The 56,285-nt window shown below is 65.1% G+C and carries 51 protein-coding genes and 1 pseudogene (2 of these 52 cut by a window edge); 33 read left to right on the forward strand and 19 right to left on the reverse strand.

Features of this window, described 5'->3' with window-relative positions; genetic code table 11:
• The 4 genes from G7079_RS07400 to G7079_RS07415 form a co-directional block, all read right to left on the reverse strand.
• On the reverse strand, positions 1 to 505 hold the 5' portion of the coding sequence (locus tag G7079_RS07400; RefSeq protein ID WP_166056698.1) for a hypothetical protein. The gene continues 26 nt to the left of window position 1, outside the view; only the first 505 of its 531 coding nucleotides appear in the window; the start codon lies at positions 503 to 505; its stop codon lies beyond the left edge, outside the window.
• 252 nt (positions 506 to 757) lie between these two features.
• Positions 758 to 1,456 (reverse strand): hypothetical protein, encoded by a 699-nt coding sequence (locus G7079_RS07405; RefSeq protein ID WP_166056699.1) that lies wholly within the window; start codon positions 1,454 to 1,456, stop codon positions 758 to 760.
• Positions 1,457 to 1,513: 57 nt separating this feature from the next.
• Positions 1,514 to 1,963, reverse strand: a complete 450-nt coding sequence (locus G7079_RS07410; protein ID WP_166056700.1) for a c-type cytochrome — start codon at positions 1,961 to 1,963, stop codon at positions 1,514 to 1,516.
• A gap of 8 nt (positions 1,964 to 1,971) precedes the next feature.
• Positions 1,972 to 2,373, reverse strand: a complete 402-nt coding sequence (locus G7079_RS07415; protein WP_166056701.1) for a cytochrome c — start codon at positions 2,371 to 2,373, stop codon at positions 1,972 to 1,974.
• Between the two features lie 273 nt (positions 2,374 to 2,646).
• On the opposite strand from G7079_RS07415, the gene G7079_RS07420 reads away from it, so the two are divergent.
• Genes G7079_RS07420 through G7079_RS07440 form a run of 5 tightly spaced genes read left to right on the forward strand, consistent with a single transcriptional unit; the run spans position 2,647 to position 11,479 of the window.
• Positions 2,647 to 3,789 (forward strand): efflux RND transporter periplasmic adaptor subunit, encoded by a 1,143-nt coding sequence (locus G7079_RS07420; RefSeq protein WP_166056702.1) that lies wholly within the window; start codon positions 2,647 to 2,649, stop codon positions 3,787 to 3,789.
• Positions 3,786 to 7,289 carry an efflux RND transporter permease subunit gene (locus G7079_RS07425; RefSeq protein WP_166056703.1) on the forward strand — a complete coding sequence of 1,168 codons (3,504 nt, stop codon included), beginning with the start codon at positions 3,786 to 3,788 and terminating at the stop codon, positions 7,287 to 7,289. Before G7079_RS07420 ends, G7079_RS07425 begins: the two co-directional genes overlap by 4 nt.
• A 7-nt stretch (positions 7,290 to 7,296) precedes the next feature.
• On the forward strand, positions 7,297 to 10,368 hold the full coding sequence (locus tag G7079_RS07430; RefSeq protein ID WP_166056704.1) for an efflux RND transporter permease subunit: 3,072 nt from the start codon (positions 7,297 to 7,299) through the stop codon (positions 10,366 to 10,368).
• Entirely contained in the window at positions 10,365 to 11,048 is a 684-nt protein-coding gene (locus G7079_RS07435; RefSeq protein WP_240906139.1) for a DUF4386 domain-containing protein, read from the forward strand. The genes G7079_RS07430 and G7079_RS07435 overlap by 4 nt, the downstream gene beginning before the upstream one ends.
• An 11-nt stretch (positions 11,049 to 11,059) precedes the next feature.
• Positions 11,060 to 11,479 (forward strand): DUF6326 family protein, encoded by a 420-nt coding sequence (locus G7079_RS07440; RefSeq protein ID WP_166056705.1) that lies wholly within the window; start codon positions 11,060 to 11,062, stop codon positions 11,477 to 11,479.
• Positions 11,480 to 11,485: 6 nt separating this feature from the next.
• On the opposite strand, the gene G7079_RS07445 is transcribed toward G7079_RS07440, so the two are convergent.
• The 5 genes and pseudogenes from G7079_RS07445 to ykgO all read right to left on the reverse strand — a co-directional run bounded on the left by G7079_RS07445 (position 11,486) and on the right by ykgO (position 15,265).
• Positions 11,486 to 12,682 carry a TraB/GumN family protein gene (locus G7079_RS07445; protein ID WP_166056706.1) on the reverse strand — a complete coding sequence of 399 codons (1,197 nt, stop codon included), beginning with the start codon at positions 12,680 to 12,682 and terminating at the stop codon, positions 11,486 to 11,488.
• Between the two features lie 25 nt (positions 12,683 to 12,707).
• Positions 12,708 to 13,595 (reverse strand): carbon-nitrogen hydrolase, encoded by an 888-nt coding sequence (locus tag G7079_RS07450; RefSeq protein ID WP_166056707.1) that lies wholly within the window; start codon positions 13,593 to 13,595, stop codon positions 12,708 to 12,710.
• A complete protein-coding gene (locus G7079_RS07455) occupies positions 13,595 to 14,638 on the reverse strand; it encodes an agmatine deiminase family protein (protein WP_166056708.1) in 1,044 nt (347 codons plus the stop codon). The genes G7079_RS07450 and G7079_RS07455 overlap by 1 nt, the downstream gene beginning before the upstream one ends.
• Positions 14,639 to 14,647: 9 nt before the next feature.
• A pseudogene (locus G7079_RS07460) lies at positions 14,648 to 14,908 on the reverse strand (hypothetical protein); the annotation flags it as partial.
• 231 nt (positions 14,909 to 15,139) lie between these two features.
• A complete protein-coding gene (gene ykgO, locus G7079_RS07465; RefSeq protein ID WP_010342887.1) occupies positions 15,140 to 15,265 on the reverse strand; it encodes a type B 50S ribosomal protein L36 in 126 nt (41 codons plus the stop codon).
• Between the two features lie 152 nt (positions 15,266 to 15,417).
• Here ykgO and cmk point away from each other — a divergent pair, with 152 nt between their 5' ends.
• The 8 genes from cmk to galU all read left to right on the forward strand — a co-directional run bounded on the left by cmk (position 15,418) and on the right by galU (position 23,697).
• A complete protein-coding gene (cmk, locus tag G7079_RS07470; RefSeq protein WP_166056709.1) occupies positions 15,418 to 16,116 on the forward strand; it encodes a (d)CMP kinase in 699 nt (232 codons plus the stop codon).
• Positions 16,117 to 16,280: 164 nt separating this feature from the next.
• Complete coding sequence (gene rpsA / locus G7079_RS07475) at positions 16,281 to 17,981, forward strand: 30S ribosomal protein S1 (RefSeq protein WP_166056710.1); 1,701 nt, start codon at positions 16,281 to 16,283, stop codon at positions 17,979 to 17,981.
• A gap of 81 nt (positions 17,982 to 18,062) precedes the next feature.
• A complete protein-coding gene (locus G7079_RS07480) occupies positions 18,063 to 18,365 on the forward strand; it encodes an integration host factor subunit beta (protein WP_166056711.1) in 303 nt (100 codons plus the stop codon).
• Between the two features lie 48 nt (positions 18,366 to 18,413).
• Complete coding sequence (locus G7079_RS07485; protein WP_166056712.1) at positions 18,414 to 18,674, forward strand: lipopolysaccharide assembly protein LapA domain-containing protein; 261 nt, start codon at positions 18,414 to 18,416, stop codon at positions 18,672 to 18,674.
• Between the two features lie 4 nt (positions 18,675 to 18,678).
• Positions 18,679 to 19,863: a lipopolysaccharide assembly protein LapB gene (gene lapB / locus G7079_RS07490; protein WP_166056713.1), complete on the forward strand. Its 1,185-nt coding sequence runs from the start codon at positions 18,679 to 18,681 to the stop codon at positions 19,861 to 19,863.
• Positions 19,850 to 20,833, forward strand: a complete 984-nt coding sequence (locus G7079_RS07495; protein ID WP_166056714.1) for a glycosyltransferase family 4 protein — start codon at positions 19,850 to 19,852, stop codon at positions 20,831 to 20,833. The genes lapB and G7079_RS07495 overlap by 14 nt, the downstream gene beginning before the upstream one ends.
• A 35-nt stretch (positions 20,834 to 20,868) precedes the next feature.
• Entirely contained in the window at positions 20,869 to 22,776 is a 1,908-nt protein-coding gene (locus G7079_RS07500) for a nucleoside-diphosphate sugar epimerase/dehydratase (protein ID WP_166056715.1), read from the forward strand.
• 9 nt (positions 22,777 to 22,785) lie between these two features.
• On the forward strand, positions 22,786 to 23,697 hold the full coding sequence (galU, locus tag G7079_RS07505; RefSeq protein WP_166056716.1) for a UTP--glucose-1-phosphate uridylyltransferase GalU: 912 nt from the start codon (positions 22,786 to 22,788) through the stop codon (positions 23,695 to 23,697).
• Between the two features lie 71 nt (positions 23,698 to 23,768).
• On the opposite strand, the gene G7079_RS07510 is transcribed toward galU, so the two are convergent.
• The 3 genes from G7079_RS07510 to G7079_RS07520 are packed head-to-tail and all read right to left on the reverse strand — an operon-like array spanning position 23,769 to position 28,015.
• A complete protein-coding gene (locus G7079_RS07510) occupies positions 23,769 to 24,974 on the reverse strand; it encodes an acetyl-CoA C-acyltransferase (RefSeq protein WP_166056718.1) in 1,206 nt (401 codons plus the stop codon).
• A 20-nt stretch (positions 24,975 to 24,994) separates the two neighbouring features.
• Positions 24,995 to 27,367, reverse strand: a complete 2,373-nt coding sequence (locus tag G7079_RS07515) for a 3-hydroxyacyl-CoA dehydrogenase/enoyl-CoA hydratase family protein (protein WP_166056719.1) — start codon at positions 27,365 to 27,367, stop codon at positions 24,995 to 24,997.
• A 21-nt stretch (positions 27,368 to 27,388) separates the two neighbouring features.
• A complete protein-coding gene (locus G7079_RS07520; protein WP_166056720.1) occupies positions 27,389 to 28,015 on the reverse strand; it encodes a TetR/AcrR family transcriptional regulator in 627 nt (208 codons plus the stop codon).
• Between the two features lie 223 nt (positions 28,016 to 28,238).
• Here G7079_RS07520 and ndk point away from each other — a divergent pair, with 223 nt between their 5' ends.
• The 11 genes from ndk (at position 28,239) to G7079_RS07575 (ending at position 38,932) form a co-directional block, all read left to right on the forward strand.
• Positions 28,239 to 28,664: a nucleoside-diphosphate kinase gene (gene ndk / locus G7079_RS07525; RefSeq protein WP_166056721.1), complete on the forward strand. Its 426-nt coding sequence runs from the start codon at positions 28,239 to 28,241 to the stop codon at positions 28,662 to 28,664.
• 7 nt (positions 28,665 to 28,671) lie between these two features.
• Positions 28,672 to 29,913 (forward strand): 23S rRNA (adenine(2503)-C(2))-methyltransferase RlmN, encoded by a 1,242-nt coding sequence (rlmN, locus tag G7079_RS07530; protein WP_240906140.1) that lies wholly within the window; start codon positions 28,672 to 28,674, stop codon positions 29,911 to 29,913.
• Between the two features lies 1 nt (position 29,914).
• Positions 29,915 to 30,712, forward strand: a complete 798-nt coding sequence (gene pilW, locus G7079_RS07535) for a type IV pilus biogenesis/stability protein PilW (protein WP_206203187.1) — start codon at positions 29,915 to 29,917, stop codon at positions 30,710 to 30,712.
• Complete coding sequence (locus G7079_RS07540) at positions 30,709 to 31,518, forward strand: RodZ domain-containing protein (protein ID WP_166056724.1); 810 nt, start codon at positions 30,709 to 30,711, stop codon at positions 31,516 to 31,518. Before pilW ends, G7079_RS07540 begins: the two co-directional genes overlap by 4 nt.
• 90 nt (positions 31,519 to 31,608) lie before the next feature.
• Entirely contained in the window at positions 31,609 to 32,253 is a 645-nt protein-coding gene (locus G7079_RS07545) for a tetratricopeptide repeat protein (RefSeq protein ID WP_166056725.1), read from the forward strand.
• Positions 32,253 to 33,434 carry an outer membrane protein assembly factor BamB gene (gene bamB, locus G7079_RS07550; protein WP_166056726.1) on the forward strand — a complete coding sequence of 394 codons (1,182 nt, stop codon included), beginning with the start codon at positions 32,253 to 32,255 and terminating at the stop codon, positions 33,432 to 33,434. Before G7079_RS07545 ends, bamB begins: the two co-directional genes overlap by 1 nt.
• Positions 33,435 to 33,558: 124 nt before the next feature.
• On the forward strand, positions 33,559 to 34,959 hold the full coding sequence (gene der, locus G7079_RS07555; protein ID WP_166056727.1) for a ribosome biogenesis GTPase Der: 1,401 nt from the start codon (positions 33,559 to 33,561) through the stop codon (positions 34,957 to 34,959).
• Between the two features lie 7 nt (positions 34,960 to 34,966).
• Positions 34,967 to 35,542, forward strand: a complete 576-nt coding sequence (locus tag G7079_RS07560; RefSeq protein WP_166056728.1) for a molybdenum cofactor guanylyltransferase — start codon at positions 34,967 to 34,969, stop codon at positions 35,540 to 35,542.
• On the forward strand, positions 35,535 to 36,749 hold the full coding sequence (glp, locus tag G7079_RS07565; protein ID WP_166056729.1) for a gephyrin-like molybdotransferase Glp: 1,215 nt from the start codon (positions 35,535 to 35,537) through the stop codon (positions 36,747 to 36,749). Before G7079_RS07560 ends, glp begins: the two co-directional genes overlap by 8 nt.
• A 16-nt stretch (positions 36,750 to 36,765) precedes the next feature.
• Positions 36,766 to 37,893: a molybdopterin-synthase adenylyltransferase MoeB gene (gene moeB, locus G7079_RS07570; protein ID WP_166056730.1), complete on the forward strand. Its 1,128-nt coding sequence runs from the start codon at positions 36,766 to 36,768 to the stop codon at positions 37,891 to 37,893.
• A 4-nt stretch (positions 37,894 to 37,897) separates the two neighbouring features.
• Positions 37,898 to 38,932 carry a DUF2272 domain-containing protein gene (locus tag G7079_RS07575; protein WP_166056731.1) on the forward strand — a complete coding sequence of 345 codons (1,035 nt, stop codon included), beginning with the start codon at positions 37,898 to 37,900 and terminating at the stop codon, positions 38,930 to 38,932.
• Positions 38,933 to 38,938: 6 nt separating this feature from the next.
• On the opposite strand, the gene G7079_RS07580 is transcribed toward G7079_RS07575, so the two are convergent.
• Together G7079_RS07580 and G7079_RS07585 are read right to left on the reverse strand one after the other, a co-directional pair.
• Complete coding sequence (locus G7079_RS07580) at positions 38,939 to 39,142, reverse strand: hypothetical protein (protein WP_166056732.1); 204 nt, start codon at positions 39,140 to 39,142, stop codon at positions 38,939 to 38,941.
• Between the two features lie 68 nt (positions 39,143 to 39,210).
• Entirely contained in the window at positions 39,211 to 39,504 is a 294-nt protein-coding gene (locus tag G7079_RS07585) for a DUF1244 domain-containing protein (protein WP_166056733.1), read from the reverse strand.
• A gap of 54 nt (positions 39,505 to 39,558) precedes the next feature.
• Here G7079_RS07585 and folD point away from each other — a divergent pair, with 54 nt between their 5' ends.
• From folD to guaA, 3 genes are all read left to right on the forward strand, one after another.
• On the forward strand, positions 39,559 to 40,434 hold the full coding sequence (gene folD, locus G7079_RS07590; protein ID WP_166056734.1) for a bifunctional methylenetetrahydrofolate dehydrogenase/methenyltetrahydrofolate cyclohydrolase FolD: 876 nt from the start codon (positions 39,559 to 39,561) through the stop codon (positions 40,432 to 40,434).
• A gap of 76 nt (positions 40,435 to 40,510) precedes the next feature.
• Entirely contained in the window at positions 40,511 to 41,971 is a 1,461-nt protein-coding gene (gene guaB, locus G7079_RS07595; RefSeq protein ID WP_166056735.1) for an IMP dehydrogenase, read from the forward strand.
• A gap of 60 nt (positions 41,972 to 42,031) precedes the next feature.
• Positions 42,032 to 43,612: a glutamine-hydrolyzing GMP synthase gene (gene guaA / locus G7079_RS07600; protein ID WP_166056736.1), complete on the forward strand. Its 1,581-nt coding sequence runs from the start codon at positions 42,032 to 42,034 to the stop codon at positions 43,610 to 43,612.
• 45 nt (positions 43,613 to 43,657) lie between these two features.
• Here guaA and G7079_RS07605 read toward each other — a convergent pair whose 3' ends face one another.
• Positions 43,658 to 44,269, reverse strand: coding sequence for a TetR/AcrR family transcriptional regulator (locus G7079_RS07605; protein WP_166056737.1), 612 nt, complete (start codon positions 44,267 to 44,269; stop codon positions 43,658 to 43,660).
• Positions 44,270 to 44,380: 111 nt separating this feature from the next.
• Between G7079_RS07605 and G7079_RS07610 the strand changes: the two genes are divergently transcribed.
• From G7079_RS07610 to tadA, 4 genes are read left to right on the forward strand one after another with little or no spacing between them, the layout of a single operon-like run.
• On the forward strand, positions 44,381 to 45,400 hold the full coding sequence (locus tag G7079_RS07610; protein WP_166056738.1) for an aldehyde reductase: 1,020 nt from the start codon (positions 44,381 to 44,383) through the stop codon (positions 45,398 to 45,400).
• Entirely contained in the window at positions 45,397 to 46,065 is a 669-nt protein-coding gene (locus G7079_RS07615; RefSeq protein WP_166056739.1) for an NAD-dependent epimerase/dehydratase family protein, read from the forward strand. Before G7079_RS07610 ends, G7079_RS07615 begins: the two co-directional genes overlap by 4 nt.
• A gap of 7 nt (positions 46,066 to 46,072) precedes the next feature.
• Positions 46,073 to 47,347 carry an MBL fold metallo-hydrolase gene (locus G7079_RS07620; RefSeq protein WP_206203188.1) on the forward strand — a complete coding sequence of 425 codons (1,275 nt, stop codon included), beginning with the start codon at positions 46,073 to 46,075 and terminating at the stop codon, positions 47,345 to 47,347.
• A complete protein-coding gene (gene tadA, locus G7079_RS07625) occupies positions 47,344 to 47,832 on the forward strand; it encodes a tRNA adenosine(34) deaminase TadA (RefSeq protein WP_166056740.1) in 489 nt (162 codons plus the stop codon). Before G7079_RS07620 ends, tadA begins: the two co-directional genes overlap by 4 nt.
• On the opposite strand, the gene G7079_RS07630 is transcribed toward tadA, so the two are convergent.
• Positions 47,829 to 48,293 (reverse strand): DUF2721 domain-containing protein, encoded by a 465-nt coding sequence (locus G7079_RS07630; protein WP_240906141.1) that lies wholly within the window; start codon positions 48,291 to 48,293, stop codon positions 47,829 to 47,831. The two genes, tadA and G7079_RS07630, sit on opposite strands and share 4 nt — an antisense overlap.
• A 54-nt stretch (positions 48,294 to 48,347) precedes the next feature.
• Here G7079_RS07630 and orn point away from each other — a divergent pair, with 54 nt between their 5' ends.
• Together orn and G7079_RS07640 are read left to right on the forward strand one after the other, a co-directional pair.
• Positions 48,348 to 48,905, forward strand: a complete 558-nt coding sequence (orn, locus tag G7079_RS07635; protein WP_166056741.1) for an oligoribonuclease — start codon at positions 48,348 to 48,350, stop codon at positions 48,903 to 48,905.
• Positions 48,906 to 48,917: 12 nt separating this feature from the next.
• Positions 48,918 to 51,893 (forward strand): ligand-binding sensor domain-containing diguanylate cyclase, encoded by a 2,976-nt coding sequence (locus tag G7079_RS07640; RefSeq protein WP_166056742.1) that lies wholly within the window; start codon positions 48,918 to 48,920, stop codon positions 51,891 to 51,893.
• Between the two features lie 10 nt (positions 51,894 to 51,903).
• On the opposite strand, the gene G7079_RS07645 is transcribed toward G7079_RS07640, so the two are convergent.
• The 3 genes from G7079_RS07645 to ppsA all read right to left on the reverse strand — a co-directional run.
• Complete coding sequence (locus tag G7079_RS07645) at positions 51,904 to 52,848, reverse strand: mechanosensitive ion channel domain-containing protein (RefSeq protein WP_166056743.1); 945 nt, start codon at positions 52,846 to 52,848, stop codon at positions 51,904 to 51,906.
• A 95-nt stretch (positions 52,849 to 52,943) separates the two neighbouring features.
• Entirely contained in the window at positions 52,944 to 54,425 is a 1,482-nt protein-coding gene (gene cls / locus G7079_RS07650) for a cardiolipin synthase (protein WP_166056744.1), read from the reverse strand.
• A 77-nt stretch (positions 54,426 to 54,502) separates the two neighbouring features.
• Positions 54,503 to 56,285, reverse strand: the 3' portion of a protein-coding gene (ppsA, locus tag G7079_RS07655; RefSeq protein WP_166056745.1) for a phosphoenolpyruvate synthase. The gene runs 605 nt beyond the window's last position; only the last 1,783 of its 2,388 coding nucleotides appear in the window; its start codon lies off the right edge, out of view — the gene reads right to left on this strand; it ends in the stop codon at positions 54,503 to 54,505.

Consider the following 56,285-nt stretch of genomic DNA (forward strand, 5'->3'; position numbering starts at 1 on the left):
CGAGGCCGAGGAACGTGGCCTGCGCATCGGCGTGGGCACGTTCGACGTGCTCCTGCACCTCCTGCTGGTCGGTTTGCTGTTGTGGCTGATGTACATGAACTTCGTGGTGCTGCCGCAGCGGCAGTCCGAGGACGAGGCGGTGCAGGTGGAGTTCATCGGGCGCGGCAATATCGCCGAAGGCGGCGGCGCGATCGCCAATGCGGGTGCCGAATCGGCACCGGCCGCCAGTGCACCGGAGGCACATGCTGCATCGCCGTCGCCCGCCACCGGCAGGCCGGATGCGCCCATCGAAACCATGGCGGTGCCGCAAGTCGCGGCGAGCAGCGAGGCGCCACCACTCGCACATGAATCCACACCGCTCACCGTCGCCGAAGCAGCGCAGCCATTGCAGGTCAGTGAAGTGGTGCGCACACCGGACCTGCAGGCTTTCCAGCTGCCGCCGCCGCGTCCCATCGACATGTCGCGCCCGCAAATCGAGATCCAGGACGTACAACCGCGACAGCAAGTGGAGGAACTCCCCACGCTACGCGAGCAGCCGCAACGCATCCTGCAACCAAAGCAGGTGCAAGCGCAACTCAAAGTACCGGAGTTGCGCGACCAACCACGTGAGCTGGACGTGCCTGCGCCGCAGCGGATGGCGACCGTGCAGGCACGCAGCGCGCCGAACCAGTCCAGTCGCACTGCGCAAATCCAGGTGCCGCAATTGCGTGGCGAAGTACGCGATATCCCGATGCCGCCAGGGGGGGCGCCGACGCCTTCATCGCAAGCCGGCAGTGGCACTGCGGCGCAGGCCAATACCGGCAAGGCCGGGGCGGGCGGCGAACGTGGGGCATCGCCCGCTGCAGGTCAGGCGGCGACCGGTACCGGTGCCGGCGCGAAACCGGCGGAACAAGGTGGGCGCGGTATTGCTGCAACCGGTAGCGGAGCTGGTTCCGCCAACAAGCCTGCGCCTGGCGGTTGGCCTGGGGCGGCGAAAAGCGATGATTGGGGCGCATCGAAACGCAATGTCGCTGGCACCGGCAATGGCAGCGGCAAGAACGGCAATGGCGATGGCGATGGCGATGGCAAGCCGGGCTTGTTCAATGCTGACGGCAGTCCGCGTTTGTCCGACGAGTGGACGCAAGTGAGCGGGGTCGACGTGGATCGCTCCGGCACGTGGCTGAAGCGGCCGGGGCTTGAATACCGCGGCACGCGCTTCGATCGCTACTGGATTCCGCAAGGCAGCTTGCTGGAGGAATGGGTACGCAGGGGGATCAAGAAAGTTTCGATCCCGATTCCCGGCACCAATCGACGCCTGCAATGCGTCGTCTCGTTGCTGGCGCTGGGCGGAGGCTGCATGCCGGTGAGCGATGACGTCAATGAGCAACCAGCCCAGGCACGGCCTGCGCCGGACATCCCGTTCAAGCCCGGCCTGCAGGAAGAACAACGGCAGCGTGAAGCCGTAAGGATGACGCATCCTGACGCAACGAAAAGGGGCCTTGCGGCCCCTTTCGTTTCCAGTGCTGCGACGGGCTCAGTTCGCGCCGTGCATGTCCTTCAGCTGACCGTTGACGCTGCCGAAGTAGGCACCAAGGTCGGCAATCTGCTGGTCGGTCAGTTCCTTGGCCTGGCTGGCCATCAGGTCGGTAGTGGGGCTGCCGCCGCGTGCGCCGGAACGGTAGGCCTGCAGCGAATGGGCGAGGTAGTCGCCGTACTGTCCCCCCAGCTTCGGGTAGGTGGCATCGATCGGTGCATTGCCGTCGGCGCCGTGGCAATCCACGCAGGCCTGGCCGGTCGCGCCCTTGGTGGAGGCCAGCGTCTTGCCGGCTTCGATGTGACCGGCCGGCAGGCCAGCGGAGGAGGATGCGTGGGCTGCTTCGGCTTCGTGGCCGGCGCCTTCGGTGGCATGTTCTTCCTGCTTGCTGCAGGCGGACAGGGCCAGCGCGCAGGCGAGGGCGAGCAGGGTCATGGAAGTCTTGGTCATGGCGCGGCTCACTTGATGCTGGACAGGTAGGCGGCGATATCGGCGATATCCTGCTCGGAGAAGCTCTCCGCCTGCGCCTGCATCGTCGGATGCTTGCGCTTGCCTTCGCGATATTCGTTCAACGCGTTGCCGAGGTAGGTCTCCGACTGCCCGCCCAGCTTCGGCACGTGGTAGCTCGGATAAGCGTTCTTGTAGCCGGTGATGCCGTGGCAACCGCGGCAGGTGTAGGTCAGGCCCTTGCCGCGGGCAGCATCGCCCTTGAGGGCGGCGGGGGCAGGAGCTGCGGCCGCTTCGGCTGCAACCGGTGCCGCGGTGGCGGTATCCGTGGCGGGAGCGGCGGCATCCTGCGCGGCGGCGGAGGCGGCGATGATCAGGGCCAGGCTGGCGGCGATCGGCAACAGTCGCTTCATGGTGATGGAGTTTCCGGAGTCCAGAGTGCGAAGGCATGACGCATGGGCGACACGCAATCGCGCCAGTATAACGAGGGAACTCGTCTCTTCCTACGCCACCAAAGAATTGCGCCAGTGCGGACAGGATGCGTCCGTGCCATGCAAGCGATGAGATGCGCGCCATTGGCATGCGCGCCATTGGCGGATTGATGACCGACCCATGACCTTCGGCGCATGACGTACCTCATGCGGGAGGTGACATACTTGACTACAACACCAATCAGGCTCTTTCCCATGCACGACACGATTCCGGCCGCCGCCCCCCGCTCCGGTCGCTTCCTTCCGTTTGCCCGACTGAGCCTGTTGGCCTTGGCGCTGGGCCTTGCTGCCTGCAAGGGCGGTGCCGAAGGCGCGCCGGGGAAGGACGGCAAGGGTAAGCAAGAGGCCAGCAAGGGCCCCGAGGCGATCCCGGTGGAAGTGTCCAAGGCCAGCCGCCGCTCGATCGCTGCCAGTTACATGGGCACCGCGCCGCTGGAGGCGCGCGGCGAGTCGCAGGTCGTCGCCAAGACCTCCGGCATCGCCTTGCGCGTGTTCGCCGACGTCGGCCAGCAGGTGCGCGCCGGTCAGCCGCTGCTGCAGATGGATCGCGACCGCGCCACGCTGCAGGTAGCCCAGGCCGATGCGCAGGTGCGTAAGCTGGAAGCCAACTATCGCCGTGCCTCGCAACTGGTCGAGCAGAAGATGGTCAGCGTCAACGATGTCGACCAGTTGCGCTACGACCTTGAAAACGCCCGCGCCAGCCTGCGCCTGGCCCGCCTTGAACTGTCTTACGGCACGGTGACGGCGCCGATTTCCGGCGTGGTGGCCGCGCGCAACATCAAGCCGGGCAACCTGGTGCAGATCAACACGCCGATCTTCACCATCGTCGATACCTCGCGCCTGGAGGCCACGCTCAACGCGCCGGAACGCGAGATCGAAACGCTGAAAGCAGGACAGAGCGTGCAACTCGCCGTCGATGCGCTGCCGGGCAAGACTTTCGATGGCCACATCGACCGGGTGTCGCCGGTGGTGGATTCGGGTAGCGGTACGTTCCGGGTGATCTGCACCTTCGATGGCGGCGGCCTGTTGCAGCCGGGCATGTTCGGTCGCATTCGTATCGAATACGACCAGCGCGCGAATGCGCTGGTGATCCCGCGCACCGCGTTGCTGGAAGACGGCACGTCGCCGGCGGTGTACACGGTGAAGGCGAACAAGGCGGTACGCTCTGCGCTCACGCTGGGCTATACCGATGGCGAATGGGTCGAGGTGCGCGAAGGCCTGCGCGAAGGCGATCCGGTGGTGGTGGCGGGCAAGGCCGCATTGCGTGAAGGCAGCGCGGTGCAGGTGATCGGCGCGAAGGCTGCTGCTCCCGCGGCACCGCAGGCAGCCGCGCAATGAGTCCGCAGGACCAGCACCAAGGCACCCACGATCCGCTGGTCTCGCCCGGCGGGTTCAGCCTGGTCGAATTCGCCACGCGTCGCCGCGTCACCATCGCGATGATGACGCTGACCCTGGTGCTGTTCGGTCTGATCGCGTTGGGTAGCCTCAAGGTCAATCTGCTGCCCGACCTCAGCTATCCCACCCTGACCGTGCGCACCGATTACACCGGTGCCGCGCCGGCGGAAATCGAGACGCTGATCTCGCAGCCGGCGGAAGAAGCGCTCGGCGTGGTCAAGGGCGTGCGCAAGCTGAAGTCGATCAGCCGCACTGGGCAGAGCGACGTGGTGCTGGAGTTCGCCTGGGGCACCGACATGGATCAGGCCAGCCTGGACGTGCGCGACAAGATGGAGGCGCTGCAGTTCCCGCTGGACGCCAAGGCGCCGGTGCTGCTGCGCTTCAATCCGTCGACCCAGCCGATCATGCGCCTGGCGCTGTCGCCGAAGCATGCCGCCCAGGGCGCGGCAGGTGCCAACGATGCGGAGGAAATCCGCCAGCTGATGGAATTGCGTCGCTTCGCCGACGACGATCTCAAGCGGAAACTTGAACCGGTCGATGGCGTGGCCGCGGTGAAAGTGGGCGGCGGCCTCGAGGACGAGGTGCAGGTCGACATCGACCAACGCAAGCTGGCCCAGTTGGGCCTGTCGCTGGACAGCGTGATCAATCGCCTGCAACAGGAAAACGTCAATGTCTCCGGCGGTCGCCTGGAGGAAGGGTCGCAGCGTTACCTGGTGCGCACGGTCAACCAGTTCGCGACGGTGGAGGAGATCGGCAACATGCTGCTCACCACGCGCACTGCATCGGCGAGCAACAGTTCGACCGACCAGGCGATGCGCTTGGCCGCGGCCAGTGGTGATGCGCGGGTGATGGCGGCGTTGTCGCAGGGCGGTGGCGATGCTTCCACCGGCAGCCTGCCGCTGCGCCTGAAGGACGTGGCCGAGGTGCGCCAAGGCTACAAGGAGCGCGAGGCGATCATCCGCCTCAACGGTCGCGAGGCGGTGGAGCTGGCGATCTACAAGGAAGGCGACGCCAATACGGTCTCCACCGCTGATGCGCTGGAAACCCGGCTCAAGACCATCCGCGAGCAATTGCCGGACGACATCGAGCTGACCGTCATCGAAGACCAGTCGCAGTTCATCCGCAACGCGATCAGCGACGTGAAGGTGGATGCGGTGATCGGCGGCCTGCTGTCGATCCTGATCATTTTCCTGTTCCTGCGCGACGGCTGGAGCACGTTCGTGATCTCGCTGTCGCTGCCGGTCTCGATCATCGCCACGTTCTTCTTCATGGGCCAGCTAGGCCTGAGCCTCAACGTGATGTCGCTGGGCGGCCTCGCGCTCGCCACAGGCTTGGTGGTGGACGATTCGATCGTAGTGCTGGAAAGCATCGCCAAGGCACGCGAACGCGGTTTGGGCATCCTCGAAGCGGCCATCGCCGGCACCCGTGAAGTGAGCATGGCGGTGGTTGCCTCGACACTGACCACGATCGCCGTGTTCCTGCCGCTGGTGTTCGTGCAGGGCATCGCCGGCCAGCTGTTCCGCGACCAGGCGTTGACGGTGGCGATTGCCATCGCGGTGTCGCTGGTGGTGGCGATGACCCTGATCCCGATGCTCAGCGCATTGAAGGGCCGCTCGCCGCTGGGCTACCCGGAAGAAGCGCGGCATGCGCAGTGGCAACCGAGCAAGAAGTGGCAGAAGCCGGTGGCCTACACCGGTCGCGGTATCGGCGCGTTCTTCCGCGGGCTGTTCTTCGGCATTGCGTGGGCGATCATCCGCGCATGGCGCGGCATCGCGGCCATCGTCGGTCCGGTCATGCGTAAGGCCAGCGACCTGGCGATGGCGCCGTACGCGCGTGCCGAACGCACCTATTTGCGCATCCTGCCGAATGCATTGAAGCGGCCCACGCCGGTATTACTGGCGGCGGCGATCGCGTTCGCGCTGACCATGGCGGTAGTGCCGTTGCTCGGCACCGACCTGATCCCGCAACTGGCGCAGGATCGTTTCGACATGACCGCCAAGTTGCCGCCCGGCACGCCGCTGGCGCAGACCGATGCCTTGATCCGCGACGTGCAGGCCCAGCACGCGAAGGACGATGGCGTGCGCGTGCTGTACGGCGTGTCCGGCACCGGTACACGCCTCGATGCCAGCCCGACCGAGAGCGGCGAGAACATCGGCAAGCTGTCGGTGGTGATGACCGACAACAAGGCCGAGGCGCCATTGACCGAAGCCCTGCGCAAGACCATGCAGGCCTATCCGTCGGCGCAGGTGGATTTCAGCCGGCCGGAGTTGTTCAGCCTGTCGCCGCCGCTGGAAATCGAGGTGGAGGGCGCGGACCTTGAAACGATCCGCGTCGCCGGTGCCAAGCTGGCCGCGATGCTGCGCGCGAACCCGCACTACGCCGACGTGAAGTCGACGGTGGAGCAGGGCTTCCCCGAGATCCAGATCGTGTTCGACCAGGACCGCGCCGCCGCGCTGGGCCTGACCACGCGCCAGATCGCCGATGCCGTAGTGAAGAAGGTGAAGGGTGAAGTAGCCACCCGCTACAGCTTCCGCGACCGCAAGATCGACGTGCTGGTGCGCGCGCAGGAAAGCGACCGTGCGTCGGTGGACGATATCCGCCGCCTGATCGTGAATCCAGGTAACGGCGCGCCGGTGGAACTGGCGTCGGTGGCGCAGGTCATCTCGACCACCGGTCCCAGCGAGATCCATCGCGCCGACCAGCATCGCGTCGCCATCATCTCTGCCAACCTGCGCGACGTCGATCTGGGTACCGCGATCAAGGAAGTGCAGTCGATGGTGCAGGCCAACCCGCTGGGCACCGACATCGACATGCGCATCGGTGGGCAGGGCCAGGAACTGGGCGAATCGATCCGCTCGCTGCTGTTTGCGTTCGGTCTGGCGATTTTCCTGGTCTACCTGGTGATGGCCTCGCAGTTCGAATCGCTGCTGCACCCGTTCGTCATCCTGTTCACCATCCCGTTGGCGCTGGTGGGTGCGGTCGGTGCATTGCTGCTGACTCGTTCGCCGGTGTCGGTGGTGGTGTTCATCGGCTTGATCCTGCTGGTCGGCCTGGTGGTGAAGAACGCGATCATCCTGATCGACAAGGTCAACCAGTTGCGCGAGGAGGGCGTGCCCAAGCGCGAGGCGCTGGTCGAAGGCGCGCGTTCGCGCTTGCGGCCAATCATGATGACCACGCTGTGCGCGGTGTTCGGCTTCCTGCCGCTGGCGCTGGCCTTCGGCGAGGGCGCGGAAGTGCGTGCGCCGATGGCGATCACGGTAATCGGCGGTCTGCTGGTCTCCACCCTGCTGACACTGGTGGTGATCCCGGTGGTGTACGACCTGCTGGATCGCAAGCCGGACGAGTTCTACGCCGAACGCGGTCGCCGCGCGCGCAACAACGCGGAGGCGGTGGCGGAAGTGCTCTCGCACGAACACGATCCCTTGAACGGCGCGAAGGCGTGATGCGGCGATGAACATCACCGAACTGTCCATCCGCCGGCCGGTCACCACGATCATGCTGTTCGTGTCGATGGTGGCGATCGGCCTGATCGCCTCCTTCCGCCTGCCGCTGGAAGCCGAGCCGGAAGCCACCATCCCGTTCTTCTTCGTGTCCCTGCCGTACGCCGGTTCGACGCCGGAGGAAGTGGAACGCAACCTGGTGCGGCCGGTGGAGGAAGCATTGGCGACGATGCCCGGCATCGAGTCGATGAATTCGCGTGCGAATGCCGAAGGCGGTTCGATCCAGGTGCGCTTCAGCGACTGGAACAAGAACATCGCCATCGCCGCGTCCGATGCACGCGAACGCATCGATGCGATCCGCGACCAGTTGCCGGACGATTTCCGTCGCTACTTCGTCCAGCGCTGGAGCACCTCGGACCGCGAGGCCTTGAGCCTCCGCCTGACCAGCCAGGTCGACCTGACCACTCGCGCCGACCTGATCGAACGCAGCATCAAGCAGCGTCTGGAACGGCTGCCCGGCGTTGCACGGGTGGAAGTGGAGGGCGTTGCCAAGCAGGAAGTGCTGGTGGCCCTGGACAAGGATCGGCTTGCCGCGCACGGCGTTGCACTGAACGAATTGGTGCAGCAGCTGCAGGCGGCGAATTTTTCGGTATCCGCCGGCCAGATCACCGAAGCCGGGCAGCGCTTGCGCGTGCAGCCACGCGGTGAATTGCTGGAACTGCAGCAGCTGCGCGACATGCGCATCGACAAGCGCGGCACCCGCCTGTCCGACATCGCCGACGTGGACCTGCAGCCGCAGCGAATGGACTACGTGCGGCGCATGGACGGCAAGCCCAGTGTCGGCGTGGACATCTACAAGGAACGCTCGGCCAACCTGGTGGACCTGTCGCGCGATGTGCGTGCGGAAATCAAGGAGCTCGAACAGGACCCGGCCATGCGCGGGGTCAACATCGAGGTCACCGACGACCAGGGCCAGGCCGTGACCAGTTCACTGCTGGCGCTGGCGGAGGCCGGCGGCATCGGCCTGCTGTTGTCGGTGATCGTGCTTTACGCGTTCCTGCGCCACTGGCCTTCCGTGCTGATGGTGAGCACGGCGATCCCGATCTGCTTCATCATGACCCTGGGCTTCATGTACTTCTTCGGCATCTCGCTCAACATCATCTCGATGATGGGCCTGCTGCTGGCGGTGGGCATGCTGGTCGATAACGCGGTGGTGGTGGTCGAAAGCATCTACCAGGAACGCGAGAAATATCCCGGCAAGCCGTGGCTGGCCTCGATCATCGGCACCCGCCACGTGGCGATCGCGCTGTCCGCGGGCACCTTGTGTCACTGCGTGGTGTTCCTGCCGATGATGTTCGGCGAGAAGAACATCATCACTATCTACTTGTCGCAGCTGGCAGTCACCATTTCGGTGTCGCTGCTGGCCTCGTGGCTGGTCGCGATCAGCCTGATCCCGATGCTGTCGGCGCGGATGAAGACCCCGCCGGCGCTGAAGTCGCCGTTCATCACCCGCCTGCAGGCGCGTTACGCGCGGGCATTGCGCTGGACGCTGGAGCATCGCGGCTGGAGCGTGGCCGGCATCCTCGCGATCTCTCTGGTCAGCGTCTATCCGATGACGCATACCGCGGGCGGTGGCGACGACAACGATCCCAGCGAGATCAACATCTTCTACCAGTGGAAGGGCGCGTACTCGAAGGAAGAGATGGGCAAGGAAGTGGCGCGGGTGGAAGCCTTCGTCAACGCCAACCGCAAGCCGTTCCACGTCGAGCGCGTGTACAGCCGCTACAGCGAGCAGGGCTGGGCGCAGACCCGTTTGTTCCTCGATATCGAGGACCCGGAGCAGAGCAAGAAGATCGCCGAGGACGTGCGCAAGGGCCTGCCGAAATCGGCGCGCGCCAACTTGGGCATCGGCTGGCCGGGCGGCATGGGCAGCAGCGACGGGCAGGGCATCCAGTTCAGCCTGATCGGCGATTCCACCCAGACCCTGCAGGAACTGGCCGCCGACATCGTGCCGATACTCGGGCGCAACCCGAAGCTGCGCGACGTACGCGTGGATACCGGCGATGCCAACACCGAACTCAAGGTACAGGTGAACCGCGAGCGCGCGGCGTCGTATGGCTTCAGTGCGCAGCAGGTGGCGCAGTTCGTCGGCATGGCCTTGCGCGGTTCATCGCTGCGCGATTTCCACCGCGAGGACGTCGAGATCCCGGTCAATGTGCGCTTCGCCGGTTCGGACGACTACGGCGTGGAGGACCTGTCCACCTTCATGGTGCGCGCGCCGAACGGCAGCGAAGTGCCGCTGCTGGCGATGGTCGACGTGAACATGGCACCGGCTGCCACCTCGATCCAGCGCCAGAGCCGGCAGACCATGCTGCAGGTGCAGGCGGGGCTGGCCAAGGACGTGTCGATGGAGGATGCGCGCAAGGCCATCGAAACCACGCTGAACAGCACGCAGTTCCCGCCGGGCTACAGCTATACCTTCGATGGCGGCGGATTCAACATCAATTTCGACGGCATGGATCAGATGATGCGGTCGATCGCGATCGCGCTGGTGCTGATGCTGGTGATCATGGCGGCGGTGTTCGAATCGCTGCTGTTCCCGCTGGCGATCATGTCCTGCGTGCTGTTCTCGATCTTCGGCGTGTATTGGTTGTTCTGGATCACCGGCACCGAGATGAACATCATGGCGGTGATCGGGATCCTGGTGCTGATGGGCGTGGTGGTGAACAACGGCATCGTGATGATCGAGCACATCAACAACCTGCGCCGGCGCGGCATGCCGCGCACCGAGGCGCTGGTGGAAGGCAGCCGCGAACGATTGCGGCCGATCATGATGACGATGGGCACCGCGATCCTGGCGATGATCCCGATCGCGCTGTCGACCAAGACCGCGGACGGCATGCCGCCGTACTACCCGATGGCGCGCGCGATCGCCGGCGGCCTGGCGTTCTCCACCGTGGTCAGCCTGCTGTTCCTGCCGACCATCTACGCGATGCTGGATGACCTGCGCATGGGCACGTCACGGTTGATCAAGCGGGCGAAGATGACGCGCGTGCAGCGGCGCGAGTTGAAAGCGGCATGAGCATGGACGCCGCCGCGCTGCGAAGGAACGGGCGCATCGCGGGTGCGCTCTATCTCGTGGTGGTGCTGACCGGCATGTTCTGCCTGGCCTATGTGCCGTCGCAGCTGGGAGAGGGCATCGCCGGCGCTTCGGCGCATGCGGGCTTGTTCCGCGCCGGCATCGCGGCCTTCCTGGTCATGCAGGTGGCGTTCCTGCTGTTGCCGTTCGCGCTGTATCGGGTGCTGGGCGATGTCGACCGACGCGCTGCCATCCTGATGGTGGTGTTGGCGGTGGTCAGCGTGCCGATCGGACTGGTGGCGGTGACGCATCGGATGGAGGCGCTCTCGTTGCTGGAAAACGCAGGCAGTGCCACGCAGGCGATGGACGCCGCGTTCGCGTTGTGCCTGCAGCGCTACGGCAATGGCCTGCGCATCGCCAGCCTGTTCTGGGGGCTGTGGCTGCTGCCGTTCGGTTGGCTGGTGTTGCGTTCCGGGCGCCTGCCGCGGGTGCTGGGCTGGCTGCTGGTGCTGGGCAGCATCGGTTATGTCGTGCAGGTGTTCGGCGGCCTGGTGCCCGGTTTCGCCGACTCTTCGCTGGTCCGTTATGTACGCATGCCGGCGGCCATCGGCGAGATCGGCAGCTGCCTGTGGCTGCTGATGTTCGGCGCGCGCGCGGGCCTGCAGCAACCTTCCCGCCACTGAGACCTAAGCCGATGGCCGCCGATGCAACACGCGTGTTGTCGGATCCGCCGCTTCCGTTGAGGGTGAAGCTGTCCGCGCTGTGGGTCAGCCTGACCTTCTGCTACCTCTACGGCGATTACTTCGGGCTGTACAAGCCGGGCAAGCTCCAGCACATGCTCGACGGCGCCGGCCCGATGGGGCCGGCCAGCCAGTCATCGCTGCTGTTCGTCGCCTTGCTGCTGGTGGTGCCGGGGCTGATGGCGTTCCTGTCGCTGGCATTGCCGGCGCGCATCGCGCGTTGGCTCAACATCGGCCTGGCGCTGTTCTATGCGGCCTTCGTGGCGATCACCATGCCCGGCGCATGGTGGTTCTACCTGGCCTACAGCGGTATCGAGATCGTGCTGTGCGCAGCGATCATCTGGCTGGCGTGGCGTTGGCCACGCAAGGCCTGAGCCGCTTCAGCCGAGCAGTTTGCGGACGATGGCCGCGCCGGAAATCCATACGCCGGCCATGCTGCCGAGGTTGGTGAGCAGGAACACCAGCACCACCCGGCACACGCGGTTGCGGTACCAGCCTTTCAGCGTTTGCGCGTCATCGCGCAGGGCGAGGAAGTCCGGATAGGCCGGCTTGCGCAGGTGCACTTCGGCCAGCGCGCTGAACATGCCCGGCGGCAGGCCGGGGCGGAACGGCTTGAGCGGCGCGGCAATCGCTGCGGCCAGGATGCTCAGCACGTGCCCGCGTGCGAGCAGGGCACCGAGCGCGGCCAGGCCGCCGGTCCACGCGACCCATTGCAGCAGCAAGTCTTGGCCCAAGTCGGCACCACCACGGGCATAACCCCAAGCGATGCCTCCGCAGATCAGCAGCATCAGCGCGATGGTGATCCACGGGATATTGCGCTTCTTCGCCACATGCGAGAGCTGTTCGGTGAGGCCGGCCGGCGCACGCTGTTCTTCGGCAAGGTACTTCGTCATGCCCTTGAGGTGGCCGGCACCGACAACGGCGAGCACGTGTTTCGCGCCATCGCCGCGTTCGCGCAGCTTCGCCGCCATGTACTGGTCGCGTTCGTCGATCAGGGTGGCATACAGCGAAGGCGTATCGCGCGCGAAATCGCCGAAACTGGATTCGAGCATGTCGCCTTCCTTCAGTCGCTCGATATCGTCCTCGGACACGTCTTCGCTGGCGAACAAGCCGCCGCCGATGCTGGCGATCAGCTTCATCCGGTCCCACCAGCTCAGGCCCTGCATGATCCGGCGGAAAGTGATGCCGACGTCGCGATCGATCAGTTGCAGATGCAGGCCGCGCGCGACCGCTTCGGTCGATGCTGCTTTCAATTCCGCACCAGGTTCGATGCCGAGTTGTTCCGCCAGTCGCCGCTGGTAGGCGGCGAGCGCCAGGTTCGCCGCGAACGGCGCCACCTTGCGTTCGCGGATCACCTTGACCAGGTCGAGCTGTTGCAGGTCTTCGGGCTTGGTCAGCGCCTTGTGGCGTTGCTCGTCCAGCTCCACCGCCACCGCATCGAAGCGGCCGCTGTCGATCGCCGCCAGCACCGCATCGATGCTGGCCTTCGACACATGCGCGGTGCCAAGCAGGGTGTAGTGCACGCCATCGCGTTCGAGCTCGACCACGGGCTGATCGGCGAAGCGGCTTTCTTTCATCGGCGTCTCCGCCAGTGCGTGGGGCTCAGTCACGGTAGCGTTTCGTCAGGTCGCCATAGGCGTCGATGCGGCGGTCGCGCAGGAATGGCCAGATCCGGCGCACGTGTTCGCTGCGCGCCATGTCCACATCGGCCAGCAGGATCGTCGGTTCGGTACCGGCTTCGGCGATGAACTCGCCTTGTGGCCCGAGCACGTGGCTGTTGCCCCAGAATTCGATGCCGGAAGCGCCAAGCGGCGAAGGCTCATGGCCGACGCGGTTGCAACTCAGCACCGGCAGGCCGTTGGCGACGGCATGGCCGCGATGACTCAACACCCAGGCATCGCGCTGGCGATTCTTTTCCGCCTGCTCATCGGACGGATCCCAGCCGATGGCGGTCGGATACAGCAACAATTCCGCACCAGCTAGCGCCATCAGCCGCGCGGCTTCCGGATACCACTGATCCCAACACACCAGCACGCCGAGGCGGCCGACGCTGGTATCGATCGGAGTGAAACCGATATCGCCGGGAGTGAAGTAGAACTTCTCGTAGAAGCCCGGATCGTCCGGGATGTGCATCTTGCGGTACTTGCCGGCGGTGCTGCCGTCGGCATCGAAGACCACCGCAGTGTTGTGGTACAGGCCGGTGGCGCGCTTCTCGAACAGCGAACTGACCAGCACCACGCCATGTTGCTTGGCGAGCTTGCCGAGGCGTTCGGTCGATGGGCCCGGGATGGTCTCGGCCAAGTCGAATTCGTCCACCGATTCGTGCTGGCAGAAGTACGGGCCGTTATGCAGTTCCTGCAACAGGACGAGTTTCGCGCCGGATTTGGCGGCTTCGGCCACACGGGTTTCGATGACGGACAGGTTCGCCTCGGCATCGCCGTGGTTGCGCTCCTGCACCAGTGCGACGGGGAGCTTGCTGTACTTGGACATCAGACCAGGCCCTCGGGCAATTGCATGGTGATGCAGTGCAGGCTGCCGTTCTGCCAGATCAGCGGGCGGCAGGGCACCTGCACGATTTCACGATCCGGGAAGGCTACCGCCAGCACCGCGGCGGCGGCGGCGTCCGCTTCGTCGCCATAGGCCGGCATCAGCACCGCGCCGTTGACGATCAGGAAGTTGGCGTAGCTTGCGGCCAAGCGGCGTGGGTTTCCATCCGTGCCGATGTCGATGACGGGCTTGGCCCACGGCAGCGGGAACAGGCGATACGGCTTGCCGTCGCGCGTGCGCAGCGCGGCGATTTCATCGGCCATCGCTTTCAGGTCGGCGTAGTGCGAATCGGTCGCGTCGTCGCAGGCCTGGAACACGATGGCATCGCGCGCGGCGAAGCGGGCGAGGGTATCGATATGCGCGTCGGTGTCGTCGCCTTCCAGCGCACCGTGGTTGAGCCACAGCACGCGGTCCTGCTTGAGCCAAGCGGCGAGCTTGTCGGTCAATTCTTCGCGTGATGCATCCGGATGGCGTTCGTGCAGGCACTGCCAAGTGGTGAGCAGGGTGCCTTCGCCGTCGGTTTCGATGGCGCCGCCTTCCAGCGCGAAATCAATGGTCTGCCGATCCTGCGTGGTGAACACGTCCTGCGCGGTCAGGCGTTCGACCAGGCGGTCGTCGTCGCTGGCGCCGTACTTGCCGCCCCAGCCGGTGAAGCGGAAATCGAGCAGGCGGAAGCCGTTGCCATTGCGCAGGCTGATCGGGCCGGAATCGCGCAGCCAGGTATCGTCGTAGGGCACGGTGACGAAGCGCACGCGGTCCATGTCGATGCGATTCGAACGCAGGCGCATTTCCGCATAGGTCTCGACATCGTCGTCGGCCACGCAGATGACCACCGGCTGGAAGCGGGTGATGGCGGCAACCAGCGCGATGTAGGTTTCCTCGACTTCGGCCAGACGCTGGGCCCAGTCGGTCTCCGCGTTCGGCCACGCGATCAGGATCGCCGCCTGGGATTCCCACTCGGCGGGGAAGCGCACGGTATTTGTCATGCTTGGTTCTTAGGTAGTGGGCGGCTTCGGCCCAATCTCGTTCGGATCGGCCTTGGTCATGACCACGTCGATGACCTTGCTGCGCTCGAAATAGACGGTGAAGGCGGGGTAGGTCCAGCGGTTGATGGTCGGCCACTGGCGCTTCTGCCCGCCGCGCGGATCCAGGCGGTCGCGTGGCACGCCAAACCGGGCCTCGACTTGGGCCATGCTCATGCCACGGCGTGGCAGGTTGCCGGGTTCTTCCTGCACGCGTTCGATCAGCAGGACGTCGCCCTGGACTTCGCGGGGCGCATCCTGGGCGATGGCGATGCCAGGCGCGGCAACGAGCGCGGCGACGAAGAGGTTGCGGGACAGGCGATTCATGGCGACGCTCCCAATGCAGACGAGGTAACGACGGATTCTATGCCGGATACGTGAACACGCCGCGATGTCGCGATGCGCTATCCCCAGATACGACGAAGGCCGCACGCGGCGGCCTTCGGCAGCACAACCTGCGGCGAATCAGCGCTGGCGCGCCTTGAAACGCGGGTTGGACTTGCAGATCACGAAGACCTTGCCACGACGGCGAACCACCTTGCAGTCGCGGTGACGGGCCTTCGCCGACTTCAGGGAGGACAGGACCTTCATGACAGAACCTCGGCGAAAATTTGAATGGAACGGGATGGGTGAAACACGAAGCCGCGCATTCTAGCCGGGTTTGTCCCGCCGAATCAACAGCTTGAAGGAAAAAATTGCGGGGCTGCGGCAGCCGTGGCCAAGCACGGCCATAATCCATGCCCATGGACAGCACTCATCCCGACGGCACGGCACCCGTACTCACCATCGATGGCCCCTCCGGTTCCGGCAAGGGCACCATCAGCCGGATCGTGGCCGGCAGGCTGGGTTGGCATTACCTGGATTCGGGCGCCTTGTACCGCGCGGTCGGGATCGCCGCCAGCTGGTCGGATATCGACCTGTCCGACGCCTCGGCGCTGGTGCGCTGCACCTTCGATACCGAAATCGGCTTCCGCGATGATGCCGCCGGCGAGCCGCGGGTGATCGTGAACGGGCTGGATGCGACCGACGAGCTGCGCACCGAGACCGCCGGCGCCGCGGCCTCCGCCATCGCCGCCATCCCGGAAGTGCGGGCCGCGCTGAAGGACCGCCAGCGCGTGTTCCGCCAGCAGCCGGGGCTGGTCGCCGACGGCCGCGACATGGGCACGGTGATCTTCCCGGACGCCGCCCACAAGGTGTTCCTCACCGCCAGCGCCGACGAACGCGCCGAAAGGCGCTATAAGCAGTTGAAAGACAAAGGGGTTTCCGTCACACTTGACGGTCTGCTACGCGAGATTCTCGCCCGCGATGCCCGCGATGCCAGTCGCGCGGTGGCGCCGCTGCGACCGGCCGACGACGCCGTCCGCATCGACACCACCGGCCTTGGCATCGATGGCGTGGTCGCGCTGGTGCTGGATGTCGTGTCCCGCCCCGGCTCGCCCTGAAGCAAGCCTCCCGCGTCGCAGAAACTGTTCCACGTGCCGCATCCCGCGGTGCGTGGCGTCCATCCAACCATCACACATGGCCAAGCGCGTTCCTGCGCGATGCCAGACCCAAGGTGGGTCGCCCCGTACGTGCGGGCGGCCTGTGTATCCACCAGAGATTTTTCATGAATTCCGTAGCTACCGAATCCTTCGCCGAACTGTTCGAACAGAGCCAGGCCAACCTCGCCAAGCTGAAGCCCGGTGCCATCGTCAAGGGCATCGTGGTCGACGTCCGCAACGACGTCGTGGTGATCAACGCCGGCCTGAAGTCCGAGGGCATCGTCCCGATCGAGCAGTTCCGCAACGACGCCGGCGAAATCGACGTGGGCATTGGCGATGAAGTCAAGGTCGCCCTCGATTCGCTCGAGAATGGCTTTGGCGAAACCGTGCTGTCGCGCGAGAAGGCCAAGCGCGCCATGGTGTGGGACGAGCTGGAAGAGGCGCTGGAAGCCAACGCCACCATCGTCGGCCGTATCAGCGGCAAGGTGAAGGGCGGTTTCACCGTCGACATCAAGGACGTCCGCGCATTCCTGCCGGGTTCGCTGGTCGACGTGCGCCCGGTGCGCGATCCGGTCTACCTCGAGGGCAAGGAACTCGAGTTCAAGCTGATCAAGCTGGACCGCAAGCGCAACAACGTGGTCGTCTCCCGCCGCGCGGTGGTCGAGAGCGAGCATTCGGAAGAGCGCGAGCAGCTGCTGGAGAAGCTGGTCGAGGGCGCGGTGCTGAAGGGTGTGGTCAAGAACCTCACTGATTACGGCGCATTCGTCGACCTCGGCGGCATCGACGGCCTGCTGCACATCACCGACATGGCGTGGAAGCGCGTGCGCCATCCGTCCGAAGTGGTCGAAGTCGGCCAGGAACTGGACGTCCGCGTGCTCAAGTACGACAAGGAGCGCAACCGCGTTTCGCTCGGCCTGAAGCAGATGGGCGAGGATCCGTGGGACAACATCGCCCGTCGCTACCCGGCCAACAGCCGCGTGTTCGGCAAGGTCTCCAACGTCACCGATTACGGCGCGTTCGTCGAGATCGAGCCGGGCGTCGAAGGCTTGGTGCACGTCTCCGAAATGGACTGGACCAACAAGAACGTCAACCCGGCCAAGGTCGTGCAGGTCGGCGATGACGTCGAAGTCATGGTGCTGGACGTGGACGAGGAGCGTCGCCGCATCTCGCTGGGCATCAAGCAGGTCACCAGCAACCCGTGGGAAACCTTCGCCGCGATCCACAAGAAGGGCGACAAGGTGTCCGGCCAGATCAAGTCGATCACCGACTTCGGCATCTTCATTGGCCTGGACGGCGGCATCGACGGCCTGATCCACCTGTCGGACATCACCTGGAACTCCACCGGCGAAGACATCGCCCGCAACTACAAGAAGGGCGACACGCTCGAGGCAGTGGTGCTGGCGGTCGATCCGGAACGCGAGCGCATCAGCCTGGGCGTCAAGCAGATGGAACAGGATCCGCTTGGCCAGTTCATGGCGACCAACCCGAAGGGCACCAAGGTCACCGGTACCGTCAAGGAAGTCGACGCCAAGGGTGCTGTCATCGACCTGGGCGAGGGCGTGGAAGGTTACGTGTCGGCCCGCGATGTCGCGGACGAGCGCGTGGACGACGCCAGCCAGCATCTGAAGGTCGGCCAGGAAGTCGAGGCGAAGTTCGTGGGCATGGACCGCAAGGGCCGCAGCCTGCAGTTGTCCATCAAGGACAAGGACGCCGCCGAGACCGCCGAGGCGATGGCCGAGTACAACAAGGCTGCTTCCGACGCTGCCAGCGGCACCACCAAGCTGGGCGCGCTGCTGCGCGAGCAGCTGAACAGCAAGTCCGAGTGATCCTGCTGTCGTAGCACACGTGGCGGCCCGGCTTCGGCCGGGTCGCCATTTTCTTGGTCGTACTGTTGCAAGCAAGGTTCCATGACCAAATCCGAACTCATCGAATTGCTGGCCCGCCGCCAGCCGCACCTGAAGGCAGATGACGTCGACCTTTCGGTGAAGTCGCTGCTGCAGATGATGGGCGCGGCCCTCGCCGGCGGCGATCGCATCGAAGTGCGCGGGTTCGGCAGTTTTTCCCTGCATTTCCGCCCGCCGCGCACCGGCCGCAACCCGAAGACCGGCGACGCCGTTGCGCTGCCCGGCAAGCATGTCCCGCATTTCAAGCCTGGCAAGGAATTGCGCGAACGGGTCACCACCGTCGTGCCGCTGCCGACGGACGACTGAATCCCTGCCGTCCGTTAAGCTAGAAGGCGATCCCGGAGTGCCAACCAAGTGATCCGCCTGATCCGTCTCGTCGCCGCCATCGCCTGCATCCTGCTGGGCGCCGTGGTCGGCGCGCTGAATACCCAACCCGTCCTGCTCGATTTCGGCCTCGCCAGCGTGCATGCCAGTCTTGGCTTGAGCGTGCTTGTTGCGCTGCTGCTGGGCGTCGTCATCGGCGGCACCATACTCGCGGTGGGCGTGATTGCCCCGTTGCGTCGTCGCCTGCGACGTGCGGAGAATGCCGCACGAGCGCCGCGCTCGGAGTCCTGATCACATGGGCAGTTTCAATTTCGATGTGTGGATCTGGTTCATCGTGCTGGTGCCGCTGGCGGCGCTGGCTGGCTGGGTGATCGGCCGGCGTGGTGGCGAACGCCACAGCACCAACCAGGTCAGCAAGCTGTCGACCACATACTTCCGCGGCCTCAATTATCTGCTGAACGAACAGCCGGACAAGGCGATCGAGCTGTTCCTGCACATCGCCGAACTGGACAAGGACACGTTCGAAACCCAGGTCGCGCTGGGTCACCTGTTCCGTCGCCGGGGGGAGGTGGATCGTGCGATCCGCCTGCACCAGGCGCTGGTGCAGCGAGCCGATCTCAATGATTCGCAGAAAGTACAGGCGCTGCTGGCACTGGGCGAGGATTACATGCGTTCGGGCCTGCTGGATCGCGCCGAAACCGTGTTCAGCGACCTCGCGCAGATCGACCAACGTGCGCCGCAGGCGCTTCGCCACCTGATCGGCATCTACCAGTCCGAACGCGACTGGGAAAAGGCGATCGAGAATGCCCGCCGCTACGAAACGGCGTCCGGCGAACCGATGGGCAAGCTGATCGCGCAATTCGAATGCGAACTGGCCGATCGCCAGCGCGCTGCCGGCGAGATCGATGCCGCGCGTGCCTCCATCGTGCGCGCCTATGCGGCGGATTCGACTTCGGTGCGCGCCGGCATCAGCGAAGGTCGGCTCGAAGCGGAGACCGGCAATTCGACGGGAGCCGTGCGCGCATTCGAACGTGCCGCGCGCCATGATCCCGACTATCTGCCGGTGATCCTGCCGGCATTGCTGGAAAGTTACGACAAGGTGGGTGAGCGCACCGGCGCGCGAGCCTTCCTCGCCGAGATGAGCGAGCACTATCGCGGTATCTCGCCAGTGCTGGCGCTGACCAAGATGGTCGAGGCGGAAGAGGGCGTGGGCGCGGCGCGGCGCTACCTGGGCCAGCAATTGAAGGACCGCCCATCGGTACGCGGCGAAGCGGCGCTGATCGACCTGACGCTTGCGGAAAAAGCAGACGCAGAAGCCACCTTGCACGATCTCAAGCACATCACCGACCAGCTGCTGGTGCGTAACCCGAGTTATCGCTGCACCCGTTGCGGATTCGGTGCGCGCAGCCACCATTGGCAATGCCCGAGCTGCAAGGAATGGGGAACGGTGAAGCCGCTGCTGAACTATGCCGTGGTTTGAGTCTGCGTTCGAGTCGCCGGCGTTGTTGGCCAGCGCCTTCGTGCTGGCTGCCTCGGTGTCCGCGCTTGGCAGTGCATGGGCCATCGCGCATGCCCATCGCAACGACCTGTTCGACCAGCCGGGCGAGCGTCGCAGCCACGACACTCCCACGCCGCGAGGCGGGGGGGTCGGCATTGTCGTCGCGACATTGGCGACGATGCTCATCGTCATCTGGACCGGGCTGACATCGGCAAGTTGGTGGTGGGCGGCGGGTGGGCTGGTGTTGGTGGCCGCCACTGGCTGGTGGGACGACCATCGTCCGTTGCCGGCTTGGCCGCGGCTGTTGGTGCATGCCATTGCGGCGGCTTGCCTGGCGGGGGCGGTCCACCTGCAGGGGGCTGACGGGGTGGTCGTGATCACCGCATTCGCCATGACGCTGGTGCTGGTCAATGCCTGGAACTTCATGGACGGCATCAACGGCCTGGCGGCAAGCCAGGCGATGTTGTGCGCGCTTGGCTTCGCGATGGTGCTGGGTGATGTCCCGCGCCTGCTGGCACTGGTGCTCGCGGGCGCCTGCCTCGGCTTCCTGCCGTTCAACTTCCCGCGGGCGAGGATATTCCTGGGCGATGTGGGCAGCGGTGCGCTTGGCTACCTGGTGGCGATGTTGCTGGCGGCGGGGTTCGCGTCGCACCCGCCGGCTTCATGGCCGCTACTGCTGCTGCCGGCAGCGGCGATGCTGGCGGATACCGGGTTGACCCTGATCTGGCGGATGCGGCGTGGGGAGCGATGGTGGCAGCCGCACGTTCAGCATGCGTATCAACAATGGAGTCGATCCTTTGGGCATGCGCGGGTCAGCTTGGGCTATGCCACCTTCAGCGGTGTGGCGGCAATGGCGATGTTGGCCCTTATGCCGGTAGGATATGTCGGCGGGACAGGGGTCATCGTTGCATTGTTGCTGGTCTGCTTGGCTGTCTGGTCGCGCTCGCGATAAGCAGGTCGAGTTGGCGGAACCGAAGGATTCGGGGAATGGGTACATCGAAGGATCGCTTGAAGTACATCCTGCCGCGATTGGCAATCATCCTGCATGACCTCGCGATGGTCTGGATCTGCTGGCAGGGGCTGCACTACGTCCGTTATACGTTGCAATCGCCACCGCTGCCCTTGGAGCTCTTCTCGAGCACGGTCGTGATCGTGCTGGTGGCGCAAGGGCTGGTGTCGTGGCGAGTCGGCCTCTATCGAGGGCTGTGGCGGTTCGCCAGCGTTCCGGATCTCCTGAACATCTTCAAGGCCAGCGTGCTAGGCCTGCTGGCGGTGGTGATTGGCTTGTTTTTCTACAGCCGATTGGATCTCGTATCCCGCGCCGCGTTGCTGCTGTACCCATTCGTCCTCACATTGCTGTTGGGCGCGCCGCGGTTGATCTTCCGCGCCTGGAAAGACCAGCGATTGCTGAATGCCGATGACACTGCCGAGCGCGTGCTGATCCTTGGGGCAGGACAGGCCGGCGAAGTCCTGGTGCGGGATCTGCGCCGAATTGGCCGCTACCAACCCATTGGATTTCTGGACGATGCCGCGGCACTGCGCGGAACGCGCATGCACGGCCTGCCCATCCTTGGCCGCGTCGGCGACGTGGCGAGGATCGCACGCGAAACCGGCGTGCAGTTGCTGGTGATCGCGATGCCCTCGCTGGATGCGACGGCGATGCGCCGGGTGGTTGCCGTCTGCGAAGAGAGCGGCGTGCCCTATCGCACGGTGCCGAAGCTGGTGGATGTCCTCGAGGGACGTTCGTTGCCGGGTCAGCTCAAGGAGGTCGCGATCGAGGATTTGCTTGGACGCCAGCCGTTGAGCCCGGATTGGAAGGCGATCCGCGCGTGGCTGGGTGGACGTTCGGTGCTGGTGACTGGCGCAGGAGGCTCGATCGGTTCCGAGTTGTGCCGGCAATGTGCGCGGCATGGTGCCAAGCGGATCACGTTGGTCGAGATCGATGAACTCGCACTACTGACCATCGAAGCCGACCTGCGCCGCGATTTCCCGGGCATCGAGTGCCTGCCGGTGTTGGGCGATGCCGGGGACACGGCGGTCATCGCCCATGCGCTGGCCTTGGCTGAACCGGAAGCCGTCTTCCATGCCGCAGCCTACAAGCAAGTACCCCTGCTCCAGCGCCAGTTGCGCGAAGCAGTGCGCAACAATGTGCTTGCGACGGAGACGGTAGCGCGTGCCAGTCGCGATGCCGGCGTCGGTACTTTCGTGCTGATCTCCACCGACAAGGCGGTGGATCCAGTCAACGTGCTGGGCGCGACCAAACGCTTGGCGGAGATGGTGTGCCAGTCACTCGTGGATCCGCGCTCGACCCGCTTCGTCACCGTACGCTTCGGCAATGTGCTGGATTCGGCGGGCAGCGTGGTGCCGTTGTTCCGCGAGCAGATCCGTCGCGGAGGGCCGGTGACCGTCACCGATCCGGACGTCACCCGGTATTTCATGACCATCCCGGAAGCCTGCCAGCTGATCCTGCAGGCTTCGGCAATCGGCGCGCAACAGGCGGTGTATACCCTGGACATGGGTGAGTCGGTGTCGATCCGGATGCTGGCGGAACAAATGATCCGGCTCGCCGGCAAGCATCCTGGCAAGGACATCGCCATCGAGTACACGGGGCTGCGTCCTGGCGAGAAGCTGCACGAAACGCTGTTCCATGCGGATGAACGCTACAGCGCGACCGTCCATCCGAAGATCCTGCAGGCGCTGCCGCGCAGCGTGAGCCTCGAGCGCGTGGAGCCTGCCTTGCAGACACTTCGCGAGGCCTCGGCCAGCTACGACCTGGAACGGCTTGCGGCATCTCTTCGCGCTGCCGTACCGGAATTCAACCCGCTCAGCGATGCCGAAGGTGCTCGCGAGTCGACCATCGTCGCCTTCCCCGCACGCCGCGCGCGCCAGCAGTAACATCGACGCATGGAAAATCAGACTGCCAAGCGCCGCGTGCGCATCGCGGTGTTCCCGGTGGCGGGTCTGGGGACCCGTTTCCTGCCGGCCACCAAGACCGTACCCAAGGAAATGCTGCCGATCGTCGACAAGCCGCTGATCCAGTATGCGGTGGACGAGGCGGTGGAAGCGGGCTGTGACACCCTGGTGTTCATCACCAACCGCTACAAGCACGCGGTGGCCGATTACTTCGACAAGGCTTACGAGCTTGAGCAGAAGTTGGAGAAGGCCGGCAAGGCCGAACAGCTGGAGCTGATCCGCAATGTGCTGCCGCCGGGCGTGCGCGCGGTGTTCGTGACCCAGGCCGAAGCGCTGGGACTTGGCCATGCGGTGCTCTGCGCGAAGCCCGTCGTCGGTGATGAACCGTTCGCGGTGCTGCTGCCGGACGACCTGATCTGGAGTCGCGGCGATGGCGCGCTGAAGCAGATGGCCGACCACGCGGAAGCCACCGGCGGCAGCGTGATCGCGGTGCAGGACGTGCCGCGCGAGCAGACCAAGAGCTACGGCATCGTCGCCACCAAGGATTTCGATGGGCAAGCGGGGCGTATCTCGCAGATCGTCGAGAAGCCGAAACCGGAAGACGCGCCCAGCAACCTCGCCGTGGTCGGGCGTTACGTGCTCAGCCCGCGCATCTTCGACCTGCTGGAGAAGACCGGGCAGGGTAGTGGTGGCGAGATCCAGCTGACCGATGCCATCGCCCAGTTGCTGCCGCTGGAGCAAGTCGATGCGTTCCGTTTCCACGGCACCCGTTTCGACTGCGGAACGCACCTCGGTCTGATCGAAGCGACCGTGCGTTACGCGCTGGATCACGAATTGTTGAGCGATGCGGCGCGCAAGCTGATGCAGAACGCATTGGACGAAATGGGCGTGGTCGAGACCTGAGTTTCGCGTTGCATGACGCAAACGAAAACGAGGCCGTCGGCCCCGTTTTCGTTGATGCAATGGCGTGAGGCTTACAGCGCCTCGAAGATTCCCGCTGCCCCCATGCCGGTGCCGATGCACATCGTCACCATGCCGTACTTCTGCTGGCGACGGCGCAGGCCGTGCACGATGGTCGCGGTGCGCACCGCGCCGGTCGCACCCAGTGGATGGCCGAGGGCGATGGCGCCGCCCAGCGGATTCACCTTGGATGGGTCGAGGCCGGAATCCTTGATCACCGCCAGTGCTTGCGCAGCAAAGGCTTCGTTGAGTTCGATCCAGTCCAACTGGTCCTTGGTCAGGCCGGCCTGCTTCAGCGCCTTCGGGATCGCCGCGATCGGGCCGATGCCCATCACTTCCGGGCGCACGCCGGCCACGCTGAAGCTGACGAAGCGCGCCAGCGGGGTCAGGCCGTAATCCTTGATCGCCTGCTCGGAGGCCAGCAGCACCGCGCCGGCGCCGTCGCTCATTTGCGAGGAATTGCCGGCGGTCACGCTGCCGCCGAACTGGCCGTTGCGGAACACCGGTCGTAGCTTCGCCAGGCCTTCAAGCGACGAATCCGCGCGCGGGCCTTCGTCGGTATCGACCACTAGTTGCTTGAGACGCACGGTATTGCCGGCGAGGTCGGGCAGGTGCGCAGTGATTTCGTACGGGCTGATCTCGTCCTTGAATTCGCCGGCGGCGATCGCGGCAATGGCCTTCTGGTGCGAGGCCAGGGCAAACGCATCCTGCTCCTCGCGGGTGACCTTCCATTCTTCCGCCACTTTCTCGGCAGTGATGCCCATGCCGTAAGCAATCGCCACGTGATCGTCCTTGAACACGGACGGACTCAGCGCGACCTTGTTGCCCATCATCGGCACCATGCTCATCGATTCGGTGCCGCCGGCCAGCATCAGGTCGGCATTGCCCAGGCGGATCTGGTCGGCGGCCAGCGCCACCGCCTGCAGGCCGGAGGAACAGAAGCGGTTGATGGTCTGCGCGGCCACCGTGTCCGGCAGGCCGGCCAGCAGCACGCCGATGCGCGCCACGTTCATGCCTTGCTCGCCTTCCGGCATCGCGCAGCCGATGATCGCGTCGTCGATGCGGTTGACGTCGATGCCCGGCGCCTGCGCGATCACGCTGCGCAGCACGTGCGCCAGCATGTCGTCGGGGCGGGTGTTGCGGAACACGCCGCGCGGAGCCTTGCCCACCGGGGTGCGGGTGGCGGCGACGATGTAGGCGTCCTGGATTTGCTTGATCATGTCGTTGTCCTTGTCGTCGCTCAGTTACGCAATGGCTTGCCGGTCTTCAGCATGTGCGCGATGCGCTCCTGCGTCTTCGGCATCTGCGCCAGCGCCACGAAGTGTTCGCGTTCCAGCCGCAGCAGCCATTCCTCGTCCACCAGCGAGCCGCGGTCGATCTCGCCGCCGCAGAGGACGGTGGCGATGCGAGTGGCGATCTCGTAGTCGTGCGGGCTGATGAAGCGGCCTTCCAACATGTTGACCAGCAGCATCTTGAAGGTGGCGATACCGACATCGCCGGCCACCTGCACGCGCCGTGCCGGCAGCGGCGGACGATAGCCGCGTTCGGCCAACGCCAGCGCTTCCTGCTTGGCGATGTGCAGCAGTTCAAAGGCGTTGAACACGACCACGTCGTCCTTGCGTACCAGGCCAAGTTCCTTCGCCTCGACCGCAGACGCCGAGACCTTGCCCATGGCGATGGTCTCGAACACCTTCTTCAGTTCGGCGAACACGTCGCCGCCCGGGCCGGCCGCGTTCGACGCGCGTACTGCCAGTTCCTTCAGGCCGCCACCGGCCGGCAGCAGGCCGACGCCGGCTTCGACCAGGCCGATATAGCTTTCCAGATGCGCCACCGCACGCGCGCTGTGCATCTGGAATTCGCAGCCGCCGCCCAGCGCCAGCCCGCGCACCGCAGCGACCACCGGCACCAGCGAATACTTGATGCACTGGCTGGTGGCCTGGAAGTTGGCGACCATGGCGTCGAAGCCCTTCAGGTCGCCGGCCTGCAGCAGGCCCAGTGCGCCGGAGAGGTCCGCGCCGGCGGAGAACGGCTCCTTCGGCTGCCAGATCACCGCGCCGCGGAAATCGCGTTCGGCGATGGCGATGGCGTCCTGCACGCCGGACAGCACCTTGTCGCTGACCGTGTGCAGCTTGGTCTTGAACGAGATGACCAGGATGCCGTCGCCGTCGTGCCAGGCGCGCACGCCTTCGTTCTCGAACACGGTCTCGCCCGGGGCGAAGCGCTCGCCCAGCACCGGGTCGGGGAAGCGCTGGCGCTTGTAGACGGGCAGGGCGGAGCGCGGCAGCTTGGCGTCCTTGGCCGGGCTGTAGCTGCCCTCGGCGCCGTGCACGCCGTCGCGGCCGTCGAACACCCAGTCCGGCAGCGCGGCCGAACTCATGGCCTTGCCGGCCACGATGTCCTCGGCGATCCATTCGGCCACCTGCTTCCAGCCTGCCGCCTGCCAGGTTTCGAACGGGCCCAGCGACCAGCCGTAACCCCAGCGGATGGCGAGGTCGACATCGCGCGCGGTCTCGGCGATGTCCTTCAGGTGGTAGGCGCTGTAGTGGAACAGGTCGCGGAAGCAGGCCCACAGGAACTGCGCCTGCGGATGGCTGCTGGCACGCAGTGCGGCGAATTTCTTGGCCGGATCCTTTTCCTTGAGGATTTCCACCACCTCCGGCGCGGCGACGCGGTCGGATGCGCGGTAATCCTGCTTCTGGAGATCGAGGACGACGATGTCCTTGCCGACCTTGCGGAAGATGCCGGCGCCGGTCTTCTGGCCCAGCGCGCCCTTGGCGATCAGCGCGTCTAGCCACGCCGGCGACTTGAAGTACTGGTGCCAGGGATCGTCCGGCAGGGTGTCGGCCATGGTCTTGATGACGTGGGCCATGGTGTCCAGGCCAACCACATCCGAGGTGCGGTAGGTGGCCGACTTCGGCCGGCCGAGCAGTGGGCCGGTCAGCGCATCGACCTCATCGAAGCCAAGTCCGGACTGCTGGGTGTGGTGGATCACCGACAGGATCGAGAACACGCCGATACGGTTGCCGATGAAGTTCGGGGTGTCCTTGGCGTAGACCACGCCCTTGCCGAGCTGGGTGACCAGGAAGGTTTCCAGGCCTTCCAGCACCGATGCGTCTGTGGTCTTGGCGGGAATGAGTTCCGCTAGATGCATGTAGCGCGGCGGGTTGAAGAAGTGCACGCCGCAGAAACGGTGCCGGAGTTCTTCCGGAAGAACATCCGCCAACTTGTTGATTCCCAAGCCTGACGTATTGCTGGCGAGCACCGCGGTGGGCGACACGAACGGGGCGATCTTCTTGTAAAGGTCCTGCTTCCAGTCCATCCGTTCGGCGATGGCCTCGATGATCAGGTCGCAACCGCGCAACTGCTCCAGCCCGCTGTCGTAGTTGGCCGGGGTGATCGCCTCGGCCAGCGACTTGCTGGCCAGCGGCGCCGGCGACAGCTTGCCCAGGTTGCCGATGGCCTTGAGCACCACGCCATCGGCCGGGCCTTCCTTCGCGGCCAGGTCGAACAGGACGGTGTCCACGCCTGCATTGGTCAGGTGGGCGGCGATCTGCGCGCCCATCACGCCGGCGCCCAGTACCGCAGCACGACGTACAAGTAATTTCTCAGACATTGCTTGTAACCTCTTGAAAAATTAGGAAGCGTCGGCTTTGAAGCCGGCCGCTGCAAATCGGATCAGCGCCTTCGCGGCGCGTTCGCGGTGGGTGGCTTCGGAGACGCCGTGTGGGCGCTTGATCAGGCCGAAGTCCGCCATCGCATAGGTCAGCGCGCCGGACAGGAAGTCCAGGCGGCGGTACAGCTCTTCCTTGCCCAGATCCGGCATGCAGGCGCTGATCGCCTTGGCGAAATCGCGCAGCACGTGGCCGTACTGGTCGGACAGGAATTTGCGCAGGCTGTCGTTGCTCTCGGCGTAGGCGCGGGCGATGACGCGGATGAAGGCGCCGCCGCCGTGGCGGTCCTGGGCCATCGCCAGTGCGGGTTCGACGAAGGCCGCGAGGATCGGCTCAAGTTCGCCGGGGCGGCTTTCGATGGCCTGCCGCAAGGCTTTCAGGCGCTCGGCGCTCATGTCGTCCATGCGCCGGCGGAACACCTCGTTGACCAGGTTGTCCTTGCTGCCGAAGTGGTAATTGACCGCCGCGATGTTGACGTCCGCGCGGCTGGTGACCTGCCGCAGCGAGGTGGTGGCGAAGCCCTGCGCGGCGAACAGCTCTTCGGCCGCGTGCAGGATTCGATCCTTGGTGGAGAAGTGTTGCAGGCTCATCCCGCGACCTCATGAATCAAACGCTTGTTTGATATTAGGGCGGGGCTTCGGCGCGCGTCAACGGTTGGGCGACGATCGGCTCTCGAAACAGGTGCGTGGAGGCGCTGTCATCGGTTAGAATTCTCCGCAGCCATATCGGCCAAACCCGCGCCAGTACGCGGGTTTTTCTGTTATCTTCGGGTCAGCAACGGACGTTTGCGACCCGCCTGACTGGAGTTATCCCATGGCGCTGGAGCGCACCATTTCGATCATCAAGCCCGATGCCGTTGCCAAGAACGTCATCGGCGAAATCTATTCCCGCTTCGAGAAGGCTGGCCTGAAGGTCGTGGCCGCGAAGATGAAGCACCTGTCCAAGCAGGAAGCGGAAGGCTTCTACGCCGTGCACCGCGAGCGTCCGTTCTTCAATGCGCTGGTCAATTTCATGATCTCCGGCCCGGTGATGATCCAGGTGCTGGAAGGCGAGAACGCCGTGCTCAAGAACCGCGAGCTGATGGGCGCCACCAATCCGAAGGAAGCGGCCGCCGGCACCATCCGCGCCGACTTCGCCGACAGCATCGATGCGAACGCCGTGCACGGTTCGGATTCGCTGGAGAACGCGGCGATCGAAACCGCCTACTTCTTCCCGGCTACCGACGTCTACGCGCGCTGAGCTTGAGATGAGCGATACGCGCACACCGAATATCGACATCGCCCTCGTCGGCGATGTTGCCGGTGCGCGCGATTCGGTTGCGGTAGCTCCGGCTGCCGCATCCCGAACCAACATCTTCGATTTCGACCGCGCTTCCCTCGAACGTTTCTTCGAGGAAGATCTTGGCGAAAAGAAATTCCGCGCGCAGCAGGTGATGAAGTGGATCCATCACCGCTACGTGACCGATTTCGGCGAGATGACCGACCTTGGCAAGGCGCTGCGCGCCAAGCTGGAAGAGCGTGCGGTCGTGCATGCGCCGCAACTGCTGTTCGACAAGGCGTCCACCGACGGCACCCACAAGTGGCTGCTCGGCATGGATCCGAAGAACGCCATCGAAACCGTCTACATCCCGGACAAGGGCCGCGGGACGCTGTGCGTGTCAAGCCAGGTGGGTTGCGCGCTGAACTGCCAGTTCTGTTCGACAGCCACGCAGGGATTCAATCGAAATCTTTCCACCGCCGAGATCATCGGCCAGGTGTGGATCGCCGGCCGCCATCTGGGCAACGTGCCGCACCAGCAGCGCAAGCTCACCAACGTGGTGATGATGGGCATGGGCGAGCCACTGGCGAATTTCGATAACGTGGTGCGCGCGATGAGCATCATGCGCGACGACCTGGGCTATGGCCTGGCCAACAAGCGGGTGACGCTATCGACCGCCGGCATGGTGCCGATGATCGACAAGCTGGGCGAAGTGTCCGACGTGTCGCTGGCGGTCTCGCTGCATGCGCCGTTCGACGAGTTGCGCAGCGAACTGGTGCCCCTCAACAAGAAATATCCCATCGCTGATTTGATGGATGCCTGCGTGCGCTATGCGTTGCGCAAGCGTGGCACCTCGGTGACCTTCGAATACACCCTGATGAAGGACGTCAACGACCAGCCCGAGCATGCACGCGGACTGGTCAAGCTGCTGCGCGAGTTCGACCGTCGCGTGCAGATGAAGGACGCCGCCAAGGTTAACCTGATCCCGTTCAACCCGTTCCCGGGTACGCGTTTTGCGCGACCCACGGACGAGGCGATCCGCTCCTTCCAGAAGCAGCTCAATAACGCCGGCATGATCGCGCCGGTGCGGCGTACCCGTGGCGACGACATCGATGCCGCCTGCGGCCAGCTGAAGGGGCAGGTGCTGGATCGCACGCGCCGTTCGGCAGAGCATCGCAAGCGCCTGCAGGAAAATGGTTTGACCCAAAGTGGGGTGTCGGATGCGGCGTGAAATGCTTGCATTGGCCGCATGTTTCATCCTTCTTGCCGGCTGCAGGCAGCTGGAGCGGCTGAGCTTTATCCGGCCGGATGCCAGCCGCGGCGAATTCACCAAGATTGCGCCCAGGTATGAGGTTAGCGACAGCGGGCAGAAGGCCTTGCCGGCAGCAGCGGAAAGCCTGGTTGCCTCGGCGGTCTCGCAGTACAACGCGGGGAACTACAACGAAGCCGGGCAGTTTGCGCGGCAAGCATTGAAAGCGGATCCGCAACTCGCCGATGCGCATGCGATCTTGGCCTTGCTTGCCGAACGTACCGGCAATTCGGCCGAGGCGGGAGGGCATTACCTCAAGGCTGCGACACTGTCCCCCGGAGTTGGCATCCATGCCAACAACTACGGTACGTGGCTGTGCGCCAACGGTCGTGCGGCGGAATCCCTGGCGTGGTTCGACCGGGCATTGGCTGATCCGAACTACCCAACGCGTTCCGCCGCGTTCGCGAATGCCGGTACCTGTGCAGGCCGGGCGGGGCAGGCGGATCGAGCCGAAACGAATTGGCGGAATGCGTTGGCGCTGGACTCGAATGATGTGCAGTCCTTGGCGGGGATGGCGTCGCTGCAATTTGCCCGAGGGGGTTACCTGGATGCACGGGCCTTCGTCGAGCGATGGCTGGCGCTCGCCCCATCGGACACGGAGGCCTTGCGCCTTGGATCCCAGATTGAACAGAAACTAGGCGACAGTGCTGCTGCACAACGTTATCTTTCCCGCCTGCAGGCGATTTCCCCCGATTCCACGACTGCCCCCCGTTCGCAATGACTTCGCACCCGGATACCCACCATCATTCACTGGCTGGCTGCGGCGAGCGCCTCAAGCAGGCGCGCGAAGCTGCGGGAATGAGTGTTGACGATGTCGCCACCAAGCTGCACATGCCGGCACGCATCGTGCGATCGCTGGAAGCGGAGGACTGGTCTCAACTGGGTGCGCCGGTGTTCGTTCGTGGCCAGGTGCGGAGTTATTCGCGCCTGATGGGCCTGATGACGGCGCCGATGATGGATGCGTTGGTCGACGTGGGGCCGGTCGAGCCCTCGCGGATCATCAGCCGTACACATACGCCCAAGGCGCAGTGGTGGGCCGAACAGCTCGGCCGACGCCTGGTCTACATCGTCCTGACGTTGTTCCTGGTGGTCCCTGCCTGGGTGGCGACCCGCCAACACCTGTCCAACACCAGCGGGGATGCTGCGCCGCTCGACCTGCCGGTGGACACGTCAGGTGCCTACGAGCAACCGCAAGCCAGGCAACCGGCCATGCCGCGGACGGTCGTGGCGTCGATGGCACCGGTGGCTGCCACCCCGGCGACTTCAAGCGATATCGTCATTCGCACCCGCGGCGAAAGCTGGATCACCGTGACCGCAGTTGATGGCAGCAGCCTCGAGAAAGGCCTGGTACCTGCCAACAGCGAACGCCGTTATGCCGCCGCTCAGGTGGCGCGCCTGACCATCGGCAATGTCTCAGCGGTGGATATCGAGAATCATGGGCGCAGCGTGGATGTGGGCAGCTTCGCCCGCGCGAACGTTGCACGCTTTGCGGTATCCTCAGACGGTTCGCTCGTCGCGGCGGATTGAAGCGGCTGTTCCGGTTGCCGCTCGTCACGACGACGGCTTTCAATTCCAACATTTGACGACCTGCGCTTCGAACGCGGGCATAGAGACAGCATGGCGATCGATGATCTGCTCGACGAGCATGAACAGAGCGAACGAGTCCGCTCGTGGGTACGCAGCAATGCACTGGGCCTGATCGGCGGCATTGGTCTTGGCCTCGGCGCCATCGCCGGCTGGCAGTGGTGGCAGGGCCAGCAATTGCAGCGCAGCATGGCGGTCAACGGCCGCTACGCCGAAGTGGTGAAAGCCTATGAAGCCGGCCAGCTCCCGACGGACAAGGGCCGCGCCGCGCTGGATGCCATCGGCAAGGGCAACCCGACCTTGGCCACGCTGGCGGGATTGCAGTTGGCGAAAGCGCAGGCGGATGCAGGCAAGCGCAATGATGCGATCGCCACGCTGCGCGGGCTGAGCAACCTCGACCGGGATCTGCGCGCCGTGGTGCACCAGCGCCTGGCGCTCCTGCTGATCGACGCGGGTCAAGGCAAGGAGGCGTTGGCCTTGCTCGACGACGAACGCAACCCGGCAATGCTCGATGCGCGTGGTGATGCCCAATTCGCCGTGGGCGATCGTGCCAAGGCGCAGGAGGCCTATCTCAAGGCCCTTGCCCTGGTCGATGTCGCCGATCCGCAGCATCGCCTGCTGACCCTGAAACTGATCGAGGCCGGCGGCACGCCGCCGCACACCGAGGACAAGACCTGATGACCCAGGACACGCGCCGCCGTTTGCGCCTGATCGCCGCTACCGCGCTGGCGGTTGCTCTTCTGTCCGGCTGCACCACCATCAAGAACGTGTTCGATGGGCGCGGCAAGGATCATTCGAAGGATCCCGCCAAACTCGTCCAGATCACCCCCAGCGTCACCGTGAACAAGCTGTGGAACGCGTCGATCGGCAAGGGTGAGGAAAAACTTGGCGTCGCCCAGCGTCCCACCATCGCCGATGGCCACGTGTACGCGGCGGCAGTCGAGGGTGGCGTGTCGGCATTCGATCTGCATACCGGGCAATCCCTTTGGCGCTATGCCTCCGAGTTGCCGCTGACAGGTGGCCCCGGTGCGGGCGACGGCTTGGTCGTGGTCGGCAGTCTGGAAGGTGACGTGATCGCGCTGGACGCTGCCACGGGTACAGAGAAATGGAAGTCGAAGGTTGCCAACGAAGTGCTGGTGGCCCCGGCCGTGGGCGGAGGCATGGTGTTCGTGCATTCCAACGACGGCCGCGTCACCGCACTCGATGCCGGCAGCGGTGAGCGTCGCTGGTTCTACAGCGCCGATGTGCCGGCACTGACGGTGCGTGGCAGTGGCGCAATCACCATCGGCCCCGGCATCATCTTCGTCGGCAACGACAACGGCACACTGACTGCACTGTCAATGACCGATGGCAATGTCGTTTGGACGACGCCAGTGGCGCAGCCCGATGGCCGCAGCGAACTGGAGCGCATGGCCGATGTGGATGGCCCGGTCGTGCTGGACAACACGATGCTGTATGCGACCAGCTACAAGAACCACACCGTCGCCATCGATGGCCCCAGCGGGCAGCTGATGTGGGATCGCGAGAACGGCGGCCCGCGCGGTCTGGGCTTGAGCAATTCGGCGGTGGTGGTCACCGATCCGACAGGCAAGGTCTGGGGCATCGACAAGAACACTGGCGGTAGCTTGTGGCAGCAGGCCGGCTTGGCTTACCGCAATACCAGTGCGCCGGCTGTGCAGGGCGATTACGCCGTGGTTGGCGACATGGAAGGCGTGTTGCACTGGCTGCGCCTGAATGACGGCGCGTTCGCCGCACGCTCCAGCCTGGGTGGTGCGATTTCCGGCCAGCCAGCGGTGGCCGATGGCATCCTGGTGGTGCAGACCATCGAAGGCCAGCTCGCCGCGTTCGCCCTGCAATAAAGCGTCGCACCGGCCTTCGGGCTGGCATGCATCCGCGGCCCCGGCTACCCTGCCGGGGCCGTCGCGTTTTTCGCACCACACGTTCCAGACGACAGAATCCGCGCTTCCGCGCAAAGGTTGATCCATGCTTCCCCTCGTCGCCCTGGTCGGGCGCCCCAATGTCGGCAAGTCCACGCTGTTCAATGCGTTGACCCGTACCCGCGATGCGCTGGTGCACGACGAACCGGGCGTCACCCGCGACCGCAACTACGGCGTGTGCCGACTCATCGAAGGCCACCCGTTCGTGTTGGTCGATACCGGCGGCATCGCCGGCGAGGACGAAGGCCTGGCCGGTGCCACCGCACGTCAGTCGCGTGCCGCCGCGGAAGAAGCGGACCTGATCCTGTTCATCGTCGACGGCCGCGAAGGCGCCTCGGCGCTGGACGACGACATCCTGCGCTGGCTGCGCAAGCTGTCGAAGCCGACCCTGCTGGTCGTCAACAAATCCGACGGCATCGACCTGCAGGCTGCGATGGCGGATTTCGCGCGCTACGGCTTCGGTGATGCGCTGCCGGTCTCGTCCGCGCATCGCACCGGCATCGATGAACTGCTGGCGAAGGCGCAGAAGCTGCTGCCGGAAGAGGGTACGACCGAGACCCTGGACGAAGATCCGACGCGCGTGCGCATCGCCTTCGTCGGCCGCCCGAACGTGGGCAAGTCGACGCTGGTCAACCGCATCCTGGGCGAGGAACGGATGATCGCCTCGGAAGTGCCGGGTACGACGCGCGATTCGATCGCGGTCGACCTGGAGCGCGACGGCCGCAAGTACCGCCTGATCGATACCGCCGGCCTGCGCCGCCGCGCAAAGGTGGAAGAAGCGGTCGAGAAATTCTCCGTGTTCAAGACCCTGCAGGCGATCGAGCAATGCCAGGTTGCAGTGCTCATGCTGGACGCCAGCGAAGGCGTGACGGACCAGGACGCCACCGTGCTCGGCGCGGTACTGGATGCGGGCAAGGCGCTGGTCATCGCCATCAATAAATGGGACGGCCGCACCGATTACGAACGCCAGCAGGCGGAAACACTGGTCTCGCGCAAGCTGAGTTTCGTGGAATGGGCGGAGAACGTGCGCATCTCCGCGCTGCACGGCTCCGGCCTGCGCGAGCTGTTCCGCGCGATCCACCGTGCGCATGCCTCGGCGACCAAGGTATTCAGCACCGCCGACGTTACCCGTGCGATCGAAGCGGCCTATACCGCCAACCCGCCGCCGGTGGTGCGCGGGCACGTGCCGAAGATGCGCTTCGCCCACCCGGGCGCTGAAAGTCCTCCGACCTTCATCGTGCATGGCACGCGGCTGAAGTCGTTGTCGAACACCTACCAGCGCTATCTGGAGAATTTTTTCCGCAAGCGCTTCAAGCTGGTGGGTACGCCGATCCGCTTCATCTTCCGCGAAGGCGAAAACCCGTACAAGGACAAGAAGAACGTGCTGACGGATCGGCAGGTCGCCAAGAAGCAGCGTTTGATCCGTCGCGTCAAACGCGCCAAGTAACCGCGCGATGATCGCGCGGGGCGAGGTCATGCTGGGCATCCTGGCCGGTGGTCGCGCCAGTCGCCTCGGCGGTCGCGACAAGGCCTGGTTGCAGCGTGATGGCGTGGCGCAGGTCGTGCGCATCGCGCGGCGCTTCGATGGCGAATGCGGGGGGGTGCTGGTCAGCGCGAACCGCGATTTGCCGCGTTACATCGCACACGGACTGGCGCCGATCGAGGATCGCGTCGCTGATATCGGCCCGCTCGGTGGCCTTGAAGCCTTGGCCTCTGCATGCGCAACACCGTGGTTGCTGACGGTGTCGGTGGATATCGTCGACGCCAACGACTGCCTGCTGCGTACGCTGGCCACCGCCGGTGGCAACGGCGCGATGGCCGAGGATGACGACGGTCTGCAGCCGCTGGTCGCGCTGTACCGCGTCGCGCCGCTACGCGATGCCGCTGCGGCGGCCATTGCCACCCGGAATTTCTCGGTGCAGGCCATGCAGGCGCGGTTGTCGTTGCCGCGCGTGCGTTTCGACGGGCTTCGCTTCGGCAATCTCAACACGCCGGAGGATTTGCGTCTGGCAGGCTATGTCGATGACTGAATTTCCGGCTTCGATCCTGTTCGACGATGCACGCGCGATCCTGCAACGTGTCGCGATGGCGCAACGCTTGCCTGTCGAGCATGTGGCGTTGGCGCACTGTCACGGCCGGGTACTGGCGCAGGACATCGTGGCGCCGATCGCGCTGCAGCCGTTCGACAACAGCGCGATGGACGGCTACGCCTGTCGCCATGCCGATTTGCATGGACAGGAATTCGTCCAGTTGAAGCTGGTCGGCGAGCAGTTCGCCGGCCGTGCACTGGGCCTGCAGGTGGGCGAGGGCGAATGCGTGCGCATCACCACCGGCGCGCCGATGCCGCAGGGCGCGGACAGCGTGGTGATCCGCGAGGACTCGAGTGCCAATGGCGGTGCGATCACGCTGCGTGCCGGCGTGCGCCTTGGCGCCAACGTGCGCAAGGCCGGCGAGGATGCGCAACCCGGCGATCCGGTGTTGCGCGCGGGCACGTTGCTCAATGCCGTGCAGGTATCGCTGGCGGCCTCGCTCGGCATCGACCGTTTGCCGGTATCGACCAAGCCCACGGCCGCGGTGTTCGCCACCGGCGACGAGCTGGTCGAACCTGGCCTGCCGCTGCAGCCGGGCGAGATCTACAACAGCAACCGCGAACTGTTGATGGGCCTGTTGCGCGCGGAAGGCCTTGAGCCGATGGCATGGCCGAGCCTCCCAGACGATCCCGCACGCATCGCGGCCATGCTGCAGGACGCGGCCTCCAGCTTCGATATCGTCATTACCTGCGGTGCAGTGTCGGCGGGGGAGAAAGACCACATCCCGGCGATGCTGCAGACGCACGGCTCGGTGCATTTCTGGAAAGTGAAGATGAAGCCGGGCATGCCGCTGCTGGCCGGCCAGTTGGGACAGGCGCAGTTCCTGGGCCTGCCGGGCAATCCGGTTTCGGTGCTGGCGACCTTCCTCACGCTGGGTCGTGAGCTGGTGGATGGCATGCAGGGCAGAACGCCGCGGCCGCGGCGGTTCGCGCGATTGGATGTGGCCATCGACAAATCGCATCCGCGCCGCGAGTTCGTGCGCGGCAGCCTGCGCTGCGACGAGGCCGGCATGCAATGGATCGCGCCGAACGCCGCGACCGGCTCGCATCGCCTGCGCGCTGCCGCCGACGCGGATGCGCTGTTGATCCTGGCCGAAGGCACGCAGTCGCTGGTGCGCGGCGAGGTTGTCGAAGTGCTCACGTACTGATCGGCATAATCGCGCGATGCCGATTCGACTCCTCACGCCAAGCGAAGCCCATGCACGCCAACAAGCGGGCGCATACCTGATTGACGTGCGCGCCGCACATGAGCGCGCGCTTGGCATGGCCGTGGGCGCACACGGCATCGTCCGCGAAGAACTGGAGGCCGATGCCGCGCAACATCTGCGGACGCTGGATGCCGAAGTCTTGCTGATCTGCCAGCGCGGCCTGCGTTCTCGACAGGTGGCCGAATTCCTCGAAACACACGGTTATCGCAACCTGTCTTCGGTCGAGGGCGGTACTGACGCCTGGGATGCAGCCGGCCTGCCGATGCTGCGCGCGGACATCGATGTCGATTTCAGCGAACGTTACTCGCGCCACCTGCGCCTGCCGGATGTCGGTCTTGAAGGGCAGAAGAAGCTCGAAGCTGCATCCGTGCTGTTGGTGGGTGCGGGTGGACTGGGCTCCCCGGCGGCGTACTACCTTGCTGCTGCAGGCATCGGCACCCTGCGCATCGCCGACGACGACGTGGTCGACCGCAGCAACCTGCAGCGGCAAATCCTGCATACCGATGCGCGCATCGGCGTGCCCAAGGTCGAATCGGCCGCCATCGCGTTGTCCGCGCTGAACCCGCGCACCAAGGTTGAAGCCGTGCGCGAACGCATTACCTCGGACAACGTGGAGCACCTGCTTGAAGGCATCGACGTGGTGGTGGATGGCGCCGACAACTTCCCTGCGCGCTACCTGCTCAACGACGCCTGCGTAAAGCTGGGCAAGCCGCTGGTGTACGGCGCGGTGCATCGTTTCGAAGGACAGGCCAGCGTGTTCGACGCCGGCCGTCATCGCGGCGAGGCGCCGTGCTATCGCTGCCTGTTCCCGGAGCCGCCGCCGCCGGAAGCCGCGCCGAATTGCGCCGAGGCCGGCGTGTTGGGCGTGTTGCCGGGCGTGATTGGGCTGTTGCAGGCCACCGAGGCAATCAAGCTGCTGCTCGGCATCGGTGAACCGTTATGCGGCCGCTTGCTGCAGTTCGATGCGTTATCCATGAAATTCCGCGAGACGCGGCTAACGGCAGATCCGCAATGCCCGGTTTGTGCACCGAATCGCGCATTCCCTGGTTATGTCGATTACGCCGCGTTTTGTGCTGGAGGTTGAAAGGATGCGATTCCCCCATTGGTTGATCGGGCTTTGCCTGCTCGCATTTGCCGGCACGACCTTCGCCGCCGACCAGTGCCCGCTGTTGCGCGGCCGCCAGTCCGATCCCGAAGTCGCCACCCGCATCGCCGCTGCTGCCTGCGATGAACACCTGCGCTGGCAACGTCCGTTCATCACCACCGACGGGCGTTTGGCCAGCAGCGCGATCGCGGAAGGCGAGAGTCGCGGCCTGCAAGGCGGTGGCGCGCCTTGGCGGCAAGTGGCGATGTACTGGCGCGATGCCGGGCTGCTCGGCCAAACCGGTGCCTCCGGTGCCAACGACTGCAGTTATGCATTGGCCAATGCCAGCTATCCGGGCATGGGTTGTCGCGGTTTCGTCATCGATAGCCCATGGTCGGCGGCATTCGTGTCCTGGGTGATGCGGCGTTCCGGCGTGCCGCGTTTTACCTTCTCGGGCAGTCATTTCGACTACGTGCGTGCGGCAAGACTCGATCCGGCCGGCAGTCCATACGAATATCTGGAGCCGATGTCAGCCACGCCTGCAATCGGCGATCTGCTGTGCTACGTGCGCACCGGTCGCGTCTACGGGTACCAGGCGCTGGCCAGTGCGATCGACGGCGGTGCCAACGGGCTTCCCATGCATTGCGACATCGTGGTCGCGGCCAATCCCGGTGGAGATGCGAAGGCCTACCTGGTCGGCGGCAATGTGCAGCAGGCGGTGACCATGCGCGTCCTCAACCTCAACGCGGGTGGTCGTTTCTGGAACCTGCCACGGCGTACTGACGGTGATGTGGAATGCTCGCCGGACACGCAGGCGGCCTGCGATTTCAATCGCCAGGACTGGTCTGTGTTGCTCAAATTGAAGCCGCAATCGGCGCTGGCCCAGTTGGGGCCGGTGCAGCCGCCATCCTTCATGCCTGACGTGGCACCACAACAGACTTGTTGCGTGAACTGCGTGGTTGGTTCCGGCATACCGCGCTGTCCGGCCACAGATGCGGCCCAGCCGCAGCCGTGGGGGTTGCCACAAGACTCGGACTGAGTGAACTCAGGCTTTCGCCGCGGACTTGCTCGCGCGCGTGCGCGGTTTGGCGCGATGGTCGACCTCCACACCGAGTACCGTATTGCAATGGATGCAGCTGTGGCTGATGCAGCGAGCCTTGCTTGTGCCGTCAACCATGCCGACGATGGTTTCGACATTCACGTGCAACACACGCTTGCCGCACTTCGGACATTCGCCTTGGATCGCCATGGAACCCCCTGGCCGGCTCGCATCGGGCAACTGCCCGTGCCGAGCATAATGAGGCCGATGTTCAGGCTCTAACGCTTGCGCGCCTCGAAGGCGGCCAGCTGTTCAGGCGAGGCTTCGGCCTGATGCCGCGCCTTGAACTCCGCGAAGGGCATACCGTACACCGCTTCCCGCGCTTCGTCGCGGGTCATCGCCAGTCCCCGTTCCTCGGCGGCGTCGCGGTACCAGTCGGCCAGGCAGTTGCGGCAGAAGCCGGCCAGGATCATCAGGTCGATGTTCTGCACGTCCGGGCGCTGCAGCATCAGGTGGTCGCGCAGGCGGCGGAACGCGGCGGCTTCGAGGGCCGTGGTGTCGATGTCGGTCATGGTGGCGTCTTGCTGGGCGATAATGCGGGATCGACTTTACCGTATCGCCCACGCATGACCGCCAAGATCCTCGATGGCAAGCGCATTGCCGACGACCTGCTGGACGGCCTGAAAACCCAGGTCGATGCCCGCGTGGCGGATGGAAAATCGCGCCCGGGGCTGGCGGTGGTGCTGGTGGGTGGCGACCCGGCCAGCCAGAGCTATGTGCGCAACAAGCGTCGCGCCGCGGAAAAAGTGGGTATCACTGCGTTCGACCATGATTTGCCTGCGGGCACCAGCGAAGTCGAGTTGCTTGCGCTAATCGACGAACTCAATGCGAATCCGAAGGTGCATGGCATCTTGGTGCAGCTGCCGCTGCCGGGCATTCCCGACGCCAGCGCGCTGATCGAGCGCATCCATCCGGACAAGGACGTGGACGGCTTCCACCCGCAGAACGTTGGCCATTTGGCCCTGCGCCAGTTCGGCCTGCGTCCGTGCACGCCACGCGGCATCACTACGCTACTGGCCTATACGGACAAGCCTGTGCGCGGCCAAAGCGCCACAATTGTCGGCGTGTCCAACCATGTCGGCCGGCCGATGGCGCTGGAGTTGCTGATTGCCGGCTGCACGGTGACCAGCTGCCACAAGTTCACCCCCAAGGATGTGTTGCAACGGCATGTGGGCGAGGCCGACATCCTGGTGGTTGCGGTCGGTCGTCCCGGCCTGATCCCGGGCGAATGGGTGAAGCCGGGCGCGGTGGTGATCGATGTCGGCATCAACCGGCTGGACGACGGCCGCCTGACCGGCGACGTGCAGTTCGAAGCCGCTGCCGCCCGCGCCAGCTGGATCACCCCGGTGCCGGGTGGGGTGGGGCCGATGACCGTGGCCACCCTGATGCAGAACACCCTGGAAGCGGCCGAATTGGCTGACGCGGCAGCCGCGGAACGCTGAGTTGGCCGCAGGGCACGACTCAGGCCGCGCCATGACGCTATAATGACTCGCTTCCCCACCACTCCCGGGACTGCCGATGCTCCGCATCCAGGCTGAAGCACTGACGTACGACGATGTTTCCCTCGTCCCCGCGCATTCTACCGTCTTGCCCAAGGACGTCTCGCTCGCCACGCGGCTGACCCGCGACCTGCACATCCGCCTGCCGATCGTTTCTGCGGCGATGGACACGGTCAGCGAATCGCGCCTGGCCATCGCCATGGCCCAGCTGGGCGGCATCTCGATCCTGCACAAGAACATGTCGGTCGAGGCGCAGGCCGCGCAGGTCGCGCGGGTCAAGAGTTTCGAGGCCGGGGTGATCAAGGACCCCTTCACGGTCGGTCCCGAAACCACCATCGGCGAGGTGCTCAAGCTCACCCGCGCGCGCAACATCTCCGGCGTGCCGGTGGTGGACGAAGCGGGCCAGCTGGTCGGCATCGTCACCGGCCGTGACATGCGCTTCGAGAAGAAGCTGGACGATCCGGTCCGCCACATCATGACCAAGAAGGATCGGCTGGTGACGGTGCGCGAAGGTGCATCGGACGATGAAGTCCTCGACCTGCTGCATCGCCACCGCATCGAAAAGGTGCTGGTGGTCAATGACGAATTCACCCTGCGCGGGCTGATCACCGTCAAGGATTTTCAGAAAAAATCCGACAACCCGAACGCGGCCTACGACAGCAGCGAACGCCTGCTGGCCGGCGCGGCAGTTGGCGTGGGCGGCGATACAGAACAGCGCATCGAGGCGCTGGTCGCCGCCGGCGTGGACGTGGTGGTGGTGGACACCGCGCACGGCCATTCGCAGGGCGTGATCGAGCGCGTGGCGTGGACCAAGAAGCGTTTCCCGCAGTTGCAGGTGGTTGGCGGCAATATCGTCACCGGCGATGCCGCGCTGGCGTTGATGGATGCCGGTGCGGACGCGGTGAAGGTCGGCGTGGGGCCCGGTTCGATCTGCACCACGCGCATCGTGGCCGGCGTTGGCGTGCCGCAGGTGACCGCCATCGACATGGTGGCCGAGGCGCTGCAAGACCGTATTCCGCTGATCGCCGATGGCGGTATCCGCTATTCGGGCGATATCGGCAAGGCGATCGTGGCGGGCGCATCGTCGGTAATGATCGGTGGCCTGTTCGCCGGCACCGAGGAAAGCCCGGGTGAAACCGAACTGTTCCAGGGCCGCAGCTACAAGAGCTACCGCGGCATGGGCTCGCTGGGCGCGATGGAAAAAGGGTCGAAGGATCGCTATTTCCAGGATGCGAGCGATGCCGACAAGCTGGTGCCGGAAGGCATCGAAGGCCGCGTGCCGTACCGCGGTCCTCTGAGCGGCGTGGTGCATCAGCTTGCCGGTGGTTTGCGCGCGACGATGGGTTATGTCGGCTGCGCGACCATCGAGGACATGCGCAAGCAGCCGTCCTTCGTGAAGGTGACCGGCGCCGGCCAGCGCGAGAGCCACGTGCACGACGTGCAGATCACCAAGGAACCGCCGAATTACCGCGCCGGTTGATGCTCACAGGGAAGGGAGACGCGAGTTTCCCTTCTTCGTTTCAAGTCGAAGAAAAACGCCATGACCCAGCAGCCGAACACCAATATCCATTCCGACAAGATCCTGATCCTGGATTTCGGCGCGCAGTACACACAATTGATTGCACGCCGCATCCGCGAGATCGGCGTCTATTGCGAAATCTGGGCCTGGGACCACGATCCTGCAGAGATCGCCGCGTTCGGTGCGAAGGGCATCATCCTCTCCGGCGGCCCGGAATCGACCACCGAAGCCGGCGCACCCGCCGCGCCGCAACAGGTGTTCGATAGCGGTCTGCCGCTGCTCGGTATCTGCTACGGCATGCAGACGCTCGCCGCGCAGTTGGGAGGGGCGACTGAAGCCGCCGATGCACGTGAGTTCGGCCATGCCGAGGTCGAGATCGTGAAGCCGGATGCATTGTTCACCGGCCTCAGCGACCACGGCGGCGCGCCGCGCATCGATGTGTGGATGAGTCATGGCGACCACGTCGCCAAGGCGCCGCCGGGTTTCGCCATCACCGCCGTCACCGATCGCATCCCGGTTGCTGCGATGAGCAATGAGGACAAGCGCTGGTACGGCGTGCAGTTCCATCCGGAAGTCACCCACACCAAGCAGGGGCAGGCGCTGCTGCGCCGCTTCGTGGTGGATGTCTGCGGCTGCCAGACGCTGTGGACGGCGGCCAACATCATCGAGGACCAGATCGCCCGCGTGCGCGAGCAGGTCGGTTCCGATGAAGTGATCCTGGGCCTGAGCGGTGGCGTGGATTCCTCGGTCGTCGCGGCGCTGCTGCACAAGGCGATCGGCGAACAGCTGACCTGCGTGTTCGTCGACACCGGCCTGCTGCGCTGGAACGAAGGCGACCAGGTGATGGCGATGTTCGCCGAGCACATGGGCGTCAAGGTCGTGCGCGTGAACGCCGCCGACCGCTATTTCGACAAACTGGCAGGCGTCAGCGATCCCGAAGCAAAGCGCAAGATCATCGGCAATCTCTTCGTCGATATCTTCGACGAGGAATCGAACAAGCTGAAGAATGCGAAGTGGCTGGCGCAGGGCACCATCTACCCGGACGTGATCGAGTCCGCCGGCAGCAAGACCGGCAAGGCGCATGTCATCAAGAGCCACCACAACGTCGGTGGCCTGCCCGAGCACATGAAGCTGGGCCTGGTCGAGCCGTTGCGCGAATTGTTCAAGGACGAAGTGCGGCGCCTTGGCGTGGAGCTCGGCCTGCCGCGCGAGATGGTCTATCGCCATCCGTTCCCGGGCCCGGGGCTTGGCGTGCGCATCCTCGGCGAGGTGAAGCGCGAATACGCCGAGCTGCTGGCGAAAGCGGATGCGATCTACATCGAGGAACTGCGCAAGGCCGATCTGTACGACAAGACCAGTCAGGCATTCGCGGTGTTCCTGCCGGTGAAGTCGGTAGGCGTGGTCGGCGATGCACGCGCCTACGAATGGGTGATCGCGCTGCGCGCGGTGGAAACCATCGACTTCATGACCGCGCACTGGGCGCACCTGCCGTACGAGTTCCTGGGAACGGTGAGCAACCGCATCATCAACGAACTGCGCGGCGTGTCGCGCGTGGTCTACGACATCAGCGGCAAGCCGCCGGCGACGATCGAGTGGGAATGACGCCTTCGGCGAATCGCCGGGGCCAGGCCAGCGGCGATTCGCCGTTCAATCGCGGGCGATGTCCGGCGGGTTGATCAGGCCCTCGAACACCCCCGTCAACAGGCCGACGAGCGCGCCTTCGTCGGCATCCGCCAGCGCGGATAGTCCGATCATCTGCCGCATGCCCTGGAAGCCGGAGATCATCGCCAGGATCATCGCGGCGCGCTGGCCGGCGTGATCGCCATGCAAGGCGCCGCTGACCGTCTTCAAGGCGTTGTCCTCGATCATCTGCTTGCCGACGGTGGTGGCGACTGGGCTGGATGCGGAGTGGAAAGCCATGCGGAAACCGTCCAGCGGCACCTGGCCCGGGCGGGTCATGCCGATCAACGCCTCGGCCAGCGCGCGTGCCGGGGCGGACGTGTCCATGATCCCGCCGGCGATCACGCTTTCGCCGGTCATCGTCTGCCGCAGCGCTTCGATGAACAGCTCTTCCTTGGACCCGAAATAGCGGTTCACCATCATCGCAGTGACCCCGGCGCCGGCCGCGATCTCGCGCAGGCCCACCCCGTCGTAACCTTTATCCGAGAATGCCGCGCGGGCGGAGGCCAGGATCGCCTTGCGGGTGGCCGCGGCATCGCGTGGACGGGGTTTCGGGGCTTTGTCGGGCGAAGTCGTCATGCCTACAGTCTACATCTGTAGACTCTTCATCGCAATTGATGTATACATATGTAGACAAGCTCTCGCCCGACGAGCTGGGAAGGTTCCCGCGGGGCGAGCTGGAGACAGCAGATGGACAAGACCGTACTGGTCACGGGCGGCACCGGCTTCGTGGGTGCCTGGTGCATCGTGGAATTGTTGCGGCAGGGGTATCGGGTGCGCACCACCGTGCGCAGCGCCGCCAGGCAGGCCGGCGTGCGCCACGCGGTCGCGCGCGAGATCGAGCCGGGCGACCGCCTCGAATTCACCATCGCCGACCTGACCAGCGATGCCGGTTGGGCCGAGGCGATGACCGGTTGCGACTACGTGCTGCATGTGGCGTCGCCGATGACCTCCGCCACCGCCGACCCGCAAGCGCTGATCGCGCCCGCGCGCGAAGGCACGCTGCGGGTCCTGAAGGCAGCAGTGGATGCCGGTGTGCAGCGGGTCGTGATGACCTCGTCCTGCGCCACCGTGAACCAGGGCCTGCAGAGCGGCGACACCGTCAACGACGAAACCATGTGGGCCAGCGAAAACGATCCCGACCTCAACGCCTACCGGCTGTCGAAGATCCTGGCCGAGCGTGCCGCCTGGGACTTCATGCGTGAGCACGGCGGCGCCACCGAATTCGCCACGGTGCTGCCCAGCGCGATCTTCGGCCCGGTGCTGACGCTGGACAACCCGGGTTCGGTGCAACTGGTCCAGCGCCAGTTGCAGGGCAAGATGCCGGGCACGCCGAATGTGGGGTTCTGCGTGGTCGACGTGCGCGACCTGGCGCTGGCGCATGTCGAAGCGATGCGGCGGCCGGAGGCGGCGGGTGAGCGCTTCATCGTGGCGGGCGAGTTCGTGTGGATGCGCGACGTGGCGGCGATCCTGCGCCAGCGGTTGGGCGAACGTGCGGCCAAGGTGCCCACGCGCGGGCTGCCGGACTGGCTGGTGAAGTTGATGGGGCGCTTCGTGCCGGCGATGCAGCAGCTCGTGCCGATGCTCGGACGCCGCCATCTCTACCGTTCCGACAAGGCGCAGCGCCTGCTCGGCTATCGTCCGCGGCCGGCTGCGGACACCCTGGTGGAGTGCGCGGAAAGCCTGCTGGTACTGGAGGGCAGGGCGTGAGCGGCAGGCCGATACGGTTGATCCTGACTGGCGCCACCGGTTTCGCCGGCGGCGAAGTGCTGCGGCAGGCGTTGGCAGATCCCGGCATCGAACGTGTCAGCGTGCTCTCGCGTCGTGTCGTGGAGATGGCGCATCCAAAACTGCGCCAGTTGCTAGTCGATGACTTCACCGATTTTTCGCAGGTCGATGCCGATGCGTTGACCGCCGACGCCTGCATCTGGTGCCTGGGCGTGTCGCAAACCGCGGTGGACAAGGACACCTACATCCGCATCACCCATGACTACACGCTGGCGGCGGCGCAGGCGATGCTGGCGCGCAATCCGGAGCTCCGTTTCTGCTTCCTCAGCGGTTCGCGTGCCGACCAGCAGGAACGGACTTCGATCTATTACGGCAAGATCAAGGGACGCACGGAGAAAGCGCTGTCCGAACTCACGCCCCATGCTTTCCACTTCCGTCCGGCGGTGATCCGCGCAACCCGGCCCGAGCACAGGATTCCGCTGGCGGCGCGCATCGGCGGGATGATCGCGATTCCGTTCGACTGGTTCTCCGAGCAGGTCAGCGTCGATTGCGTGCAACTGGCGCACTGCCTGATCGAGGTGGCGAAACAAGGCGCCGACCGACGTATTTTCGACAATGCCGGCATCAAGCACTGGCCGAAGGATTGAGGACAACATGACGATGACTACCGTGAAGCGGCCCAGGCGCGGCCTGTGGCGATGGTTGAAGGCCTTGCTGGCCCTGTCGACGGTCGTTTTTGTCGCCGGCTTTGCCTACACGCGTGGGCCTGCATTCGGCGCCACGCCGTCCGGACAGCGCCAGCTGCGGATCGAGCAATCGTCGCAATGGGATACCCGGCGCTTCGTGAACCGGCAACCGCAATGGCTCGACCTGCGCAAGGCATTGCGCGAGGCGGTGTTCGGCGAAGGCAATGCGCATGCCAACCCGGATGCGCCGATTGCGGTGGTACACACGGATGCGGCGCAACTGGCGCAGCCTGCTGCCTCGGGTTTGCGGGTGACCTGGTTCGGCCATTCCTCCACGCTGGTGGAGATCGATGGCGTACGTGTGCTCACCGATCCGTTCTGGGGTGAGCGCGCCTCGCCAGTGGATTGGGCCGGCCCGAAGCGCTTTTTCGCAGCGCCGATCGGTTTGCGCGACTTGCCGCCGATCGATGCGGTGGTGATCTCCCACGACCATTACGATCACCTCGACCGCGCCACGGTGGAACAGCTGCGCGATACGGCGACGGTGTTCGTGGTGCCGCTCGGCATCGGGGCGCACCTCGAGCGTTGGGGTATTCCGCCATCGCGCATCCGCGAGCTGGATTGGTGGGAAACCACCAAGGTCGGCGATCTCGACATCACCGCTACCCCGGCGCGGCATGCGTCCGGGCGCCTGTCCAACGACAGCGGGCGCACGCTGTGGGCGGGTTACGCCCTGCACGGCCCGGAGCATCGCGTCTGGTATTCCGGCGATACCGGCTTCCACGACCAGCTCGACGACATCGGCGAGCGGCTTGGCCCGTTCGACCTGACCCTACTGGATGCCGGTCAGTACAACCCGTTGTGGCCGGATGCGCACCTGGGCCCGGAGCAGGCGGTGGAAGCCCATCGACTGGTCAAGGGCAGAACGATGGTGCCGGTGCATTGGGGGTTGCTGAATCTGGCGCCGCACACATGGACGGAGCCGGTCGAGCGCGTGCGCGTGCAGGCGGCGTGTCGCGGCGTGGACCTGCTGATCCTGCAGCCCGGGCGGGTCACCGAGCCGGAACAGCCTGGCGAGATGACGGCATGGTGGCCCTCGTTGCCATGGAAGACCGCGCGCGAGCGGGCCATGCGCTCGACGCTTGCGGGTGATCCGGTCGAGTCCTACCCGCCGTTCGACTGCGCGCATCGGCCATGGCCGATGCGCGGCCGGCATCGTCACGCGGTTAGCATGACGCCATGACTGACTTGCCGGCAGCGATGACCGATGAACAATGGATGCGCTGTGCGCTGGCGCTCGCCGAGCGTGCGCAACGCGAGGACGACGAGATCCCGGTGGGCGCGCTGGTGGTGGATGTCGACGGCAACCTCATCGGCGAAGGCTGGAATCGCAATATCGCCGAGCACGACCCCAGCGCACACGCGGAAATCGTGGCGATGCGTCGTGCGGGCGCGGCCATCGGCAACCACCGCCTGGTCGGCTGCACGCTGTATGTGAGCTTGGAACCCTGCGCGATGTGCGCCATGGCCATCGTGCATGCGCGGGTAGCGCGAGTGGTCTATGGCGCCAGCGATCCCAAGACTGGCGCGGCCGGCAGTGTCTTCGACCTGCTGGCCGATCCGCGCCACAACCACCGTGTCGAAGTGACCGGCGGTGTTTTCGGTGATGAAGCCGGTGCGATGCTGACGGCGTATTTCCGCGCCAAGCGCGGCAAACCCGCGGTTTAACCGCGACGGCGGGTCAGTTCCTGGTCGAGCTCCAGGTCGAAGCTGCTCACCGCCAGGCTGACTTCGCGCCACATCGCCACGCTGGCGCCGAGCAGGAAGAGTACGCCGAACACGGCCAGTACGGTGGGCACCACCCCCAGCCGGAAGCCGAGGAGGGCATCCACCGCCAGCGACAGACTGGTGCCGACGAAGCTGGCCACCGCGCCATACAGCAGCCGACAGGCACGCAGGACAAGGTGGGCGCGCTGGCGGTGGCGGCGGATCTGTTGGTCGCGCTGGTCGCGGTCCGGCGCATCCAGCTCCCAGGCCACGATCAGGCTGCGCAGGCGGTCGACAACGCGGGCCAGGCGGGTATTGGCCGAGGCCAGCAACGCGGCGGTGGCGGTCAGGAAGAAGGCCGGCGCCAGCATCGCGGTCAGGATGGCGTAGTGGCTGAGTGCGGTCGAGCTGGTCTGCAGCATGTGATCCCCCATTCGGCCCCGTATGATGCACATACCCCGTCATCCTTGCAGCGCATGCCGAACAATCGACTGATCTGGATCGACCTCGAGATGACCGGTCTGGATACCGACCGTGACGGCATCCTTGAAATTGCCACCGTAGTGACCGATGGCCAGCTGAACCTGCTCGCCGAGGGACCGGAATTCGCCATCGCCCACTCCCTGTCGACGCTGGAAGCGATGGATGAGTGGAACCGCAACCAGCACGGCAAGTCCGGGCTGTGGCGGCGCGTGATGGAGGAAGGTGTGCCGCTGGCCGAGGCGGAGGCGCGCACGCTGGCGTTCCTGCGCGAATGGGTACCGGCCAAGGCCTCGCCGATGTGCGGCAATTCGATCTGCCAGGATCGGCGCTTCATGCACCGACTGATGCCGACGCTGGAAGCCTATTTCCACTATCGCAACCTGGACGTGAGCACGATCAAGGAGCTGGCGCGGCGCTGGTCGCCGCAAGTGCTGGCCGGCGTGAACAAGGAATCGGCGCATACCGCATTGAGCGATGTGCGCGATTCCATCGAGGAACTGCGCCACTATCGCAAGTCGATGGGGGCGTTCGCCGGCATTCCGGCGGGCTGAAGGCAGGACGCCATGGGTAGGCGGCAGGGGATATCTGCAGGTGCGCTGGTGGCAGCGTTGCTGTTGCTGTTCGCTTGCCTGTGGCCCGGTTTCGTCCATGCGCAGGACAAACCGCTGAGTGCCTACTTCCGTGAAACCTGGACCACGCGCCAGGGATTGCCGCACAACCAGGTCAACGCCATTGCGCAGACACCGGATGGTTACCTGTGGTTCGGGACCTGGGAAGGATTGGTGCGCTACAACGGCCTCGAGTTCCACTCTTTCGATCGCAGCAATACCCCTGCATTGAAGGACAACGGCATACGTTCGGTGCGGGCTTCGCCCGATGGCGCGGTGGTGATCGGCACGTCGCGGGGCGGGGTCACCGTCAAGCGGGGCGATCTATGGCGCACCTGGATGGTCAAGGACGGCCTGGCGCAGGAAGAAATCATGGATGCGCTGCTCGACCGCAAGGGGCGGTTATGGGTGGCGACCGAGAGTTCCGGAATCGACCTGGTCGACGGCGACAAGATCACGCACATCACCAGTCGCGATGGTCTTCCGAGTGGCGTTACCTACGGTTTGTTGCTGGATCGCGACGACAGCGTCTGGGTGGCCACCGCCCGCGGGTTGGTGCACTTCGTCGATGGACGAAAGGTGATGTACGCGCACGCCGCCGGTTTGCCGAACGCGCCCGTTTTCCGCATTTTCCAGGATCCGGCCGGGCGCATCTTCGTCGGCACCGAGCGCGGCGTGTACCGGCGCGAGAAAGATCGCTTCGTGCAGGTTTCGCCCTTGCTGCCCGACGATGGGGTGCCCAGCCTTGCGCAGGATGCTGCAGGCAATCTCTGGGTTGGTACGGTCAATAACGGCTTGCTGCGGCTAGGCAAGTCCGGAGTCGAGAAATTCACCAGTTTGCGCGGTCTGCCGAACAATCGCGTTGCGGCGCTGCTGGTCGATCGTGAAGGCAGCTTGTGGGGCGGCACCAATGCCGGACTGCTGCGCCTCAGCGATGCCCCGTTCAGCACCTACAACGGCGACCAGGGATTGAGCGACGATTACGTGCGTGCGCTTGCGCAGTCGCGTGATGGTTCGTTGTGGATCGGCACCAGCCGTGGCCTGAACCGCTGGCGCGGAAACAAACTGGAAGCCAGTTACACCGCCGCGGATGGCTTGCCCAGCGATTCGGTGCTGAGTCTGCTCGAAGACCGCGATGGCAGCCTGCTGGTCGGCAGCTATACCGCCGGGGTATTGCGCTTGCGCGATGGCAAGTTGGTGGCGCAATACGACAATGCACACGGCATGCCGGGCAGCAACCAGGTGCGTGCGCTGGTGCAGGAGCCGGATGGCACCTTGTGGATCGGCACGACCCGTGGCCTGGTGCGGATGCGCGCAGGAAAATTCGAGTTCTTCGGTGTTGCCAAGGGCCTTCCCCGCGAGTTCATCATTTCCCTGCACCTGGCACGTGACGGCAGCCTGTGGGTCGGCACCGCGAATGGCGCCGCACGCATCGTGGGTGAACGCGTCCAAGCCCTGGACATGCGGGGAATGAATGGCGCACAGGACGTGTTCGATTTCCATGAGGATGCGGACGGTACGTTGTGGTTCGCGACGGATCGCGGTCTCCTGCGCTATCGGCAAGGCCAGTTGCGGGCGTTGGGGCTGGCGAAGGGCCTGCCGATCGATACCCTGTTCGCTGTCGTCGATGACGGTGTCGGCAGTTTCTGGCTGACATCGAACCGTGGCGTAATGCGGGTCAGTCGCTCCGAGGCCGAAGCGGTCATCGATGGCAGGAAAGCCAAGCTCGAACTCGATCGTTTTGGCGAAGCCGACGGACTTGCCAGCAACCAGTGTAACGGTGGTTCCGGCCCGGCGGCCTTGCGCGACCGCAACGGACGCATCTGGGTTGCGACGGCGGGTGGCGCCGCGGTGGTGAATCCGAAGTCGCTGCATGCCTACAAGCGCAGGTTGCCGCCGGTCGTGATCGAACAGGCGTTGGCCAACGACCAGGTCGTTTCCCTGCAGGGTGCGCTCAAGTTGCCGGCGGGGACGCATAAGCTGGAATTCCACTACGCCAGTCTCAGCTTCCAGACGCCGCGCTTCGTGCGCTATCGCTACCGGCTCGAAGGCGTGGACCGCGGCTGGATCGAGCGCGGCAACCAGCGCGTGGCGCAGTACACCAACCTGATGCCAGGCAACTACCGGTTCGCGGTGAATGCATCGGCACCCGGGCTCGGGCAGGGTTGGAGTTCGGACATCACCACCCTCGACATCGAGATCAAACCGAGGTTCTGGCAACACGCGTGGTTCCTGCCGGCGCTGACGCTGTTGGGCGTCCTGTTGGTGGTCGGCCTCTATCGCTGGCGGTTAGGCCACATGCGCCAGCGCGCATTGAACCTGGAAGCCATCGTGGAGGAGCGCACCAGCGATCTGCGCGACCAGACCGAACGCCTGCGCGAATCGGATCGCGAAAAATCGTCCCTGGTCGCAAAACTGAAGGAGCAGTCCGAAGCCTTCGAGCGGCAGGCGCGCGAAGATTCCCTGACCGGGCTTGGCAATCGTCGCAGCATGGACGAGGAGCTTGCTCGCACGTTCGAGCAAGCCGCGACAAACGGAAAGTCGCTCAGTTTTGCCTTGGTCGACATCGACCACTTCAAGCGCATCAACGATGGTTATTCGCACGCGGCTGGCGACCGTGCATTGATCGAAGTCGCGCGCCTGATGCGCGAAGAACTTGGCGCGCTCGGCAAGCTGGCGCGTTGGGGCGGCGAGGAATTCGCGATCCTGTTCGAAGGATTGGCGTTGGAGGAAGCCAGGCGTCGCTGCGAACGCCTGCGTTGGGCGATCGAGCGATTGGATTGCAGCGGTTTCGCGCCGGGCTGGAAGATGTCGATCAGCGGCGGCGTGGCCGAGCGCACCGGCCTTGCGCACTACGAGCGACTGGTCAGTCGTGCGGATGCATTGTTGTACGAGGCCAAACGCGCCGGCCGCAACCGCATCATGGGTTGATCGAATACGTTCAGGCCTGCGGCGGTTTCGGCTTCAGGTCGCCATCGTCGGCGACGCCACGCAACAAGAGGTCAGACAACGGGCGGCCATCGGCGTCGCGATGGTAGACATGCAAGTCGCGCTGCGGATAGGGGATGTTGAGGCCGTGCTGGATCAACTGATTGCGTACTGATTCCACCACATGGCTGCGTGCCTCGATGAAATCGTCGTTGCGGGCGAAGGCCTGCAACACCAGGTCAACGCTGCTTTCGCCCAGGTTGACGACCCGCACCACCGGCTCCGGCTCCCTCGACAGCAACGGTTCTTTTTCGGCGATTTCCAGCAGCACACTGCGCGCAAGCTGCAGGTCGTCGTCGTAGCCCACGCCCACGGTGATGTCCATCCGCCGTTGCGGTAGGCTGCTGTAGTTGATGATCGGCGCAGTGGTGATCTCGCTGTTCGGCAGGATGATGACGCGGTGGTCGGCCGCGCGCAGACGCGTCTGGAATACCCGCACCTCGAGCACCACGCCTTCCTGACCGGCGGCGATGACATGGTCGCCGGTGCGGAACGGTCGCAGCACGATCAGCATCACGCCCGAAGCAATGTTCGACAGCGAATCCTTCAACGCCAAACCCACCGCCAGGCCGGCGGCGCCGAGGATCGCGAACATCGAGGTAGTCGGCACGCCAAGCGCGGTCAGCGCGGTCATGATCACCAGCACCAGCATCACTGCATAGGCGATGTTGCGCAGGAAACCGCCCAGCGTGGCGTCCACGCCGGCGCGGATCATCACCCGATCCAGCCCCGTGCTCAGGCGCTTGGCCAACCAGCGACCGATCACGAAGATCGCGATCGTGGCCAGCAGCTTCATCCCCCATGTCTCCAGCAACTGCCACCAGTCGACGCCGTGCAGATCCTGCAGCAAGTTGGCGGTGGGGGCCTTGGCGGCGGTTGCGGATGGAGGTGGTGACATGGGATTCCCGAAAAGCCGAGCGCCCGGTTGGGCGTGTTGGCACGCAAGCGGAATGGTAACGGTCGCGATGTAAAAGAAGCGATAGCCGCCGCGGCCTACAGCACGGGCGCCATCATCCCGATCGCGTTCTGCAGCAGGCGTTGGTGATAAGGCCAAGCTCGCACGGTCTCGATCCCGACCGTGCGGCTCACCGACATGTAACCCAGTTGCCGCTTGCGGATCGCCTGCGTGAGCATGCGGTCGGCGACCACGAGGTTGTTCTCGTAATTCAGTTCCAGGCTGCGTCGATCCATGTTGGCGGAACCGACCAAGGCGATCTCGCCATCGATGGTCATCGACTTGCTGTGCAGTATTCCAAGCGGATATTCGAGCACGTTCACCCCGCAGTCCAGCAGGTCTGCCCACGTGCTACGGCAGCTGTTGCCGACCAGCATCGAATCGTTGCGGGCCGGGAACACGATGGTGGTCTTGACGCCTCGCCTCGGTGCAGCGCACAGCGCCCGCAGCAGGGCTTCGTCGGGCACGAAGTAAGGCGTGGTGACCAGCAATTCATCGCGCGCCGCGTACATGGCGGCCACGAACATGTCGGACATCGCATTGTGGCGGGTGGTTGGTCCGGTACCGAACATCTGCGCGATCACGCCGTCTTCGAACCGTTCCGGTTCTGGCGATGCCGTGACGATTGCCTCCAGCGCCTCGCTGGTCTCGCTGATCCATGCGCTGAGGAACAGGTACTGCGCCTGCCGTACGACCGGGCCTTCGCGGCGCAGCAGCAAGTCGATCCACGGTGCGAACTTCGGCTTGACCCGGAATTCCGGATCCGCGCAGTTCTGGCTGCCGCAATAGGCGATGCGGTTGTCGATCACCGCCACCTTGCGATGGTTGCGCAGATCGACGCGGCCGATGGCCAGGTGGCCCAGACGCGGCACGTCGTCCAGCATCGCGTGCACGCGCACGCCTGCGTCGCGCAGCTGGCGCCAGCGCAGGCCATGCACGAAGGCACGCGAACCTAGGGCGTCCACCATCACCCGGCATTGCACGTCGCGCCGCGCCGCGGCACACATGGCATCGACCACGCGGCCGCCGTTGTGGTCGTCCAGCCAGATGTAGAAGCCGATGTGGACGTGCTCGCGGGCCTGTTCGATGTCGGCGACCAGCGCGTCGATGGCCGCGTTGGAATCAGCCTTGGGCTGTTCCGGCGTGGCCGCAGGATCGCCCAGCAGTACGATGCGGTTGCCGGTCTCCGGCTTGAAACCGTTGATCGACTGCGCCAGGTCGAACAGCGGCCTGACCCGTACGTCGATGGCCCCGTTCGCAAGGCCGGCATCCGACGGCAGCGGCATGCGCGCTTCGGTATTGCGCAGGCGCTTGATGCGTTCGCGGCCGATGCTGGTTTCGCCCAGGAACAGATACGCGATCACGCCCAACAGCGGCAGGAACGTGATCACAGCCACCCACGCCACGCGGGAGGCCGGCACGCGATTGGGACGGGTGATCGCGCGCGCGATCACCAGCAAGTGCACCACGAAAATCAGGAACGCCAGAGGCGAGTGCAGTGGGCTCAGGAAAAACGCCATGACGGGCTCCGATCCGGTATGTCGCCGAGCCTACCGGAGCAGCGAGCCGGCGCAAGCGCCGGCAGGTTCACGCGCGATCAGCCGGCCTTGGCCTTGGCAAGCTGCAACCAGGTATCGACCACGGTGTCCGGATTCAGCGAGACCGATTCGATCCCTTGCTCCATCAGCCACAGCGCAAGATCCGGATGGTCGCTGGGTCCCTGGCCGCAGATGCCGACGTACTTGCCCTTTTTCTTCGCGGCGGCGATCGCCATCGACAGCATCTTTTTAACCGCCGGATCGCGTTCATCGAACAAGCTCGCAACGATGGCCGAATCGCGATCCAAACCAAGCGTCAGCTGGGTCATGTCGTTGGAGCCGATGCTGAAGCCATCGAACAGTTCCAGGAACTCATCGGCCAGCAGTGCGTTGGACGGCACCTCGCACATCATGATGACCTTGAGGCCGTTCTCGCCCTGGACGAGGCCGTTCTCGCGCAGCACCTCGAGCACCTTGCGACCCTCGCCCAGCGTGCGCACGAACGGGATCATCACCCACAGGTTGTCCAGGCCCATGTCCTCGCGCACGCGCTTGACCGCCTTGCATTCCAGCGCGAACGCGTCCTTGAAGCTCGGGTCGATGTAACGCGATGCGCCACGGAACCCGATCATCGGATTTTCTTCATGCGGCTCGTACTTGCTGCCGCCGATCAGGTTGGCGTATTCGTTCGACTTGAAGTCGGACAGGCGCACGATCACCGGATTCGGCGCGACCGAGGCGGTGATGGTGGCGATGCCCTCGGCCAGGCGATCCACGTAGAACTCGACCGGGCCGGCATAACCGGCGGTGCGCGCGTCGATCTTGGCCTTGGTCGCGGCGTCCTGCTTCGCGTACTCCAGCAGCGCCTTCGGATGCACGCCGATGTGGCTGGCGATGATCATTTCCAGTCGGGCCAGGCCGATGCCGGCATTCGGCAGCATGCCGAAATCGAAGGCGCGGTCCGGGTTGGCCACGTTCATCATGATCTTCAGCGGTGCCGGCGGCATGTTGCCGAGGTCGGTGGTCGTGCGTTCGAAGGGCAGGGTGCCGGCATAGATGAAGCCGGTATCGCCTTCGGCGCAGCTGACGGTGACCGGGTCGCCGTCCTTGATCGAGTCCAGCGCATTGCCGGTGCCAACCACCGCCGGCACGCCCAGCTCGCGGGCGATGATCGCCGCGTGGCAAGTGCGGCCGCCGCGATTGGTGACGATGGCGGCGCTGCGCTTCATCACCGGCTCCCAGTCGGGATCGGTCATGTCCGCGACCAGCACGTCGCCGGGCTGCACGCGTTCCATGTCGGCCAGCGAACGCACCATGCGGGCGGTGCCGCTGCCGATCTTGCTGCCGATCGCACGGCCTTCCGCCAGCACGTCGCCGCGTGCGCCCAGCGTGTAGCGCTCGATCTGCGTCGCATGCGCGCGCGATTTCACCGTCTCCGGGCGTGCCTGCAGGATGTAGAGCTTGCCGGTGTTGCCGTCCTTGCCCCATTCGATGTCCATCGGGCGGCCGTAGTGCTGCTCGATCACCAGCGACTGCTTGGCGAGTTCCTGCACGTCTGCATCGGAAATCGAGAATTTGTTGCGCAGGTCGGCCGGCGTTTCCTCGGTACGTACGCGCTCGCCCGGCACATCGGAATACACCATGCGCAGCTGTTTGCTGCCCAGCGAGCGGCGCAGGATCGCCGGCTTGCCGGCGTTGAGCGTGGGCTTGTAGACGTAGAACTCGTCGGGGTTCACCGCGCCTTGCACGACCATTTCGCCCAGGCCGTAGCTGGCGGTAACGAAGACCACGTCGCGGAAGCCGGATTCGGTGTCCAGGGTGAACAGCACGCCGGACGAACCC

The organism is Thermomonas sp. HDW16 (assembly GCF_011302915.1).
Taxonomy (GTDB): Bacteria; Pseudomonadota; Gammaproteobacteria; order Xanthomonadales; family Xanthomonadaceae; genus Thermomonas.

What these genes read in the sequence shown, in the direction of transcription:
- folD (WP_166056734.1), top strand. Translation starts at nt 39,559, where the DNA reads ATGACCGCCAAGATCCTCGATGGCAAGCGCATTGCCGACGACCTGCTG.
- der (WP_166056727.1), top strand. Translation starts at nt 33,559, where the DNA reads ATGCTTCCCCTCGTCGCCCTGGTCGGGCGCCCCAATGTCGGCAAGTCC.
- G7079_RS07450 (WP_166056707.1), bottom strand. Translation starts at nt 13,595, where the DNA reads ATGTCCAAGTACAGCAAGCTCCCCGTCGCACTGGTGCAGGAGCGCAAC.
- ykgO (WP_010342887.1), bottom strand. Translation starts at nt 15,265, where the DNA reads ATGAAGGTCCTGTCCTCCCTGAAGTCGGCGAAGGCCCGTCACCGCGAC.
- G7079_RS07515 (WP_166056719.1), bottom strand. Translation starts at nt 27,367, where the DNA reads ATGTCTGAGAAATTACTTGTACGTCGTGCTGCGGTACTGGGCGCCGGC.
- guaA (WP_166056736.1), top strand. Translation starts at nt 42,032, where the DNA reads ATGACCCAGCAGCCGAACACCAATATCCATTCCGACAAGATCCTGATC.
- G7079_RS07560 (WP_166056728.1), top strand. Translation starts at nt 34,967, where the DNA reads ATGATCGCGCGGGGCGAGGTCATGCTGGGCATCCTGGCCGGTGGTCGC.
- G7079_RS07520 (WP_166056720.1), bottom strand. Translation starts at nt 28,015, where the DNA reads ATGAGCCTGCAACACTTCTCCACCAAGGATCGAATCCTGCACGCGGCC.
- G7079_RS07495 (WP_166056714.1), top strand. Translation starts at nt 19,850, where the DNA reads ATGCCGTGGTTTGAGTCTGCGTTCGAGTCGCCGGCGTTGTTGGCCAGC.
- G7079_RS07510 (WP_166056718.1), bottom strand. Translation starts at nt 24,974, where the DNA reads ATGATCAAGCAAATCCAGGACGCCTACATCGTCGCCGCCACCCGCACC.
- G7079_RS07585 (WP_166056733.1), bottom strand. Translation starts at nt 39,504, where the DNA reads ATGACCGACATCGACACCACGGCCCTCGAAGCCGCCGCGTTCCGCCGC.
- G7079_RS07425 (WP_166056703.1), top strand. Translation starts at nt 3,786, where the DNA reads ATGAGTCCGCAGGACCAGCACCAAGGCACCCACGATCCGCTGGTCTCG.
- G7079_RS07455 (WP_166056708.1), bottom strand. Translation starts at nt 14,638, where the DNA reads ATGACAAATACCGTGCGCTTCCCCGCCGAGTGGGAATCCCAGGCGGCG.
- G7079_RS07415 (WP_166056701.1), bottom strand. Translation starts at nt 2,373, where the DNA reads ATGAAGCGACTGTTGCCGATCGCCGCCAGCCTGGCCCTGATCATCGCC.
- cls (WP_166056744.1), bottom strand. Translation starts at nt 54,425, where the DNA reads ATGGCGTTTTTCCTGAGCCCACTGCACTCGCCTCTGGCGTTCCTGATT.
- G7079_RS07440 (WP_166056705.1), top strand. Translation starts at nt 11,060, where the DNA reads ATGGCCGCCGATGCAACACGCGTGTTGTCGGATCCGCCGCTTCCGTTG.
- G7079_RS07630 (WP_240906141.1), bottom strand. Translation starts at nt 48,293, where the DNA reads ATGCTGCAGACCAGCTCGACCGCACTCAGCCACTACGCCATCCTGACC.
- G7079_RS07405 (WP_166056699.1), bottom strand. Translation starts at nt 1,456, where the DNA reads ATGCGTCATCCTTACGGCTTCACGCTGCCGTTGTTCTTCCTGCAGGCC.
- G7079_RS07420 (WP_166056702.1), top strand. Translation starts at nt 2,647, where the DNA reads ATGCACGACACGATTCCGGCCGCCGCCCCCCGCTCCGGTCGCTTCCTT.
- G7079_RS07435 (WP_240906139.1), top strand. Translation starts at nt 10,365, where the DNA reads ATGAGCATGGACGCCGCCGCGCTGCGAAGGAACGGGCGCATCGCGGGT.
- ndk (WP_166056721.1), top strand. Translation starts at nt 28,239, where the DNA reads ATGGCGCTGGAGCGCACCATTTCGATCATCAAGCCCGATGCCGTTGCC.
- G7079_RS07480 (WP_166056711.1), top strand. Translation starts at nt 18,063, where the DNA reads ATGACCAAATCCGAACTCATCGAATTGCTGGCCCGCCGCCAGCCGCAC.
- lapB (WP_166056713.1), top strand. Translation starts at nt 18,679, where the DNA reads ATGGGCAGTTTCAATTTCGATGTGTGGATCTGGTTCATCGTGCTGGTG.
- G7079_RS07410 (WP_166056700.1), bottom strand. Translation starts at nt 1,963, where the DNA reads ATGACCAAGACTTCCATGACCCTGCTCGCCCTCGCCTGCGCGCTGGCC.
- G7079_RS07640 (WP_166056742.1), top strand. Translation starts at nt 48,918, where the DNA reads ATGGGTAGGCGGCAGGGGATATCTGCAGGTGCGCTGGTGGCAGCGTTG.
- G7079_RS07575 (WP_166056731.1), top strand. Translation starts at nt 37,898, where the DNA reads ATGCGATTCCCCCATTGGTTGATCGGGCTTTGCCTGCTCGCATTTGCC.
- G7079_RS07545 (WP_166056725.1), top strand. Translation starts at nt 31,609, where the DNA reads ATGGCGATCGATGATCTGCTCGACGAGCATGAACAGAGCGAACGAGTC.
- pilW (WP_206203187.1), top strand. Translation starts at nt 29,915, where the DNA reads ATGCTTGCATTGGCCGCATGTTTCATCCTTCTTGCCGGCTGCAGGCAG.
- G7079_RS07540 (WP_166056724.1), top strand. Translation starts at nt 30,709, where the DNA reads ATGACTTCGCACCCGGATACCCACCATCATTCACTGGCTGGCTGCGGC.
- G7079_RS07445 (WP_166056706.1), bottom strand. Translation starts at nt 12,682, where the DNA reads ATGAAAGAAAGCCGCTTCGCCGATCAGCCCGTGGTCGAGCTCGAACGC.
- G7079_RS07620 (WP_206203188.1), top strand. Translation starts at nt 46,073, where the DNA reads ATGACGATGACTACCGTGAAGCGGCCCAGGCGCGGCCTGTGGCGATGG.
- G7079_RS07610 (WP_166056738.1), top strand. Translation starts at nt 44,381, where the DNA reads ATGGACAAGACCGTACTGGTCACGGGCGGCACCGGCTTCGTGGGTGCC.
- G7079_RS07500 (WP_166056715.1), top strand. Translation starts at nt 20,869, where the DNA reads ATGGGTACATCGAAGGATCGCTTGAAGTACATCCTGCCGCGATTGGCA.
- cmk (WP_166056709.1), top strand. Translation starts at nt 15,418, where the DNA reads ATGGACAGCACTCATCCCGACGGCACGGCACCCGTACTCACCATCGAT.
- rpsA (WP_166056710.1), top strand. Translation starts at nt 16,281, where the DNA reads ATGAATTCCGTAGCTACCGAATCCTTCGCCGAACTGTTCGAACAGAGC.
- G7079_RS07580 (WP_166056732.1), bottom strand. Translation starts at nt 39,142, where the DNA reads ATGGCGATCCAAGGCGAATGTCCGAAGTGCGGCAAGCGTGTGTTGCAC.
- bamB (WP_166056726.1), top strand. Translation starts at nt 32,253, where the DNA reads ATGACCCAGGACACGCGCCGCCGTTTGCGCCTGATCGCCGCTACCGCG.
- guaB (WP_166056735.1), top strand. Translation starts at nt 40,511, where the DNA reads ATGCTCCGCATCCAGGCTGAAGCACTGACGTACGACGATGTTTCCCTC.
- orn (WP_166056741.1), top strand. Translation starts at nt 48,348, where the DNA reads ATGCCGAACAATCGACTGATCTGGATCGACCTCGAGATGACCGGTCTG.
- galU (WP_166056716.1), top strand. Translation starts at nt 22,786, where the DNA reads ATGGAAAATCAGACTGCCAAGCGCCGCGTGCGCATCGCGGTGTTCCCG.
- G7079_RS07430 (WP_166056704.1), top strand. Translation starts at nt 7,297, where the DNA reads ATGAACATCACCGAACTGTCCATCCGCCGGCCGGTCACCACGATCATG.
- rlmN (WP_240906140.1), top strand. Translation starts at nt 28,672, where the DNA reads ATGAGCGATACGCGCACACCGAATATCGACATCGCCCTCGTCGGCGAT.
- tadA (WP_166056740.1), top strand. Translation starts at nt 47,344, where the DNA reads ATGACTGACTTGCCGGCAGCGATGACCGATGAACAATGGATGCGCTGT.
- moeB (WP_166056730.1), top strand. Translation starts at nt 36,766, where the DNA reads ATGCCGATTCGACTCCTCACGCCAAGCGAAGCCCATGCACGCCAACAA.
- G7079_RS07605 (WP_166056737.1), bottom strand. Translation starts at nt 44,269, where the DNA reads ATGACGACTTCGCCCGACAAAGCCCCGAAACCCCGTCCACGCGATGCC.
- glp (WP_166056729.1), top strand. Translation starts at nt 35,535, where the DNA reads ATGACTGAATTTCCGGCTTCGATCCTGTTCGACGATGCACGCGCGATC.
- G7079_RS07645 (WP_166056743.1), bottom strand. Translation starts at nt 52,848, where the DNA reads ATGTCACCACCTCCATCCGCAACCGCCGCCAAGGCCCCCACCGCCAAC.